Here is a 57671-nt window from a genome sequence, read left to right as displayed (position 1 = left end):
AGCATCACCGCCGATCCTTACGGCACCGGTCATCGATCTGGTGGCCGGGGAACCGGCGCAGGCCATCTCCCTACCCGCCATGACCCGCTGGCCCCAGGGAAGCGATCCGGCCGACAGCACCTTCTCCTCTGGGGACCCTCAGGGGCCGATTCATGCCAAGCTGAGTCCTCGGGGCCAGCTGAAAGTGGCCGCCGACAAGACCGCAACACCGAGCACCAAGGCCAGCCTGCCGGTGGCCATCACCAGTCGATCCGGCGATGTGCATACGGTCCTGGCCTTCCGCATCATCGCCACCACCCGACCTCTGGCTTCGGTCCCCTCGCGCCAGGTGGGGCTCAAGGCTGGACAGAGCCTGGAGCTGAACCTGTTCGACGGTGCCCTCAACCCCTTCCCCGAAACTCCGCTGCGCCTGGTCGGTCTGGTCAGCGATGACACCTCACATCTGACAGCCACCAACCTGGGCGACGGAAAGATCACCATCAAAGCCGATCGCGACATCGGCGCCTCCACCAACACCATTATGGCCACGGTAGAGGATGGCAGCCAGGATCCGGGACGCCGGGTCAGCGCCACCATCACCGTGGGTATCATCGACCGCCCGCAGGCCCCCAGAATGCTGTCGGGCGCCGCCCAAGCAGGCGACGGAACAGTTCTCCTGGCCTGGGAGCCAGGCGCAGCCAACGGCAGCCCGGTGGACGAGTACCGGGTCTCTTACACCTCATCGGCAGGCTCGGGGCAACACTCCTGCGGCACTGCTGTCACCTGCCGAATCGACGGGCTCGCCAACGGTCATGACTATTCCTTCACCGTCCAAGCCCACAACCAGGTAGGATGGTCCCCCGCCTCCTCGCCGGACGCAGCCAGACCGGACGCGCTTCCCGGAGGCGTGCAGGCACTGATCGTGGATGGCGGCAGCAAGGAAACCTTGACCGTCACCTGGCGCCCGCCGGAGAATCACGGCTCACCCATCCAGGGATATATGGTCCACGGCGAAGGTTCCGGCTGCGGTTCGCCACGATGGCGCGCACCCACTTCCACCAAGGCAGTCTTCGACGTAGGCCATGACGAAGCAGGAGGCATCTGCACAGTGAGCGTGACTCCAGTTGATATGACCGGCTCGGGCCCCGAGGTCTCAGCCTCGGGCTCTACCTGGTCGCATCCGGATCCTCCCGCGTTCCTAGCCATTGAGTATCTGAGAGACCGTCGAGCCAAGCTGGTCCTGGCCCCCGGGGTCGAACACGGTCGACCTTGCGCAGACATCCAGGTGGGCATCGATGGCCTTGATCCTGACAAGGCCTCCTGGACCCTGCCCTGCAATCAGCCGGAAGTGAGTGAAGTCATCACCCTTCCCGCCCAATCTGCCAAGCCGGGCACCACCCTGAACTTCTGGGCGGTCGCTCGCATCCAGGGGGTAGGGTCCGAAGGTCATTCGCCCGCCGTCACCAAGAATTTGACCCTGCCCAAAGAGGCTGACAAGCCGCGCGATAAGACTTTCGCTCGTCAGGGGTCCTCTCAGCAGAAAAGGATGAACGACCATGGATGAAAGAAACGCGCAGGAACCCCTCCAGCAGGACGGCACCATCCCGGATGACGTGACCAGAAGGAACAACCCCAAGTCCGCGCATAAGGGGGACAGCGAAGGCCGCCAGACCCCTGCCGACCGATTGGATGTACTGAAGCGACAGCGCCAGGCCCTCATGGCAGGTCTGAGCCAGAAAGAATCCGCTTCGGCTGCGAGCGATGACCGGACCTTGCCCGGCCGCATCCCCGTGGCTGCCAGGCAAGGAACAAACCAGGAGTCCGGGGCGGAATCCGTCCCATCGGACAGCACCATGGTGGAAGACGGGACCGTCCCCGGCCGCCAGATGGTCCGTGACCGGTTCGCCCGGTCCTCATCAGATACTGCAAGGCCTGACATCGTCAACCTCACCAATGAGTCCCGTCACCCCCGGCTGGAGCAGACCTCGGCCACCACTTACGAAGTCGGGACTAACGAACCTGGGGATGAGGAAAAGACCGGGCAGGACCAGTACTCTGCCGTCGAATCAGGAGACCAAGCAGCAGAGACGAAGCAGCAGAGACGATCAAAACAGGCCGGAAGCAGCAGACAGGCCGCCGTGGATGTATCTACCTTCGCCAGCCTCTTCCGCTCCATCGTCGACAACGTCGGCCAGGCGGTACTGGGCAAGGAGGAAACCATTGCCCTGTGTGTTACCGCCTTGATTGCAGGGGGCCATGTGCTCCTGGAAGACAATCCGGGCACCGGCAAGACCCAGCTGTCACGCGCTTTGGCTGCCTCCATCGCCGTGGACTGCAAGCGGATCCAGTTCACCCCCGACCTGCTGCCCTCCGATCTTCTGGGCGTGACCTTCTATGACCAGTCCCAAGGACGATTCTCCTTCCGCCCCGGTCCAGTCTTCGCATCCCTGGTTCTGGCCGATGAAATTAACAGAGCATCCCCCAAAACCCAATCGGCTCTGCTGGAGGTCATGGAGGAAGGCCAGGTAACTGTAGATGGCCGCACCTACCGTCTCCCCCTGCCATTCATGGTTATAGCCACCCAGAATCCCATCGAGCAGCTGGGCACCTATGCCCTGCCCGAGGCGCAGATGGATCGCTTTCTAATCCGCACCTCTCTAGGGGTACCGGGGCACGATGCCAGCATGCGCATCCTTGAAGAGGCCGACATCCGCGACCGGGCCGGCCTGGTCGAACCCGTGGTCGACGCCGCCCAGGTGGGGGCCATGGCCGCCTGTGCCTCCAAGGTCTTCTGTGATCCCTCCATCATGGAGTATGTCATCCACATCATCGAAGCCACACGGCACAGCCCCGCCATCCGGGTCGGCTCATCCATCAGAGGCGGACTGGCCCTGGTCCGTTGCGCCAGAATCAGGGCCTGCGCCCAAGGCCGCGACTACGTGATTCCTGACGATGTCAAACAACTGGTCGATCCCATCCTGGCCCACCGGCTGATCCTGACAGCCCAGAGCAAGCTGGCGGACATGGATGAACACCAGGCGCTGGCCGAAGCCCTGGCCAAGGTCCCCGTCCCCACAGGAGAGCAGTGAGCCATGACCGCCTTTGCCCGCCGACCTGCCCCGGAGGAAATACCGGCATCCTCGGCCGGATCCAGACAGGGCATGCGAGCCCAGACCGCTGACCTGTGGAAGTCGGTCACTGCCCTGGGCCGAGCCATGGCCCTGGCCGCGCTCTTGTGCGCTCTGGCCTTCGTCCCTACAGGCTGGCGTGAATTGCTGGCAGGGGCTCTGCTGGGCGCGGGCATGCTGCTTCTGGGATTGCTGATGAGCCTGGGCAATCTGTCCTGTAGCGCTGAAACGAGTCTGGACCAGGGACATCTTGAGGTGGGTGGCCAGGCCAAGCTGGTACTGGTTCTGACCAACCCAGGCAGGCGTTCCACCCGCCGTGGCCGAATCGGTCTGGCTCTGAGCCAGGGAACCATCATGGCGCCTTTGCCTGCGCTGGCTCCCGGCCAGAGTCACCAGATCCGCTTGAAGCTGGAAGCCAGGTCCCGTGGCGTGATTGACCTGGGTCCGGTGACCATGGAGGCCGGGGATCCGCTGGGGCTCATTCGCCGCCGTCGAATCCTGGCGGGCGCCCGAAAACTCTATATCCATCCCCGCACGGTTGCCTTGCCGCCCCTTGAAGCCGGACTGGAACGCGACCTGGAGGGGGATCCTGGTCCCGGCATTGTCGACGACGACCTGGAATTCCATGCCCTGCGCCCCTATGCTCCGGGCGACGACATGAAACGGGTCCACTGGTTGTCCACTGCCCGGGCCGGCACACTGATGGTCCGTCAGTACGAGCCCACATTGCGCACTAGGACCGAACTGATCCTGGACGGCCAAGCCGCCTCCTACCGGAACGCGGATGAGTTCGAGCTTGCAGTTGCAATCTATGCCTCCTTGGGTTGCCGATGCCTGCTTGATGGCCATCGGTTGCAAGCGCTGGCCCCGGAACCAGACAATTCCGATACCCATGGAACCATCCTGCCCACGGAAGATCCCCGTAGCTTTCTGGACGCCTGCAGTGCCATCCACCCCCGCCAAGACGGCTATGACTTACTTGACCGGACTGATGCTTCCGAGCGGACCAGCCTGACCATTCTGGTAACCGGTTCGATGGGCGACCGCCAACCCTCAGCGCTGATGGGCGAATCGGCTCAGAGCGCCTCCCCGGTCATGCTGCTGGCTGCTGACCTGGATGCTCATCCAAGCCTGCAGGCACAACCGGGCCTGGTCAACGCTGTTTTGGGTAGTATTCGGGACCTCCCCATCCTCTTGGAGAACCAGCCATGAGCACATCATCAGCATCATGGATGGAGCAAGCCCAGAGGGAGCCGATTCGTCTGATCGACCGGACTGGTCTGCAATCCAGAGTCGACCCCACCAGGCGCCGCTCCCCTATCATTCTGGTCGCCGCACTGGCGCCCCTCGATCTGCTGGCCGGACTGCAGCTGCTGCCGGTCTACGGCAGCATGTCCTTCTGGCTGACAGTGGGAGCCGCAGCTTGTCTGACCGGACTGCTGATCGCCATGCTCCCTCGCCGTAATATTGCTACAGCCCTCCTCCAGCCTCTGCTGCTGATCGCGGCCCAGTTCCTGCTCGGCCCCATCTTCACTCTGAACGGGACCACCCTGGCACACGTCCTGCCCACCAGGACAACCCTGGCACAAGGTTGGTCATCCACCTTCGGCGCTTTCAAAACCTTGGTAGCCATCGATCCGCCTCTCGGACAGGAAGCCTGCGGACTGATGGCCCTGTGGACGCTGATGCTCTGGACCTGTTGTCTGGCCGTGCTGCTGGCCCGCCATGGCCTAGGCCGCAATCTGGGACGGCCGGCACACCCAGTGGCCGTCCTGGCAGCCACCCTGCCCATCCTGGCCACCATGGCTGTGTCAGCAGCCCTAGGGACCAGCGGAGGCCTCTATCCGGCATTGACGGGCGGCATCCTCTGGTTGCTTCTGCTGATTTGGAGCGCAAGTGGACTGGGTCTGCTGCGTCTACAAGGACTCGCATCCACTCTCCTGACCCTGGCCCTAGCAGCCGGAATGATTTTCTCCGCTGGAATCTTGCCTGCTCCGACCCGGCAGGTCATCCGCGACCATTATCAGCCGCCCATGGACCCCTACCTGTTCACCAGCCCCTTGAGCGACTACCGTGCCTATATCAAGCGACACCGCGACGATACCCTGGTCACGGTACACAACCTGCCCGCCGGCACGCCCGTCCGGATGGCAGTCATGGACCGCTATGACGGCAAGGTCTGGAATCTGTCCGACTCCTCAGGCGCAGGAGCCGCCGACTACCGGCGCATCGGCGCCCAGATCCGCACAGAAAGGCAGCAGGAGAAGACCAAAGACGGCGAACAAACCGGACAGCCCTTTACCGCAACCTTTCTAATTAGGGAAGGATTCGACCACGCCTGGCTGCCCTCCGCCGGACAGGTCGGCAGCATCGATCCGGACCAGGACCTGCAACGGAAAGACCTCTACTTCAACAAGGCTACGGACACTGCTCTGACCGATCAGGCCCTACAGGCAGGAGCCAGCTATACAGTGCACGGCGTGGCCCAAAACCGACCCGCAACGCGTCGCATAGCCGACAGCGATCCGGGAGATGCGCAGGTGCCTTCCCTGTCGGATGCCCCTGAAAGCCTGCCCAAAGCGGCTGCCTCCATGACCTCCATGCAGGTGCGCGGCGGCGCTAGAGCACTGGCCATCGAGGAACGGCTGCACAAGGAGGGATGGTTTTCCCATGGTCTGGCCGGCGACTATCCCTCGCCCTCCGGCCATGGTGACTATCGAATCAATCAGCTCCTGCAGGGCCAGGCCATGGTGGGCGACAGCGAGCAATACGCCTCGGCCATGGCACTCCTGGCCAGGCAGATGGGTCTGCCATCCCGGGTGGTCTTGGGATTTTTGCCGAAGAACCATGACGGTTCCATCAGCCGAGCACGGACCAGGACCCAGGCGGACGGGAGCACCCGAGTCGACTTCACGGGACGTGATGCCCAGGCCTGGGTGGAGGTCAATCTGAAGGGACTCGGATGGATCCCCTTCTACCCCACACCACCAGAGACCAAGACCCCGGACAAATCCCTGGACCCCACACCCCCCGACCCACGCACCCTGGTCCGCCAGCCACCACCCCCGCTGGCCGACCCTCCCCACGACGACCACACCACCCAAGGCAGGACCACCGTCGGCGGGCAGGAAGCATCCCCGCAGTCTCCACCCTCCTTCTGGAAGCGGTACGGACCCCTGATAACCAAAGCGACGCTCTGGACCATGCCGGTCTGGCTACCCGCCCTCCCGATCCTGCTCCTACTGGCCGTCAAAGCCCGGCTACGCAGGCGGGCACGGTCTACGGGCAATCCGAAGACACGTATCCGCGCCGGCTGGCGACAGATCGGCAACCTGGGCAGGCAGACCGGTCTGTCCTTGGACGGCACCCGTAGCGAGCAAGCGGTTCTGATTGCCCAGACCCTTCTGACCGATCCCCCAGGGTCCTCGGCGGCCGGACTGCGCGGGGATCTGGATCGACTGCGCAGCATGGCCGATCAGGCCTCTTTCGACCGGCACCCCTCCGATGAACAGGAGGCCGAAGACTGCTGGCAGCTGGTGGACAAGCTTCGATCTGCCATCCTGGCATCCCTGCCACGAACGCGACGTTGGCGGACCCTGCTTTCCACTCGGCATTTGCGCTGACCTACCTGCCATGCTGGTCTTGCCGAAACGATTCTTCCCTGACCAGATATGGCCACCAAATAGCCGTCATCTACAGCCATCGTCGTCACTGTCTGCCTGCAATCTTGACCGCGAAAAAACAAGATGAGGGCCCGTACGATCGCTATGATCGCACGGGCCCTCATCCTTTATCGCATATCCTGCAGCCGAATCCTCGAGGTCGGATCATCCGGCCCAGAGGATCTGCGGCTACTGGTCGTGCAGGCACTCACTGGTTGGAGTGCTGATCCTCCGAAGAGGAGAAGGTGGCCGAACCAGGCTGCTGGGACGGCTTCTGATCGGAGTCACTGCCATCGGCGGCATCCGAGGATCCCGCGCCTGTGGCAGCCGTCTGATCGCCAGACTCAGCTGACGGATCCTGCACGTTGGGGGTGTCCAGATGGCTCTGGCCGCCCTGGTCGTTGAGGAAGTCGTCCGGGTTGAAGTCGTCGCCCAGCTTCAGATCCCCGAAGTCGATGTTGGAGAAGTCCACATCGTTCAGGTCGGCGTCGCTCAGGTCCACGTCGCCGCCACCCAGGCCGAAGTTGGGGTAGATGGTGTCGCGGATGGCCTTGTCGGGCTCCACGGTGGCGTTGCGGTACCTGGCCAGGCCGGTGCCGGCCGGGATCAGCTTGCCGATAATCACGTTCTCCTTGAGGCCCTTGAGATCGTCGACCTTTTGGTTCAGGGCGGCCTCGGTGAGCACGCGGGTCGTCTCCTGGAAGGAGGCGGCCGACAGCCAGGAGTCGGTGGCCAGGGAGGCCTTGGTGATGCCCATGAGTTCAGGACGTCCTGCGGCCGGCTTGCCTCCGGCCTTGACGGCCTTCATGTTGGCGGCCTTGAACTTGGCCTGGTCGACCAGCTCGCCGGGTAGCAGGTCGGTGTCGCCCGAGTCGATGACCGTAACGCGGCGGAGCATCTGGTGGACAATGACCTCGATGTGCTTATCGTGGATGTCCACGCCCTGGGAGCGGTAGACCGTGTGCACCTCGTTGACGATGTTCACCTGGGCGGCGCGCGGGCCGAGGATGCGCAGGATCTTCTTGGGATCCACGGAGCCCTCGATCAGCTGGGTGCCGGCCTCGACGTGCTGTCCGTCCTTGACCATCATGGGCGCACGGCGGGTGACCGGGTAGGTCAGCGCCTCCACAGAGGTGTCGTCCGGGGTCAGGGTCACCTGACGGCCGCGGTCGGTGTCCTCCACCTTGACGGTTCCGGGGAACTCCGCGATGGGAGCCTCGCCCTTGGGGGTACGGGCCTCGAAGAGCTCGGTGACACGGGGAAGACCCTGGGTGATGTCGGAAGCCGAAGCCACGCCGCCGGAGTGGAAGGAACGCAGCGTCAGCTGGGTGCCGGGCTCGCCGATGGACTGGGCAGCCACAATGCCCACGGCCTCGCCCACATCCACCAGCTTGTTGGTAGCCAGGGACCAGCCGTAGCACTTGGCGCACACCCCGCGGGTGGACTCGCAGGTCAGGACCGAGCGGGCCTTGACCTCCTCCACGCCGTGGGCGACCATGTCGCGCAGCACATCCATGGACAGGGCGTCGCCGCGCTTGTAAAGCACGGTCTTGCCGTCCTTGGGGTCGATGACATCGGCGGCCAGGAGCCTGGAGTAGGGTCCGCCGTCGGCGGCCTTGACCAGTACCAGGTTGCCCTGCTCGTCGCGCTCGGCCACCTTCATGGTCAGACCGCGCATGGTGCCGCAGTCCTCCTCGCGCACGATCACATCCTGCGAGACATCGACCAGACGACGGGTCAGGTAGCCCGACTCGGCGGTACGCAGTGCGGTGTCGGCCAGACCCTTGCGGGCGCCGTGCTGGGAGATGAAGTACTCCAGCACCGACAGGCCGTCGTGGTAGTTGGACTTGACCGGTCGAGGGATGATCTCGCCCTTGGGGTTGGCCACCAGGCCTCGCATTCCAGCGATCTGACGGATCTGCATCCAGTTGCCTCGTGCCCCGGACTGGACCATGATGTTCACGTTGTTGTCCGGAGTGAAATGCTCCTGCATGGCATCAGCCACCTTGTCGGTGCACTCGGTCCACAGGTTGATCAGCTCCTGGCGGCGCTCCTCGTCGGTCAGCAGACCCATGTCGTACTGGGAGTTGACCTTGGCGGCCTGCCCCTGGTACTCGTTGACGATCTCGCTGCGCTCGGGCGGCACCACGATGTCGGAGAAGGCCATGGTCACGCCGGACCACTGGGCCCTGGTGAAGCCCAGATCCTTCAGGGCATCCAGGGTGGCCGCCACCTGGGCGGTCGAGTACCGGGTGGCGATGTCGTCCACGATGCCGGACAGCTTGCCCTTGGGTACCTGCTCGTTGATGAAGGGGTAGTCCACAGGCAGCGTCCGGTTGAACAGAACCCGCCCGTAGTTGGTGGCGAAGAGCCTGGAGCCGTCCTTGAAGACCTCTTCCTTGACCACATCGGGGCTGCCGGGCTCAGGGTCGACGACCTTGAGGTCACCAGGCTCCCAGTTCCTGGGCATGACGAAGTCGGCAGGGACCCGCAGCAGGATCTTGGCCTGCATGTCGATCTCGCCCAGGTCCAGAGCCATCCGGGCCTCGGCCAGGCTGGAGAAGATCCGGCCCTGGCCCTTGGCGCCGTCAACCACGGTGGTCAGGTAGTACAGACCCAGAATCATATCCTGGGAGGGCATGGTGACCGTGTGGCCGTCGGCGGGCTTGAGGATGTTGTCGGAGGCCAGCATGAGGGAGCGGGCCTCAGCCTGGGCTTCTGCCGACAGGGGCAGGTGGACTGCCATCTGGTCGCCGTCAAAGTCGGCGTTGAAGGCCGCGCAAGCCAGCGGGGGCAGGTGGATGGCCTTGCCCTCGACCAGGATGGGCTCGAAGGCCTGGATGCCCAGACGGTGCAGCGTAGGCGCACGGTTGAGCAGGACGGGGTGCTCGGAGATGACCTCCTCCAGCACGCCCCAGACCTCGGGATCTCCACGGTCGACCAAACGCTTGGCGCTCTTCATGTTCTGCGCGTAGTTCAGGTCCACCAGCCGCTTGATGACGAAGGGCTTGAAGAGCTCCAGGGCCATGGGCTTGGGCAGGCCGCACTGGTGCATGCGCAGGGAGGGCCCGACCACGATCACGGAACGGCCGGAGTAGTCCACACGCTTGCCCAGCAGGTTCTGACGGAAGCGGCCCTGCTTGCCCTTGAGCATGTCTGCCAGGGACTTCAGGGGACGGTTGGAGGCTCCGGTGACGGGGCGGCCACGACGGCCGTTGTCGAAGAGGGAGTCCACAGCCTCCTGGAGCATGCGCTTCTCGTTGTTGAGCATGATCTCGGGTGCGCCCAGCTCGATCAGACGCTTGAGCCTGTTGTTGCGGTTGATGACGCGCCGGTAGAGGTCGTTCAGGTCGGAGGTGGCGAAACGGCCGCCGTCCAGCTGCACCATGGGGCGCAGGTCGGGCGGAATGACCGGGACGACATCCAGGACCATGGCCTCGGGCTTGTTGCCGGTGTTCAGGAAGGCGGAGACCACCTTGAGCCGCTTCAGGGCACGGGCCTTGCGCTGGCCGGAGCCGGTGTCGATCTCGTGACGGAGCTCCTTGGCGGCACCCTCCAGGTCGAAGTCCTGCAGACGCTTCTTGATGGCCTCGGCGCCCATGCAGCCCTCGAAGTAGTCACCGTAGCGGTCCTGCATCTCCCGCCACAGATCAACGTCACCCTCCATGTCGCCGGGCTTCAGGGTCTTGAAGCGGTCGAAGACGGCGGTGATCCGCTGAATCTGGTCGTCATAGCGCTTGCGGATGGCGGTCATGTCCCGCTCGGCCCCGTTGCGCAGACGGGCCTTCATTGAACTTTTGACCTCGTCGGTCTTCTCCAGCTCAGCCAGGTCCTCCTCCAGCTTCTTGGCGCGCTTGTCGATCTCCAGGTCGCGCTTCTTCTCCAGCTGGGAGATTTCATTGTCGAACTCGTCCTGCAGGTCGGGCAGGTCCTTGTGACGCTGCTCCTCATCCACCTTGGTGACCATGTAGGCCGCGAAGTAGATGACCTTCTCCAGGTCCTTGGGCGCGATGTCCAGCAGGTATCCCAGCCGGGAGGGCACGCCCTTGAAGAACCAGATGTGGGTGACGGGGGCGGCCAGCTCGATATGGCCCATACGCTCGCGGCGGACGCGGGAGCGGGTGACCTCCACGCCGCAGCGCTCGCAGACGATCCCCTTGAAGCGCACGCGCTTGTACTTGCCGCAGGCGCACTCCCAGTCGCGGGTGGGTCCGAAGATCTGCTCGCCGAACAGGCCGTCCTTCTCGGGCTTCAAGGTACGGTAGTTGATGGTTTCCGGCTTCTTGACCTCGCCATAGCTCCAGCCGCGGATGTCATCGGCCGTGGCCAGTCCGATTCTCAGTTTGTCAAATGCATTGACGTCCAGCACTCTGTGTCCTGTCTCTGATCTTGTAACTGCTCTGAAGTTTGCCTCTTGGCGGGATGCCCTTCAAGCGGGCATCCCTGTGACTGGTAGTTCAGCGGTACTCCGGCTCGGGAGCGGACTGGTCGGCCTTGGCGGCGGCGTCCGGGCGGGCGCCGATGTTGAAGCCCAGGTCGTCGGAGGCGGCGCTCGGGTCGTCGTCCTCGTCCTTCATCTCGATCACGTTGCCTTCCGCGTTGAGCACCTCCACGTTCAAGGAGAGCGACTGCATCTCCTTGAGCAGCACCTTGAAGGATTCGGGGATGCCGGCCGCCGGCAGGTTCTCCCCGCGCACGATGGCTCCATAGGCCCGGACGCGGCCGTCCACGTCGTCGGACTTGGTGGTCATCATCTCGTGCAGGGTGTAGGCGGCGCCGTAGGCCTCCAGGGCCCAGACCTCCATCTCGCCGAAGCGCTGGCCGCCGAACTGGGCCTTGCCGCCCAGGGGCTGCTGGGTGATCATGGAGTATGGTCCGGTGGACCGGGCGTGGATCTTGTCATCGACCAGGTGGTGGAGCTTGAGCATGTACATGTAGCCCACGGAGATGGGCTTGGTGAAGGGCTCGCCGGTGCGGCCGTCGTATAGTACGGCCTTGCCGTCGTCGCCCACCAGGCGCTCGCCGTCACGGTTGGGCAGGGTGGTCTTGAGCAGACCGTTCAAGGCGTCCTCACGCACGCCGTCGAAGACCGGGGTGGCCACGGCGGTGCCGGGCTCGGCCTTCTCGGCACCTGCCGGGATGTGCTTCTTCCACTCGGCCTCCAGGTCGGGATCCAGACTGATGTCCCAGCCGGAGTGGGCGATCCACCCCAGGTGGAGTTCCAGGACCTGTCCCAGGTTCATACGCGAGGGCACGCCCAACGGGTTGAGCATGATGTCGATGGGGGTGCCATCGGCCATGAAGGGCATATCCTCCTCGGGCAGGATCCTCGAGATGACACCCTTGTTGCCGTGACGGCCCGAGAGCTTGTCGCCCTGGGTGATCTTGCGGTGCTGGGCGATGTAGACCCGAATCATCCGGTTGACGCCGTTGGGCAGCTCATCGCCGTCCTCCTCGGCATCCTCGCGGGTGACCTCCTTGACCTCGATGACCGTGCCGGTCTCGCCGTGGGGCACCCGCAGGCTGGTGTCGCGCACCTCGCGGCTCTTCTCGCCGAAGATGGCTCGCAGGAGCCGCTCCTCGGGGGTCAGCTCGGTCTCGCCCTTGGGGGTGACCTTGCCGACCAGGATGTCCCCGGCCTCGACCTCGGCACCGATGCGGATGATGCCGCGCTCGTCCAGGTTGGCCACCGCATCCTCGCCCACGTTTGGCAGGTCCCGGGTGATCTCCTCAGCGCCCAGCTTGGTCTCGCGGGCGTCGGTCTCATACTCCTCGATGTGGATGGAGCTCAGGGTGTCGTCCTGTACCAGCCGCTGGGAGATGATGACGGCATCCTCGTAGTTGTAGCCGTTCCAGGGCATGAAGGCCACTAGGACGTTCTTGCCCAGGGCCATCTCGCCCTTCTCGGTGGCAGGGCCGTCAGCCAGGACCGTGCCGGCCTCGACCCGCTCCCCGTCCTTGATCAAGGGGACCTGGTTGTAGCAGGTGGTCTGGTTGGACCGCTGGAACTTGGCCAGCTTGTATGAGGACTGGGTGCCGTCATCATTCATGACGCGGATGATGTCGGCGGAGACGTAGGTGACCACGCCCGGTTTCTCGGCCAGGATGACATCACCCGAGTCGATGGCGGAGCGCCACTCGGAGCCGGTGCCCACCAGGGGACGCTCGGACTTGACCAGGGGGACGGCCTGACGCTGCATGTTGGTGCCCATCAGTGCTCGGTGGCCCTCGTCGTGCTCCAGGAATGGAATCAGGGAGGCGCCCACCGAAACCATCTGCCGGGGGGAGACATCCATCAGGTCCACCTGGGAGACGGGCACATCCTTGGCCTCGGCCTCGGCGTCACGCACCAGGGCCTCGTCCTCGACGAAGTGTCCGGTCTCGTCGATCTCCTGGTTGGCCTGGGCGATGGTGTGCTCGGACTCCTGGTCGGCGGTCATGTAGACCACGTCGTCGGTCACCTGGCCATCGATGACCTTGCGGTAGGGGGTCTCGATGAAACCGAAGGGGTTGACCCGGGCGAAGGTTGCCAGGGAGCCGATCAGGCCGATGTTGGGGCCTTCAGGGGACTCGATGGGGCACATGCGTCCGTAGTGGGAGGGGTGCACATCGCGCACCTCCATGGAGGCGCGGTCGCGGGACAGGCCGCCGGGGCCCAGGGCCGAGAGACGACGCTTGTTGGTCACGCCGGCCAGCGGGTTGTTCTGGTCCATGAACTGGCTCAGCTGGGAGGTTCCGAAGAACTCCTTGATGGTGGCGTTGACCGGGCGGATGTTGATCAGGGACTGCGGGGTGATGGCCTCCGCGTCCTGGGTGGTCATCCTCTCACGGACCACGCGCTCCATACGGCTCAGGCCGGTGCGCAGCTGGTTCTGGATCAGCTCGCCCACCTGACGGATGCGGCGGTTGCCGAAGTGGTCGATGTCGTCCACGTCCACCCGCAGTTCGATATCCTTGCCGTCGCGGCGTCCGGGGAAGGTCTGCCCGCCGGCATGCAGGGTCACCAGGTACTTCAGGGTGGCGATGATGTCCTCGGGATGCAGGCTGCGGTCGTTGAAGTCGGCCTCAAGACCCAGCTTGCGGTTGATCTTGTAGCGGCCGACCCGGGCCAGGTCGTAGCGCTTGGTGTTGAAGTAGAAGGAATCCAGCAGGTTGCGGCCGGCCTCGGGCGAGGCTGTGTCCGCGGGCCGGATCTTGCGGTAGAGGTCGGTCAGGGCCTCGTCCTGGGTCTCGATGGTCTCCTTCTCCAGGGCGTCCAGCACCAGTGGATAGCCCTTGAAGGCCTTGCGGATCTGCGGCTTGGTCATGCCTATGGCCATGAGGAAGACGATGGCGGACTGCTTGCGCTTGCGGTCCACGCGCACGCCCAGCACATCGCGCTTGTCGATCTCGAACTCCAGCCAGGCGCCCCGGCTGGGGATGATCTTGGCCCCGAAGATCTCCTTGTCGGAGTTGCGGTCCTGGGTGCGGTCGAAGTAGACGCCGGGAGAGCGGACCAGCTGGGAGACGATGACGCGCTCCGAGCCGCCGATGATGAAGGTGCCGTGGGGGGTCTGCAGCGGGAAGTCGCCCATGAAGACGGTCTGCGACTTGATCTCGCCGGTGTCCCCGTTCTCGAACTCGGCGTTCACGTACAGGGGGGCGGAGTAGGTGTAGTCCTTCTCCTTGCACTCCTGGACCGTGTGCCGGGGCTCCTCGAAGTAGGGATCGGAGAAGGTCAGGCTCATGGTCTGCGCGAAGTTCTCGATGGGAGAGATCTCCTGGAAGACCTCATCCAGGCCGGAGACGGGGGCCACGGTATGGGTCCCGTTGACCCGATCCTCCTCGACACGCTTCTTCCAGCGGTCATTGCCGACCAGCCAGTCGAAGCTATCGGTCTGCACGCCCAGGAGGTAGGGCACCTCGATGGGTTCGCGGATGGATCCGAAATTGACACGATCGGTGGCCTTGTGCAGTTTGATGTCGTGTTCGTCAGCGCGTGCCTGCGTTGCGGTGGTACTACTTACAGCTTTATTGGCAGCCAAAATGGACGTTCCTTATCGCTCGCCGTACTCGATCATTCCTGTTACCCCAGGGAGATGCCGAATGGCCGCCATATGCCTATTCGCGGGCATCTCCTCGATGATGCATGCCCGCTATATGACACACCTCATGCAAAGACAAAACTATAGCAGGCAAAGGACCTGGACGCAATCGGCGTGTCGTCTTGGAAAAGCTGCTATTGAATCATGATCGGCACTGACTGGGAAACCACGTGCGAATCGGCCTTGAGCACCAGCTTGGCATGGTAGGAACCGGCCTTGACCCTGAGCAACTTCTGGTCTGGCTGGCAGCTGTCCTGACTCCTGTCGGCATGCCAGGTAATGGTCTGCACGTCCTTGTCTCCTGTGGCCATGAGCAGGGTGCGCGCCCCAACCGGGCAGGCATCGGAGCGCCAAATGGTATCCTGACCGCTGGTGATGACGAGCACACGGCCGCCGTCGGAACCATCCACCAAACATGAGCCCGTTCCCTTGTGACGAATGGTTGCCGTAAAGTCGATGGACCCGCCGACCTCAGTGCTGGGATTAGGTGCAGCCAGCTCCAGAGCCAGATCCCCCTTGTTACAGTCAGGAGCTCCGGAGGAACGCTTCTTGCCGGCGTCCTTCTTCTGATCTTTGCCCTGCTTGTCCTTGTCCTTGGTTTTGGTCTTTGCGTCCTGCTGGGCGCTGGTCGAGACTCCCTGGCCCCCATCGCCTCCGCGCAGTGCTCTGATGCCGGCCCCCACGCCCCAAACCAGGCCAGCACAGACCAGCAGGAAGAGCACCGCCAGCAGGGCTGCCGCAATCCTCCGGCGACGATACATCCGCCGCTTCTTTTCGCTCATGCGTCGCTTGGCCATACTTTCCCAGTCTAATCGACAGGGCAGCCTTCACTGCGGCAGACTTAGGCTGCCGTTCTGGCCGATCTCCAGAAGGCCGTCCTCGTCCAGGGAGGCGATACACCGATCAAGTCGGATTTCGTCCTCGCACAGGTGTCTCAGGTCCTCCTTGGAGACGGGCTCGCCCGAAGCCTGCCGTAGGGCCTGAAGAATGGCACCGCGTACCTGCCGGTCGGTGCCCGCGAAGCGCTGCCGGGGCCTGGTTCTGCCTACGCCTAGACCGGGCATTCCGGCCTTGAGAAAGCGGCAGTGGCCGGCCAGAGGACAGATATCGCAGGCCGGCTTGCGGGCGATGCAGACCGTGGCTCCCAGCTCCATGACGGCCTGGTTCCATCGGGCCGAGGGCGGCTCCCGCCAGGCTGCCGACCTGACCTTCGGATCAGCAAGTCCCAGACGCCCACTATCTTCCTGGGCACCGCCGTCCTGAACACCGACATCCTCCGGCCCTCCTTCGTCGGCGCTAACAGGCTTCTGCTCTCCGTCCTCAGGCAGGACCTGCCAGGCCAGCTGGCGCTCCTCTCGGCTGGCAGCGCCACCGGTGGATTCACGCCCCAGAAAGACCCTGGAAAGCACCCTGCGAATATTGGTGTCGATGACGGCGATCCGCTCGCCGTAGGCAAAGCTCATGACAGCGCTGGCTGTGTAGTCGCCGATGCCAGGCAGGGCCACCAGCTGGTCGTAATCCCGGGGCAGCCGGTCTGCATACTGGCCGGCCACCTGCTGCGCGCACTCCTGCAAGCGCAGGGCTCGGCGCGGGTAGCCCAGTCGGCCCCAGGCCGTGATGACTTCAGCTTTGGGTGCGGCAGCGAGGGAGGCCGCATCCGGCCAAACCTTCATCCAGGCCACCCAGTAGGGCACCACCCTGCTCATCTGGGTTTGCTGGCTCATGACCTCGGATACCAGGACCCCCCAAGGCGTGGTTCGCCCAAAGCGCCAGGGCAGGTCGCGGGCATATCGGCTCCACCAGTCGAACAGCCTCAGGCGGATAGGCTCAATCTCCGCCGAGGCCGTTTCCGCGTTCTCCATGGTCACACCGCCCTTCGCCATCCGATTCTGCCTCATTCAACCGCCGTATTCTGCCTGACGGTGCCGACCGATGTTCCCTTACCTGTCGTTTGGCGACGGTAGGTTGGCCTCATGAACAGGCAGGAGCAGGAGCAGGAGCGGTCCGACGACCCATCGAAGGCTGTCGAAAGCATGTACGAGTACGGATACCGCAAATCGAATTATGGTCCGGATGAACTGGTCACCGACGCCCACGGCAACCCCATCTCGGTAGTGGACGCCATGATGAAGGCCGAGCAGGCCAGCCGGGTGAAGACCTCCACACCCCACCTGTGCTACTACTCGCCGCGGATCCCCGGCAACACCGGCTCGGCCATCCGCCTGTGCGCCGTGACCGGCACCATCCTGCATCTGATAGAGCCCCTGGGCTTCAACCTCAAGGACACCAAGTTGCGCCGGGCCGGCCTGGACTACCATGACATGGCCCACGTGGTCCTGCACCCGGACTTCGACGACCTGGTCCGTTCCATGCCCGGCAGCCGGATCATCGCCTTCACCGCCCACGCCGACAAGCTCTACACCGAGGTCAACTACCGGCCGGACGACATCCTCCTGTTCGGCCCCGAGCCGGGCGACATCCCCGACCCCATGGACATTATGGCCGGCCCTCACGTGGCCGAACAGGTCAGGCTGCCCATGCGGCCCAGCCTGCGAAGCCTGAACCTGACCAACTGCGCTTCCATAGCCATCTACGAGGCCTGGCGGCAGCTGGGATTCCAAGGCGGCCGCTGAACCCCGCGAGCGCACTCAGTTCTTGAAGCTGTGGATGGGAGCCGGGATGTGTCCGCCCCGGTTGATGAAGTCGGCACATGAGCGGGTATTGACAGGCACGACCGGCCCGCCGCCCATGAGCCCGCCGAACTCGGCCCACTCGCCCACCTGCTTGCCGATGACAGGAATGACCCTGACTGCTGTAGTCTTTTGGTTGATCATGCCGATGGCCGCCTCGTCGGCGATAAGGCCGGAGATGGATTCCGCAGAAGTGTCCCCGGGGATGGGGATCATGTCCAGCCCCACCGAGCAGACGCAGGTCATGGCCTCAAGCTTCTCCAGGGTCAGGCTTCCCTCTTGCGTAGCCTGGATCATGGCGGCATCCTCGGACACGGGAATAAAGGCTCCAGACAGCCCTCCCACCGAGCTGGAAGCCATGATGCCGCCCTTCTTGACCTGATCGTTGAGGATGGCCAGGGCCGCAGTGGTCCCTGGGGCGCCCACCTGCTCCAGACCCATGGTCTGCAGGACTTCGCCCACCGAGTCCCCCACCGCAGGGGTGGGCGCCAGGGACAGATCGATGATTCCGAAGGGCACATCTAGACGACGGCTGGCCTCCTGGGCTACCAGCTGACCCACCCGAGTGATCTTGAAAGCGGTCCGTTTAATGGTCTCGCAGAGCTGCCCGAAGTCCGCTCCCTTGGCTGATTCCAAGGCCGTCTTGACCACGCCGGGGCCGGAGACCCCCACGTTGATGACGGCCGACCCCTGGCTAACCCCATGGAAGCCACCGGCCATAAAGGGATTGTCGTCCGGAGCGTTGCAGAAGACCACCAGCTTGGTGCAGCCAGAGCTGTCCGAGTCGGCAGTGCTCTCGGCGGTGGCCTTGACGACCCGGCCCATGAGGGCTACGGCATCCATATCGATGCCCGTTCTGGTGGAGCCCACGTTGACGCTGGCGCAGACCCGTTCCGTCTGGTTCAGCGCCCTGGGCAGGGACTTGATCAACAGTCGCTCGGCCGGGGTCATGCCCTTGCCGACCAGGGCCGAGTAACCACCGATCAGGTTGACGCCGACCTCCTGGGCCGAGCGATCCAGAGCCTTGGCCACGGCCACATAGTCCTCCACGGTGTGACAGGCTCCGGCGGCTACCAGAGAGATGGGGGTGACGGTGATCCGCTTGTTGACGATGGGAATGCCGTATTCGCGGGCAATGGAGTCCCCAGTGGACACCAGATCGCCAGCCAAGGAAACGATCCTGCGATGGATGTTCCGGCAGAGCATGTCCACATCTTGACTGGCGCAGTCCAGCAGGCTGATGCCCATGGTGATGGTGCGTACGTCCAGACGCTCCCGATCGATCATGTCGTTGGTCTCCAGGACCTCGTCACGTGTGATCATGGCTGCCTCCTCAGACCCGGTGCATCCTGGTAAAGATCTCCTCGCGCTGGCAGCGGATGGAGACTCCGATGTCCTCTCCCAAAGATTCCATCCGCTGGCTCAGTGCATCGAAATCATCCCTACAGGCGGTGCAGTCCACGATCATCATCATGGTGAAGAAGCCGTCCAGAATGGTCTGCGAGATATCCAGCACATTGACACCTTGCTGGGAGAGGTCTGTGCAGACCTTGCCAATGATGCCAATGGCATCCTTTCCCACCACTGTGATGATCGCCTTGTCCATGACCGTCCTCCTCATCCACCTCGCCCTTGACCGGACCCCCTGAAAACCAGGACCCCGCTCCCCCCAGCTTAGAGGAGCGCCGGGAGAAGCGGGGTCGTAGAGGTCTGCAGTCTGGGTTCACGATTCGCGCGCAGCCGCCGAGGATGGCAGGGCGATCAGGGCCCTGGGGGCCTTGAATCCCTTGGAGGCGAATCGTTCGGCGATGTCACGGGCAAGATCGGAACCCTTGCCTGCGTCAGCCAGGGCGATGATGGATCCGCCGAATCCGCCGCCGGTCATGCGAGCTCCGTAGGCCCCGCCCTGGCGTGCTGCGTCCACGGCCTCATCCAGCTCCGGGCAGGTGACCTCGTAGTCGTCCCTAAGGGAGTCATGGGAGGCATTGATCAGACGGCCGGCCAGGACGTAATCGCCTCTGCCGAAAGCCTCGACGAAGCGGTCCACCCGTCCTATCTCGCTGACCACGTGGCGGACCCGCCGACGCATGGTCTCATCGGGCAGCTGCTCCAGCAGGGCAACCAGGGCGGACGGGCGATCTGCAGCCCCATTGACCTGGTCTGCCACCTGGCGCAGGTTGGCCACCCCCAGCAGATGCGCAGCCTGCTCGCAGGCGGCCCGCCGCTGATCGTATTGGCCATCGTTGAGCTGGTGCTGGGCCCTGGTGTCGACGACCAACAGCTCCAGGCCCGCAGCCTGCAGGTCGAAGGGGACCTGCCGCACATTGCTCATGGCGTCCAGTTCCGGCCGGCAGTCCAACCGCAGGGCGCAGCCGGATCGACACCGCATGGCAGCGCTCTGATCCATGCCACCGGTGGAGGCTCCGGCCATATCGTTCTCCGCAGTGATTGCGGCCTGGATCAGTCTGACCCGGCCAGCCTCGTCACCACCCAGTCCCAGACCGAACAGATCATCCAGGGCCAGAGCCACGGCACAGGTCATGGCCGCCGAGGAGCTCAACCCGGATCCCACCGGCACGCAGGAGGCCAGGGCCAGATCGAACCCTCGAACCTGGGGGAAGCCATCCCGCTGCAGGGCCCAGGCCACGCCGACCGGATAGGCTGCCCAGCCGCTCACTTCCCGGGCCTGAAGACCATCCAAGTCAGCCTGGACCGGATTCTCCGGATCCATGCTGGAGACCAGACGGACCCGGCTGTCCGTCCTGGGGCTTGCAGCCACATAGGTACGATTGGGCAGGGCGATGGGCAGGCAGAGACCGGCGTTGTAATCCGTGTGCTCGCCAATGAGATTAACCCTACCGGGGGCGCTCCAGACGCCCTGGGGATCCAAGCCATAGACCTTTTGGAAGAGCTCTCGGGCCTTGGTGGCCCCTTGGCCGTCAGCACCCTGGGTCCAGGGCTGTATGAATTCGACTGTGGTCGTCATTGATTCTCTCCCTTCTCCAGATCCAAGGGCCCCAGCTGGCGGAAACGGTCGGCAATCCGCTCGGGGGTGGTGTCTGAAACCCAGGCGGCCATGCCCGACTCAGACCCGGCAAGATACTTGATTTTGTCCACGGCACGACGGAAGGAGAAGAACTGCAGGTTGAGCCGGTAGTCCTCCCGTCGCGAATCGTGCAGCGGGGCCTGATGCCAGGCGGCGATGTAAGGCAGGTCCATCCCCTTGCCGTCGCCCTTGTCGAAGAAGGCGTTGCCCCGCTTGAGCAGAGTAGAATACATGACAGCCAAATCCCAGCGCTCCTGGTCGTTCAACTGGTCCAGGCTCAGGATCCCGTCGCGCACAGGGGCCATGTGGACTTCCAGGGGCCAGCGGGCAGCGGCGGGCACATAGGCCACCCAGGTGGCGTTGCGGAAGACGACACGTCGACCGGAGTCCAGCTCAGCCTTGAGAATGTCCGCCAGGAGGTTGCCGCCGGTGCGTTCCTTGTAGTCGGCGCACTGCCTCAACTCCTGCTCCAGCCGGGGTGCGATGAAGGGATAGCAGTAGATTTGTCCATGGGGATGGGCCAGCGAAACGCCGATCTCCTGGCCGTGGTTCTCGAAGGGAAAGATCTGTTCGATGCCCTCCATGGCCGAGATCTCCGCAGTCCGGAAGGCCCAGGCTTCCACCACCGTCCGCAGACGGGAGACCGGCAGATCGGCAGGGAGTGCGTGCTCGTCAGGATCGAAGCAGACCACCTCGCAGCGTCCGTTGGCCTCGCGCACCGGCCATAAGGGGTTACCGTCCACCAGGGAGGACTGGTCGACCGCCTGCGTATTGGGCACCTGCATCATGGAGGGGAAGCGGTTCTCGAAGACTGCCACGTTGTAGTCCACATCGGGAATCTCTCCATCTTGGTAGGGATCTCCAGGCTTTCTGGCGGCCAGGGGGTTACCCTTGGCGGTGGCCTGCGGGCCGGCAGTGATGGGCCGGTTCATCCGGGCTGTGGCCATGGGGATCCAGTCTCCAGTCAGAGGATCCCGGCGCATCTGCGGCGGTTGGAAGGGCACCGTCCTGCCCTCCTGATCCTGATGGGGAGCAAAGCGGTCGGTCAACGGACGAGGATCGTCCAGGCGCCTGGTCCTGCGACCGGAGACGTACTCGGGATCATCATCCAGGTAGAAGAACCGACGTCCGTCGGCCAGCCTGGTGGGGGTGATGCGAATGTGCTCTCTGGCGTAGTCGCCGGGAACATACCGCTGGGGGACATACTGCTCTGACTTCATGCTGCTCCTTCATCGTCCGTGATGATTGACAATCCATGGCAACCCGCTATGGCAACCGGCGCATCCTTGGGTGGCTGCTTGCTCATCCGGCATGGTCCGCGTCCCCGGCCTCAGGCCCGGACCCGCCGGAGGACCCGTCATGAGCCTGGCCTTCCTCGGGGTTGACCGGCACCAGAACCAGCCGCTTGACCAGGGACCGGGTGGCCTCGGCCGACTCATGATCCAACTGGTCGTCGGTGATGACGGTGTCCACCTGGTCGAAGGAGGCAAACAAGGACAGGGAGGTGCAGCTCCACTTGGTGTGGTCGGTCAGAATGATGGTCCGATCGGCGATGTCCATCAATGCCATATCCGTAGCCGCCTCCAGGGAGTTGGGCATGAGGAAGCCGCGGGGTATGGAGACCGAGTGGGTACCCAGAAAGACCGTGTTGACCCGCAGGGAGGCGATGACCTTGTCTGCAATGGGGCCGACCAGGGAGTTGGACCGGGTGATGACGCCGCCGGTGACGATGACCTCCACGTCCTTGCTCTCCATGGCCTGAACCAGTTCGGCCACGGGTATGGAATTGGTCAGCAGGGTCACGCCGGCGCACTGACGACTCTCCAGCAGATGCTGGGCGAATACGTAGGCCGTAGTCCCGCCGCCGATGGCGATGACGTCGCCCGGTGAGACATAGTCGATGGCGCGACGGGCGATGGTGTCCTTGAGACCCATGTCCATCTGTGACTTGACCGAGAAGAGCGGCTCAGCCAGAAGCGAGCTGGTGGTGACGGCCCCTCCGTGGACCCTTTTGAGCAGGCCCTTGTCCGCCAGGTCGGCAATGTCCCGGCGGATGGTCATGGCGGAAACGCCCAGCTCCTTGGAGAGGGCGGTTATGCGGACTGCGCCACGAGTACGCAACCGGTTCAGTATCAGGTGTTGGCGTTGTGACGATATCATTCGAACATTATCGCACACATTCGCCCAAATTGGCAAACCGACCTTTAGTCTACGGTCGCTGCTCAAAAGCAACGGCCAAAAATCGGTATTTCTTAGATAACCGGACCATTCTTCCATATACCAGAGGCCTGCCGCGGCTATTACAGAAATCTGTCAGCCAAGGTGAAGTCTGTTTTCAAGACTTCAACAAAGGCCTGCAAGGTCGCTTATAAAAGCGAACACGAATATAACCCAATGTCAAGTTCGACGGGGCAGCCGTTCAAGTCCCCACAGAGTCACCTGGGCCATGGCCTCCAGAACAATCCCGGCATCCATCTTCGAGCTGCCGCGAACCCGCTCCACGAAAACTATAGGGACTTCGACTACGCTCAGGCCCATGGCCTGGACTCGACGCAGCATATCCACCTGAAAGACGTAACCGCTGGATCGGACCCTTCCCAGATCGATCCGCCTGAGCGCGTCCGCTCGATAGACCCGCAAGCCGGCGGTCATATCCCGCACGGATGACCCCAAAGCAGTGCGGGCATACCAGGATCCCGCACGCGATATCAGATCCCGATACCAGGGCCAATGTTGCGTTCGGCCTCCGCGCACCCGGCGCGAGCCGATGACCAAACCCGGATGTGCATCACCTCGGGCCACAGATAGCATTCTGGCCAGATCCTTGGGCCTATGGGAGCCGTCCATGTCCATCTCGCAAATCAGGTCATAACCTTGCTCCAGCGACCAACGGAACCCCTGCACGTAGGCTGGACCCAGCCCACGGCGGGAATGGCGATGAATGACATGGACGCGAGGATTGCGCCTGGCCATATCCTCGGCAATGGCGCCGGTACCGTCCGGCGAGTCGTCGTCGACGACCAGGACATCGACTTCGGGGCAACAGGCCAGTAGCTGAGGAAGGGTCACCCCGATGTTGTCGGCCTCCTGATAGGTGGGCATGACCACAATGGTCCCCGCTCCGCCGCGAACAGCTTCCATGGCTGCTCTTAGCGGGCGATGCCGTAGGCCCCGCGCCGGTAAGGCTCAGGATAGGGGGTCTGCTGAGCGGACAGCCCCAGTTTGTAGGCGGCCCTGAGCGGCCAGTAGGGGTCGCGCAGACTGGCTCGGCCGATTTCGACCGCGTCGGCCAAGCCCTTGCGTACAATCCGGTCGGCTTGCCTGGGCTTGGTGATCAGCCCCACCGCCGTAGTGGGAATCAGCACTTGGCTCCGCACCTGATATGAGAAGGGCACCTGATAGTTGGGAGCGGCAGGAATCTCCACACCTGGCACCAGACCTCCAGTGGAAACGTCAATCAGGTCCACACCGTGCAGCTTGAGCACCTTGGCAGTACGGATGGTCTCGTCCAGGCCCCATCCGCCAGTGGCCCAGTCGGTGGCGGAAATGCGCACCAGCAGGGGCATGCCCGAGGGAATGACCTCGCGCACGGCATCGGTCACCTGAATCAGCAGACGCATCCTGCCGGACAGGTCGCCCCCGTACTCATCATTGCGTCGGTTGATCAGGGGATCAAGGAATTGGGAGAGCAGGTAACCGTGAGCGGCATGCAGCTCCACTCCCAGGAAGCCGGCCTGGACGGCTCGAACGGCGGCAGAGCGGAAGTCAGCCACAATGGAAGCTATCTGAGCCCGCGAAAGCTGGACCGGGACAGCCATCTTCCCGAAGGCGATGGGGCTGGGACCTACGGGCTGCCAGCCGCCCTCAGCCACGGGTACAGTGGCGTTGATATAGCCCATGGAAGAGCACCCGGAAGAGCCCTTGCGCCCCGAGTGATTGAGCTGGACGACAGGAACCGCTCCAGCGGCCTTGACATCCCGGACGATGCCCTGCCAGGCCCTGGTCTGTTCGTCGTTCCACAGCCCTACATCGCAGGGTGAGATCCGCCCCTGGGGATTTACAGCCGTGGCCTCACCGATAACGACTCCGAAGCCACCCAGGGCACGAGACACATAGTGCTGATAGTGGAAGTTGGTAGGAACTCCGTCGTGCCGCAGGACCGAATAGGTGTCCATGGGCGGCAACCAAATCCTGTTGCGGATATGCTGGTCGCGCAGTTCCATGGGCTGGAAGAGCGCAGGCAGCACCATCTCCCGCTTTTTTCCTGATTTTGCTTTCCGGGCCTTTTTGACTCTTTTGGCCTTCTTGGACGATTTGATCCCCTTGGCAGCCTTGCCAGTTTTCTTCTTTTCGTCAGCACTATCCGACCCTGAGGACCAGATCGGTTTGGACACATCCAACCTGCCAGAGCCACTTACCGGCCCCGGCATTGCCTGATCCACATTGACCCGGCCGTCGGCCCGAGGGGCCTTGTCATCCAGCTCTGAATATTCCTGGACCATCAGTTCCTGCCTCTCCCGACGGGCGACCGTACCCCTCCTGGTCCGCCCGTCGACGAATCCCTAATGGTCTCTATTGTAGGCACAGGCCCTAGTCCTCTGGAGAATTCACCGTCTGTGATTGGTCCGGACTGGTCGCTTGATTCCCTTGTTGTCCCCCTTGCCCTTGACGATAGGTCTGCCGCTGTCTGCCCGTGGACCGTTGCTGGGACGGCTGAAGCTGCTGGACTCCGCCGGTGAACCGGGGATCGGGATTGCCGTAGGAGTTGTCCGGCTGGATATTGGCTGCGGCCAGGTAGGTATTCATGAAGTCCTTCCAGGCCGGAGTGGCAATATACATGCCATACCAGGTGTGCATGGACCTTCCGTTGATGGTCCTGTTGGTGAAGGAGACCTGACCCTCCGCATTGCCCACGGTGACGAATGCAGCCACCTGGGGCACGAATCCGCCAGTCAGCATGTACTTGTCCTCGTGGGTGCCGGTCTTGGCGAAGGTCTTGCGTCCCCCGTCCAGCTGGGTCGTGGACGCCTCGCCTCCTGGCTGGACAACGCCCTGGTTGAGTGCATAGGCGGTAGTCTCGGCGATACCCGGATCGATGGCCTGATGGCAGTTGGCCTTGGGTACCTTGACGGACTTACCGTTCTTGTCAATCACCTTGGTCATGGCTATGGGGCTGCATGCCACTCCCTTGGCGGCGATGGTGGCGTAGACGTTGGCCATGGTCAGCGGGGAAGCCTGGACCGCACCGATGACCATAGGCGGCTGGAAGGTATTGACCGAGTGGATGTCCATCTGATCCTTGGGCGAATTGTGGTAGCCCATGTCCTTGGCCGTATCGGCTATGGTGCACAGACCGATCTGCTGGGCCATGGAGGCTTGGGTGGTGTTGTGTGAGCGCACCAGACCCTGCAGGGGGGTCTCCGGCGAGGTGGTGCCGCCGCCCGAGTTCTCCACATGCCAGCTGGCGGTACCGAACCCGTAGGGGGTGCCGTCCGCCATCTTGCAGGCGAAGGAGGTCTGCGGGTAACTGGTGGAGGTGCGCAGGGACTGATTGATGGATTTGCCGGCCTTCATCCAAGACACCAGGTTGATGGGTTTCCAGGTGGATCCCACTGGGAATCCCCAGCCGCCGCCGTCGACCTGATCCACGGCATAGTTGATGGCCGTGCGTGTGCCGCCTCCCGAATTCTGGGTGGCATCGTAGATGCGGTTGATACCGAAGCCCAGGACCTCGCCGGTACCTGGGCGGATGGAGGCTATCGTGACTTCGAAGCCGCTTCGATCATCCACGGGGATGGTGTCCCGGGCAGCCTTCATGGCTGCGGCGTTGGCGTTGACATCCATAGTGGTGTAGATATCCAGGCCACCCTCCTTAAGGAGCTTGTTCCGCTCCTCCTGGCTCTTGCCGAACTCCTTGGAGTTAAGGATCTGCTTGGTCACATAATCACAGAAGAAGGCTGCGTCTCCAGCCGCCTGACAACCGGCATCGACCGACTGCACATGGAGCATCCGATCCAGAGGCTTGGCCTTATTTTCGTCATATTGGCGCTGGGTGATGTAGTTCTCCTGGCGCATCAGATCCAGGACGATGTCCCGCTGCTCCTGGGAGGCCTTGACATTGACGGTGGGGTCAAAACGGGCGGGATTCTTGGTCACGGCGGCGATGGTGGCGGCCTCGCCCGGGTCCAGGTCCTTGGCCGACTTGCTGAAGTAGCGCCTGGCTGCCGACTCGACCCCGTAGACGTTGGTGCCGAACTGGGCGATGTTCAAATACCCTTGAAGAATTTCAGCCTTCGAGTACTTCTTCTCCATCTGCACCGCAATCAGCATCTCTCGCATCTTGCGGGCTATGGTCTCCTCCTGGGCGTGGTACTCGGCGATGGGGTCGTTGTTCTCCTCAGCCTGGCTCATGAGCACATTCTTGACATACTGCTGCGTCAGGGAGGAACCGCCCTGGGTGTCGCCCTGTTTGATGTAGGTCTGGATGAAGGCCCTGAGCACGCCCTGGGTGTCCACGCCGGCATGCTCGAAGAAACGGCGATCCTCGCGGGCTACTACAGCCTTCTGCATGTAGTCGGAGACATCCTTGATAGGCACCACGATCCTGTTCTGTGCATAGAATGTGGCGATGACTGTATGCCCGTCTGAGGCGTAGAGGCGGGACTGCTGGGGCAGATCGTTGACATTGAAGTCGATGTTGTCCGTCTTCAGGGCAGGCATCAGATTCCTGGAGGCGGCGTTGATACCGAAGACAGCGGGAAACAGGAAACCAGAGACGACCACGCCACCTGCGACGCAGAAGATGAGGTAAGCCAGCAGCAGCGTGAAGAAGCGCCTAACCGACATGGATTTCTTTTGTTCGGGCATGGTCTCCATCCTAGGCCGTCGGCTCTACCGAGCAGTGGCGTTCACATGCGCGAGCGTCGAATTAGCGGTCCCGGCTGGAAAATGATGATGGTGCGGCCCTTACGAGAGATCCATCCCCGGTTGGAGAAGTCCATCAGGGCCTTGTTGACAGTCTCCCGTGAGGCGCCAACCAGCTGTGCCAGCTCTTCCTGAGTCAGATCGTAAGGAACCATCAACCCTTGCTCGAAGGGTTCGCCGAAGCGTGTGGCCAGATCCAACAAGGTTTTGGCCAGGCGGGCAGGCACGTCCAAGAAGACCAGGTCGGAGATACGCTCGTTGTCGGTCCGCAGGCGGTGGGCCAGCACCTGAAGCATGTCCACAGCCACCTTGGGATGCTGGTTGAGCCAGTCGAAGAGGGTATCGTGGTCCAGAGCCGCCACCTTGGTCTTGTTGACCATGACCACGGCCGAGGCTGTGCGCGGCCCGCCGGAAGGGTCAAAGACGGGAATCTCTCCCAGGATCTCCCCGCGCCCATGGATGCTGAGCAGCTGGATTCGGCGGTCGGGCGACTGGCGGACCAGTTTGACCCGGCCCTCCTCCAGCAGATACATGTGGTGATCGGTGTCCCCCTGTCGAAAGACAGTGGAACCCTTGGCGAACGTGGACTCATGCATGGTGTCCAAAAGCTGATCGGCATCCTGCCTGGGAACTTGTTTGAATAGGGCGGTCTGCCTGAGGGCGTTCCCATCATCGGGAATCTCATTGGGCTTGTGAACCGCCATACTCCGCACTCCTTTTCGCCATGTCTGGCGGGTCTGCACCGACTCACGCATGGTTGATGACCTCACGCCGGGTTCGACGCGACTGAGCACGATTATACCCACACGCATCAACCCCCTCGCCTGGTCAGGAGATCTGGGCGGTCCATTCCTCACGGCCGTAGCGCCGCCTGGCCAGGGTGCGGGCCCGTTGCTCAACCTCAGGCGCAGGACTGGATGTGCGCAGATCCTCTACCAGGGAGGGCAGGGTATCCAGAAGAGCATCGATCAAGGATTGACGGGACAGATTGGTCTGCCTGTCGATGGGATCCACCCGACTTCTGACCGAGGTCACAGCCTTGTCATGGAACTTCTCCGGGTCCACATTGAGCACCTGTGCCATCAGATCAGCATCCACAGAATAAGAGAGCGTGGTGTGGTGGAGCAGCCCGCCCGGTCCGCGGGAACCTGCTGGCAGCCTGCGCTGGGCGGCGCCCCCCATCTTGCCCCGCGGGGAGGCGATGTCATTCATACCCTGCCAGCCGGCCTGAATCCCTTGCATGCGCAGACCACGAACCAGCCAATAGTCACAGATACGGTAGGAGTCGATCAGGTCGATCTCCTTGACGAAATCCAGGGGCAAATAGAGGGAATAAGTAATGGCCCGGTCGGGCTGAATGATCATGGTCCCACCTCCGGTGCATCGGCGGACCAGGGTAAAGCCCAGACTGCGTGCCAGCTCGACGTGGATCTCCCGGCTCAGGGACTGGAAGCGCCCTAGGATCACCGCCGGTGCCGCCCAGTTCCAGATGCGCAGGGTAGGCGGCAACTGACCCTGGGCCACGGCGTCATTGAGAGCCTGGTCCATGGCCATCTGCATGACCGGCTGACGTGGACGGTCCCTGATCAGGTCCAGCTTCAGGCCAGACCAACGGTGGAGGCATTCAGCCTCGTCCGGCTGCACCTGCCTGGAAGAGGTCTGGTCCGGAGGTGACGGCGGTTGGTCGTACCGCCCTTGTCTGTGGATGACTAGCCCAGCCGGCAGAGCACGCTCCAACGCGATCACCAGGGTCCATGGGGACACGCCAACTACTCGCTGACCCTCCCCGTCCGCCATGACCCTGCCCAGCCTTTCCAGAGCCAAATCAGGATCCAAGGGCAACGAAATGTCGCAGATTGCGGATTCCAACCGGGATACTGGCCCATGATCCCCTTCGGATTCCTGGGCTACTGTCGGGACTGGCTCCGTGAAGAAGTCGCCGTCGATCCTGCATGAGTCGATGAACGGACGGGAGTCGGATCCCTGGCCCAGTGTCAGGGTTACAGCCGCCAGTTTGCCACCCGTCTGCTTCCCGACGCCGCGCAGACGGACCGGCTTCAATCCGTCAGCTCCCATCCGCGAGCGTCACGATGCCAAAAGGATCCGGAAGAGGATGTCAGAATCAAAATGCCTTCGATTAGCCCCCAAATTATGGCGATGGTCGGCCCAATGAAGAAGAAAAGGAAGCCAATCAGGGTGAGCATAAGCTGAGCCACGCCCCGGCCGGTCCTGCCCAGGTAGAAGTTGCCCACACCAAAGCAGCCCAGAAAGATACTGAGCAGACCGGCTGCCAGCTTGCTATGCGGGGTAGGCGATATCGGGTAGGCTCCCCTGCCGTTGGGCATTGCCCCGGGGTACCCGCCCTGGGGCATGCCCGGGTAGGGCCAGGGCATGGAACTCTGCGGCGTATACTGCCCGCCAGGATACTGATTGCCGGGATACTGGCCCATCGGGTATTGATTGCCCGGGTACCCACTTGGTGGGTATTGGCCAGCCGGATACCGGCCGGGATAACTCGATCCCGGCTGATAGAGCTTTTGTGGATTCTGACCGCCAGGATACTGTCCAGCAGGATATTGCTGGCCGGTTGGGTATTGTTGACCAGCTGAATAACCGGTGGTCGGATACTGATTAGGCCGGTAGGGCCCTGCCTGATAGGCCCCTGGATATTGGCCGCCATTCTGAGGGGCAAACGGGTATCCGGCATTGTCTCTCTGACCAGTTGGATACCCGCCATAAGGGTTTTGTCCGGAGGAATACTGACCAGTCTGATACGGATTCTGATTCACTCCACCAGCATCATAGCCAGCAGGACAGTCTGGATTCTGTCGCTGCCCGTCTGCTGCACCTGGACCAGACTGGCCCGGCTGCCCTGCTCCAGCAGGTGCATTCCCACCGGCAGAAACCTGATGTTCGGGCGGTACCTGCGGGGATGGTGAGGGGCCGAAACCAGGATTCCCTGTCGGCGTATCGCTAGACTGCCGGTCTTCCGGCTGAGGGGCATGATCCATAGTCATGCACTCCAGTCTAGCCGCCATCCGGCCCGATTACAGCCGGGCCAGTATATCCTTGCCGATCTGCTCCGTGCTCCGCTGGGTGGAGCCGGAGCGTTCGATATCGTCCTCCACGGCCCGTTCGATGCTGGCCGCCTCACCCTCAAGGCCCAGATGATCCAGAAGCATTCCCGCCGAGAGGATGGCCGCCGTAGGGTTGGCGATCCCCTTGCCAGCTATGTCGGGGGCGGACCCATGGATGGGCTCGAACATGGATGGGTAGGTCCCCGAGGCGTTGATGCAGCCGGAGGCCGAGTAACCCACGCCCCCCACTACAGCTCCCGCCTCGTCCGTGAGGATGTCGCCGAAGAGGTTGTCAGTCACGATCACGTCGAAGCGGCTGGGCTCAGTCACCAGGAATATGGTGGATGCGTCGATGTGCAGGTACTCGCGCTCCACGTCGGGATACTCCTCGCCCACCTGGTCGACCAGCCGCTGCCACATGTCTCCCGCGTTGGTCAGCACATTCTTCTTGTGGACCAGGGTCAGGCGGCGGCGACGCTTCATGGCCAGCTGGAAGGCATAGCGGATGACCCGTTCCGCCCCGTAAGCCGTGTTGATGGAGACCTCGGTGGCCACCTCCTGAGGAGTGCCCCGGCGAATGGAGCCGCCGGCCCCGGCGTAGAGCCCCTCAGTGCCCTCACGCACGACCACGAAGTCGATGTCGCCCGGATTGGCCAAGGGCGACACCACGCCCTTGTAGAGCTTGGAAGGCCTCAGATTGACGTATTGATCCAGTTCGAAACGCATCTTAAGCAGCAGTCCGCGCTCCAGGATGCCGGCCTTGATCCGGGGGTCGCCAATGGCCCCCAGGAGGATGGCATCCTGCTGTTTGAGCCTGTCCAGATCCTCGTCCGGCAGAACGGCTCCATCACGAAGGTAACGCTCAGCGCCCAGATCGAAGTCCTCATAACGGATATCAGCCTTACCCCGGGTCACCTTTTCTAGGACGGCTTGAGCCTGGGGAACGATCTCCTTGCCGATGCCGTCACCGGCAATGACCGCAATGTGATATGTTTTCTGCTTGCTATTTGTCATACCCCGAGCATAACGAGCCTGCCAGGGCCCTTTCCCGACCCTGACCGTATCCCGGACAGGACCGGATCAGCGGCTTTCGGGGACCATGATAGACAGGCACCAGGCGTTCTCGAAGGCCAGTTCCTCCCACTGCCGGTAACGTCCGCTTATGCCCCCGTGGCCTGCTTGGACCTCGATTCTGATCAGCGCATCGGCCCCCACCTGCGGCTCTTGCAGCCTGGCCACCCACTTGAGCGGCTCAACGTAGAGCACGCGGGTGTCGTTCATGGACGTGGTCACCAGGATGGCAGGGAAATGGTCGCTGCCGAAAAGTCGGCGCCGACGATCAGCATCAGGAACGTTCTCGTAGGGTGAGTAAGAACGCATGTACTGGTAGACCTGCTGGTCATGCAGGGGGTCCCCCCACTCGTCCCATTCGGTCACGGTCAGTGGCAAGTCCGGATCCAGGATGCTGGTCAGCGCGTCCACGAAGGGCACATCCGCCTCAATGCCGGCATAGAGCTGCGGGGCCATATTGGCCACGGCCCCCATCAACAGCCCGCCGGCCGACCCGCCGTTGGCCACCGTATGACAGGGATCCGCCCAGCCTTGGGCCTGCAGAGCGGCGGTCACGTCGATAAAGTCCAGGAAAGTGTTGACCTTGTGCAGCCGACGGCCCTGCTCGTACCAGGCGCGGCCCATCTCCCCGCCGCCGCGTACATGGGGGACCGCGTAGAGCACGCCTCGGTCAAGCAGGCTGAGCCGACCGGTGGAAAAGCCAGGGTCCTGGCTGATCTCATAGGCTCCGTACCCGGTGATGAACATGGGTGCAGGCCTGTCCGGATCCTGGTCCGGCCAGGGACGGCGTTCAGGATGATCAGGCGCCTGGATAATCGTGTCATCTAGTCCGGTCCTTCCACAGGCATCCAGCCCCGGATGCATTCCCCACCGCCAGACCAGAGAAACCGGTACCAGAGCCCCATCCCTGACGCGGACCAAAATTCGACGCTCTGCGTAACGCTCGGGTTTAAAGTCGCCTAAAACCCGAGCCCGCTTGAGCAGCCGATCCACACCCCGGACCGGATCCAGCTCCCGCAATTCGGCTGGGGTTCCATAGCTGCCCCGTATGTAGCGCAGCCCAGGGGCCTGGTAGGAGGGGTTGTCCGTGGGGCCGATGCTGTAGAGACGGTCAACGCCATCCCTCCCTTGGTCGGACAGGACCTCGCGGAAGCGCCAGGGTCGGCCAGCACGCAAATCCTCCAATGCCTGATCCTTGGCGATAACGGCCATGTGGGGCAGGCTGTCGGCCCGGTAGGTCAGGACCACGAAGCTGCGGTGGATGCCCAACCCCTCGATGCCTAGTCCGCGAGCGCCCTGGAGGATGGCGGGATTACCCGGGTCCTGATAAGGCTTCTCGGGTGGCAGGGAGGACAGGTCTCCGGAGCGCTCGCAGCCATATGGACTGCCCTGGGCCAACCGTACCCCTTCTCCTAGCTGAAATGGCGGACGGTGGCTGCGCAGATCGATCAGGTCCACCTCGAAGTTGGGGTTGTTCACATTGTGGTAGACCACGGCCACCGGCAGGTCCTCCCCCGCCGGACCGGCATTTTCGAATCGGGCCAAGCTGATGTCGTACTCGACCCCCTCCTTGCGGGGGATCAAGGGCACAAACTCCCCCTGCGGATCCTTCAGGTCCAGCATGACCACCTCGCTGGTGGTCTTGGACCCGGTGGCAATCAGCATGGCGGATTCGTCGTAGCTCAGGCCCAGCCCCACCCAGAAGCGCTCATCGTCCTCCTGGTAGACCATGACATCCTGATCGGCCGAAGTGCCCACCTTATGCCTCCAGACCGTGTCCGGACGCCAGGCCTTGTCCAGGCCGGTATAGAAGACCCAGCTGCCGTCGGGGGTCAGCACCGCCCCGGAGGAGACCTGGTCGATCCGATCAGGCATGTCTCGGTTCTCGGCCAAATCCCGGATGCGCAGGTCGTAGCGCTCATTGCCCCTGGTGTCCAGTCCATAGAGCATCCACCGGCCGTCGGCGCTCAGGTCCAGGCATCCCAGGGAGAAAAAGTCATGCCCTTTGGACTCAGCGTTGGCATCGAAGATGACCTCCTCGCCCGGCATGGACCCAGGCGCTGCATCAGCCTGGACAGCAGGAGGGTCCCAGTCATCCTGGTCACGCACCGGCAGGCGGCACTGCACCCCATACTCCTGGCCCTTGAGCGTTCGGGAGAAGTACCAGTATCCATGCATCCGGGTGGGTACCGACATGTCGGTCTGCTGTACCCGGTCGGTAAACTCCTTCAGCAAAGTGGCCCGCAAACCCTCCTGACCGGCAAGCCGTTCCTGGCAGTATCGGTTCTGATCACGCACATAAGCCTTGGTGGCCGGATCCTCCCGGTTGCGCATCCACTCATAGGGATCCTCGAAGTGATCACCATGGAAGCATCGATCAGTGGGACGGCGTTGTGCACGAGGAGGAGCGGAGTTGACGGCCGAAAAACTCATGGAGCGATTATATTCTGGCGCGACGACGCAGATAGGGTAGCAGGGTTCGCATCAGGTTGGCGCCCGTGGTCCCAAAGAAGACCGGCACCTCCGTCACTGGCATCGGCTGTGTGGCAGTGCGCTTGACCAAGGATCCCAGTCCGGTCTCCCGGGGGCTCAGCTGGCGGATGCCAATAGCCAGGACCCGGCCCGGATATTGCCGTACCACCTGGGCGAAGGTGGAGGGGTCGCTCTGCCCGTCATCGCCCATGAGCACGAAGCGCATCTCGGGAAAGTCGGCCATCAGCTGACGAATGAACTCCATCTTGTGCTGCACGATGGAGGGAACGAAAGTCTTGGGTCTGGGATCCAGATCCCGCAGCAACAAGGGGCCGGCAGGAAAGCCATGGTCACGAATGAATCCACGTATGGACCCCTCCACATTCCAGGGCGAAGCTGACAGATAGAAGAAGGGCATCCTGGGGTCCAGGTCGCGGATGCGGTTGTAAAGGACGGCCATGCCCGGCACCGAGGACCGGCGGTGGGGGTCTGACAGGAGCAGGTTCCAGGCAGCCTTCCAATGATTGGGCACCTGGCTGATCATGATGGTGTCGTCCACATCAGAAATGACGCCGACAGGAGTCTGCCCGGGCACAATGTACAGAGGCGCATCAACGGGCCGGCGGCCCCGCACCTGGTAGGAGACCCGGTGCACGCCTGGGGTCAGCCGATGCTCAGCCACCAGATCCAGGTAGCCCGATCGGTCGGAGAAGACCGCATCCGCGCTCAGACTGCGGCTGGGATCAACGGCATCATAAACCGAGGAATCACCCACCTGGACCCTACCGATAGCCGTACTGTCGATCGCCAGCCTGACCCTGGTCCTGGGCGCGGGCACAGTCAGCAGGCCACGAATGCCACGAATGGCCGGATCCTCGCGTCTGCGGCCGTCGGTAAGAATGGTACGGCAGATCAACCGGGAGTATGACTCGGTACCGTAGCCCACATAGGGTTGAACGTCGGCCGACCAGCCCAGACGTCCGGTCATATTAATGGACAGCCCCACCCATAGGTCGAAAGCACCGGTCAACAGTCGCCTCAGCAGACGCACCGGAGCCGGTCTGCTCTCGATGCCCTCCCCGGGCGCAGCTGAATCGAAGGTGGTGCTGACCGGTCGGACCCGAAGGGGCCCTTCATTGCGACCGAATCGCCTGGTCATAACTGGACCGTCAGTTCAGGCTCTTCAGCAGCTGACCATACTCCTCGGCGCTCATCAGATCGGGCTCGTCGTCCTCCAGGTCGATCTTGGCTATCCAGCCTTCCCCGTAGGGGTCGGAGTTAATGACTTCCGGATCGTCCGAGGCTGCCCTGTTGACGTAGGCGATGGTGCCCGCCACCGGGCAAACCACCGGCTCAACAGCCTTGGAGGACTCCAGCTCGATGACCTCATCGCCAGCATCGACGTGGGTACCAGTCTCGGGCAGGTCCAGAAAAACCAAGTCTCCCAGCTGGTCCGCCGCATACTCGGTCACACCCATTGGCGCCGGGGACTGACTGGGGTCGATCCAGACATGATCCTGCGAATATCGCAGGTGTTCGGGCACATCCAGACGGGAAGTTCCATCACTGTATTCATCGCTCATGATTCCAGCCTACTCGGCCGTCTGCCGGGGCAGGTGCTCCTAGCGGGCCGGGCCCGACGGAACCTGCCCCTCCACCTTGACCATGGTCCCAATTGGGGCGTTGTCAAAGATCCACTTGGCGTCTTGTTCATACATGTTGATGCAACCATGAGATCCGTATTGGGCAGGGTCGCCCTTGGCAATGCCGCCATAGTTCCAATTGGCCGTGTGGAAGCCCTCGCTGCCGTTGTAGTAGGAGACCCATTTGACATTGGGCGAGACGTAGTCATCCCCGCGCATGGTCTGGACCGCGTAGCGCACATTGATGAAGAAAGTGCCGGTGTCGGACCAATTCCCGTCATGGGGCTTGCCTGAGCATATGGGAAAGGTCTTGACCTGGGTGGTGCCGTGGTAGGCGGTGGCGGTTTGATCGCTGAGGTTGACCTGAATCCAGATGTCGCCGTCGGGCACGTCGTAGCGTGCTACTCGGGTCTGCTCCTTGTGGGGTGTGATCTCGGCGCTCGCCTGGACCGGATTCGCGTCGCCCTCTTCCAGAGCCTTGACGACCAAGTCTGCCGTGGTGGACACATCCGTGACCCGGACACCGTCCACTCCCTTGGTGGTCTCGGCCACCACATCGCCCTTGGTGTTCTTGACGTTGACAGCGGTGACCATATCCCGGTCCAGCCGCCGAGCCAGCTCCTGGTCCAGGTACTGCTTGATGGCCTGCCGATCGAAGCCCAACTCCATGGTCCCCTTGTCCAGATCAGTGACTGGCTTGACCCAGGTGGCCACAGTGACGGCCGGGACGGTCATGCGGTCATCATCGGCACCCTTGATGACCAGGTCCTTGGCCAGTCGCTGGTTGGCCTGAGAGGCCACCTGATTGGCGGCGTCCAGGCTGATGGGCATGGTCACGTCCTTATAGACCAACCCTACGGCCAGATGCCTACCAGGCTTATCTATCAAGGAGGAGACGGCACCCTGTACGCGGCCCAGATCAGGCGCCTTGCCTCCGCGACCCTCCTGGGCCCGGAAGGCGTGTGCACCTTGATCGAAAACAATGGTGGAGGGAACAGACCGGTCCTGGCGGGGAATGAAGCGTTCTGTCAGATACTTGTCCATAGCCAGCTGATCCTGCTCGGCCACCAGCGGCACCGACTCGCCATGGAAGGGGTTCAGCCGGGAGAGGCCTGCGGAGCCCTTGGCATTCATGATCTTGGTAACCGTGGCATCCGAATCCACGCTTACCCCCAGATCCTTCAGTCCCGCCCGAGCGGTGGTGCCTTCACCTCTGAGTTCCACCTGGGAGTCACGTACCTGTCGATCGACGATCTGCCTGACCTGGTCCTTGGTCCGGCCCATCATGACCTGCCCTCCCAGGGTGACGCCAGGGGCCACCCGGTCGCGGAAGAAAGCACGAACACCGAACCAGCAGCCTACGAGAATCAGTACAGCCAGAAGCAACAGGGCCAGGATGGTGCGTCCTCGATGACCGCTTGAAGGAGTCTTATGGGTTGCGCCAGCACCGAAAGCCTGATCTGCTTGTTCGTCGGCGAACAAGTCCACAGGGTCGGGCCCGTTGCCGGTCGTCGGCGGCATGGTCACAGTTTCGGCCTGGTCGACATCATAGATACGAGGCTCTTCTTGCCCCTCCATGGCCATAACACACCTTTCGCTGCTGACAGTTCCTTGAAATATCTTACGACAAGACCAGGTCCGAAAGCACAACACCACTCCAATGAATCAGAGCTCGCTGCCGTACCACTGCTCAATCATGTACCTGGCCACACTGGCCGCCTGGGGTATGCGCAACCGGCCCGAGGCCAGAGCAGCCCCGAATTCCTCCCGTGTGAACCAGTCGGCCTCATCAGTCTCCTGACCATCCACCCGGATATTCGTATTCAGGGACCTGGCTCTGAAGGCCACCATCAGCGATGAGGGGAAGGGCCAGGGCTGGGAACCCAGGTACCGCATCTCCCCCAGGTTCAGGCCCACCTCTTCCAGGGTCTCCCGCCGGACTGCATGCTCCAGATTCTCCCCAGCCTCGACGAATCCAGCAGTGATCGAGCGAAAGCCAGGAGCCCACTTCCGGTTGTGCTGGAGCAGAAGCCGATCACGGCCGTCCACCACGGCCATGATCACTGCGGGCTCGATGCGGGGAAAGAGTATGTGTTTGTCCCCGGATGCATTCCCATGGCAGATCTGAGCCCATCCAGCCTGGCAAGGATGGACCAGTGCGCCACAGCGAGGGCAGAAGGCCTGGCGTCCATGCCATACGGACAAAGCGACCGCACAGGTTGCCAGGCCCACCTGACGCGGACGGCCATGAGGGGCATACTCACGCAGGGCAAGCCAGTCAAAACGCTGATCCGCGGCCTGAGCCAGGTCACGAAGAGGGACCTGGACAGTCCCACGAGCACAGGCAAGATCCAGATCCAGGGCCAGCCAGGCCTGCTGGTCGGCCCTCCCCAAGTAGTAGCAGGGCGGCTCGAGCTGGTCCGTCGAGCCCGCCAGACGACCTCGCAAATATGCAGCAGGCAGGGTGGCCAGACGGATGCTGGCCCCAGTGCGGCCAGCCAAAGCACCCTTGCCCCTGGGCACGGCCACCCTGTCGCCCCGCACCAGGATGACGCCTGTGCCGTCCTGGTCCAGCAGGTGGTCAAGCAACCCGGGCTGTTGACGCGACGCCGTGTCGTAGTCCACATCCCCCTGAGCCAAGGGCAGAAAAGGCAGGGGTCCGGTAAGGGCCAGCGGGGAAAAGACCGTCCCAGAATCGCTCATGACTGCCTCCCCACGCGACGAACCAGGTCCAGCAGGGCCGTGGCCACCTGATCTGGATGCTCGACAGCGCTGAAGTGGCCGCAGTCGTCAATGGCGGTAAAAGTAACGTCGGTTCCGGCCTGACGCATGGTCTGGGCCAGCGGCTCCATGGTGCTTGGGGGGCTGGAGGGATCGCAGCGGCCGCTGACCAGGGCCACGGGCACTCTGATGCGGCCGACCAGATCGCTCTGATCCGGACGGCCTGCAGCCATCCGCTCCCGCCAAGCGATGCCCCTGGGATCCTGGGACTGTATCCATTCGGTCATGGTCTGCACGAAGGCGGGAGAACGCTTGACCGTGGAATCGCCCTCCTGGGGACTGGCGAAGTGCATGACCGGATCAAGTGTTCCCTCCACCTCACAGGTTCGGGCGATCTGCAGCCGGTTGGCACGAGAGGCCGGACGGTCAGCCATCAATGTGGTGTCACATAGGGCCAGTCCGGCCACCATCTGCGGATAAAGCCTTGCTACAGCCTCGACCAGATAACCTCCCATGGAAAGTCCGACCCAGATGGCCTTCTGCGCTCCCGTGGCGGCGATCATGCCCACAAAGGCTTGAGCCATGGCATCCAATGCGCCGGGAAGGGCGCCATCGGAATCTTCCGGACCACAAAAAGCCGGCCCAGGCAGGGGAGATTCGCCTGCTCCCGGCATATCCGGAGCATAGACAGGGAAGGGGGTCATACCCGCACGATCCGCCTGCGCAATCAACGAGGCCGCGCACCGGTCCCACATGCGGTGGTCCACAGGGAAAGCATGGACCAGGACCAGCGGCAGCCCCTCCCTATGACGATATACGGTATTGGCGATGGTCATGCCCGCCTCCAAGGATTCGCGATTCACAGTGCACCGGCCCAGGTCAGTGCGCTCATCAGCACCTTGCCATGCCCGCCGGGCATCTGGCTCATGAAGGACTCCAGCATGTCCCCTTTGGGATCGATCCACTCCACGTCCAAGGTCTCGTCCTGGGGCTTGCAGTCCCCGGCCACCGGTACCAGGTAGCACAGCGCAATGGCGTGCTGGCGTGGGTCGTAGTACTCCGAGACCCCCGGCGTGGGAAAGAACTCGGCCACGGTGAAGGGCTGGGGGCTAGCAGGCAGCATGGGCAAGGCCAGCTGGCCCAGATCCTTGGCGATGTTTCTGGCCAGAGCCTCCCTGATGGTCTCGTGGTAGAGGATCCGTCCGGTGATCAAGGTGCGCTCGATGTTGCCCTGATCGTCCACGCGCAGAAGGGTACCCACCTGAGTGACTGCGCTCATTTCATCCACGCGAACCGGCACTACCTCCACATAGGGCATGGGCAGGCAGCGCCGGGCACGGTCGATAGCGTCACGGTCCAGCCATCCGGGGGGATTCGAGCCCGAAAAACCCCGATTGAAGTCCTCTGGGGTAATGTGTGAGAAAGCGCCACGGTCGCGATCGGCATCGAAGTCGTCATCATCGGGAATCTCATCGTTCAGCACTGGCATGGCTCCATTATCCGCACCAGGCTTGACCGCCCACGGGACCCCGGCGGACATCTCCACCCAGAGCATATTCGGGCGCTTTCTCCAGCCTTGATGGAATGCTGATGATTGAAAGCGGTTGCTAAGCACGGGAGCTTCCCGCGCGACAGTCAAACTACTTCAAGGAGCGTTATCATGGCCACCACGACTATTACTTCGGAAAACTTCGAGCAAACCATCAAGGACAACGACCTGGTGCTCATTGACTTCTGGGCCACTTGGTGCGGACCCTGCAAGGCCTTCGGCCCCATCTTCGAGAAGGCTTCGCAGGCCAACTCAGACATCGTCTTCGGCAAGGTGGACATCGACCAGAACCAAGATCTGGCCGCGGCCGCCGACATCCAGGCGGTCCCCACGCTGATGATCACCAAGCAGGGCCAGATTATCTTCAAGCAGGCCGGTGCACTCAGGTCTTCGGATCTGGACGACCTGATCGACCAGGCACGAAAGGCCGATCTGTCAACCCCAGCACAGGCCTGAGTCAGTCGAGTTGGTTCCACGACCGATTTGCACTAAGGTAGTGTCGTGTTTGTCCAGTGACCCTTTCGGTCTTGCCGGAAGCATGCGGTCGATAGGAAGCATTAAGTCGGCTGATCACTGAGGATCTGTCGGTCCAACAGAGGAGAGTAATGGCGAACCACCGTAGAGGACGGATGAGTGCGGTCAAGGCTCTGACCAAGCGTCAGTGGTTGCGTTTGGCTGCCGGTGTCACTGTTCTCGGCATGGTCGTTGGCGCAGGCTTCGTTTCGCGCGACTTCTACACATCCACTGAAAACTCGGCCAAGTCAGGCGTAACATCCTATTCAGCCACTCAAGATGTGGGTACGGTGTCCCGCGGCAGCACCAGGCAGGCCATCCGCAACGGTGCGGGCGGCGCAAACGCAAACACCTCCTATGTGAGTGTGCAGATCAACGGGAAGAACAAGGTGGTCCTGGGCACAGGCTTCACCGATGTCAAATCCGTGCTGGAGGCCGGGGACATCACCCTGCAGCCGGGAGACCAGATCACACCCTCTCTGACCACTCGCGTCAATGAGAAGACCGTCATCCGCATCGACCGTGCCGGCGCCCAGGTCAAAACGGACGAGTCGCCAATTCCCTTCAACACCATTGAAGAGAAGACCAACTCTCTACCTGCGGGTACCACCAAGGTCAAGACTGAGGGGCAGAACGGTGTCATGGAGACCACCAGCCTGGTCACCGCAGCCGGCAACAAGCACCTGACCAGCAATATCTTCGCCTCCTTCGTCAAGACGGTCCCCGTCGACAAGGTGGTCCTGGTGGGCACTGGTGGCGGCACCCCTGCACAGGCCGGCTCGACCACCACTACAGTCCCTGTGGGCGAAGCCCAAAGCATCGCCCACGATCTGGTTACCTCCCGCGGCTGGGGAGAAGATCAGTTCACATGCTTGGTTCAGCTGTGGAATAAGGAGTCCGGCTGGCGAACCAACGCCGCCAACCCATCGGGCGCCTATGGCATTCCTCAGGCATTGCCTGGCAGCAAGATGGCCTCGGCCGGTCCCAACTGGCAGACTGATGCTCATACCCAGATTGTTTGGGGACTGGGCTATATCCAGGGCCGTTACGGGAACCCCTGTGGTGCTTGGGCTCAATCCCAGGCGGCCAACTGGTACTGATCCATTTTCCTACCACCTGAACCAGGAATCCCCGGCAGACCTCCCAAAGTCTGCCGGGGATTTTCTATATAGGGCAATCTATACAGGGCCACCAATCATCCCGTCATTTTGATTATCCGTTTTGGACTTGAGCGCAATGTTTGCTCACCACGAGATCAGCAGTAAGGCAGACAACAACCAGGATTTATTAAACCAGAACCCTTGGTCGGCCATGCGTCGCAGATCATTCGCTCCCTTGTCAAGATGCCTCCTATCAACCGGGTATCTTTTTGTCGTCTTCGGAGCAGAAACGGGACTGTCCTCGCACCAGCCGTTAGGCCCGCGCCGAGAAAAACCGAGACACCATTTTGAAGCTCAATGTGACTTCGCAACCCATAAAAATGGCGCTATATCCCCCCCCCCTAATCCATCCTGGCTCCCACCTTTTCAGGGGGGGGGGGAACGGGACGAGGGATATCAGCTTGCTTTATAACAGGATTGCCAGTTGAAGCCGCTCAACCAGATCACGGACCAGTAGGGCCTCGCCACTACACATGCGGCGAGGCCCTACTGCTTTGTTGTGTATTTTCTCTCAGTCTCCCCTAGCCAGCAGCTTGCCAAGACCGAATCCTGCACAACTTGGATAGACCTGGAATTCGAAAACCTTGTTCTAGAGGACAGCCTGAAGCACGAAGTCCAGGATGAAGAGGGCCGAGACCGCCCAGATGATGGGGTGGACCTCCTTGCCCTTGCGCTTGCAGACCATGGTCAGGCAGTAGGTGATGAAACCGGCGGCCACGCCATAGGAGATGGAGTAGGCAAAGCCCATGAAGATGGCCGTGAAGAAGGCCGGAATAGCCTCAGACAATTCGCCCCACTCAATCTCGGCGAAGGAGCTCATCATCATGCAGCCCACAATGACCAGAACGGGTGCGGTGGCCGCCGATGGCACAGCCGAAATCAGCGGAGCGAAGACGGCGCTGAGTGCAAAGCAGGCGGCGATGACCACCGAGGTCAGTCCGGTTCGGCCACCGGCTGCGATGCCTGCTGCGGACTCTACGTATGTGGTGGTATTGGAGGTGCCGAAGAGAGCGCCGATGGAGGTTGCGGTGGCATCGGCGAACAAGGCCCTGTCCATCTTGGAGCTGAAGCCACGCCCCGTCTCCAGAGCCTGCTCATCCTCGGCTGAGAAGATGCCTGAGCGCCGACCGGTGCCCACAAATGTACCGATGGTATCGAAGGTGTCCGACAGGGAGAAGGCGAAGATGGTCACCAGAACCACGGGCAGCTTGGCCGGGTCGGAGAAGAGAGCAGGGAAGCCCTCAGGACTGAAAATGGCCAGGAAGGTCTGCGGCAGCTGTGACCAGGCCTGGCCCAGATCGACCGACTTGGCCATGCTGGTGACCCCCATGGGAATGCCCAACAGCGTGACCGCGATGATGGCGATGACAAAGGCGCCTTTGTTGATGAAGGCCAGGTGTCCCTTAAACTTGAAAATCAGGAGGAAGACGGTGAGCAACAAGCCGATGACGAAGAGGATGACCCCTGGGGTGTTGAAGGTGGTCAGTCCAGGGTTGGCACCTGCTGCCGAGGTCTTATCGGGGGTGAACTTGATGATGCCCACATTGAGCAGACCCACATAGGCGATGAAGACACCGATGCCGCCGCCGATGGCGTGCTGAAGCAGGGGCGGAATGGCCTGGATGATCATCTTGCGCAGCTTGGTTGCCGTGACCAGGATGTTGATCAGGCCGCACAGGAAGACCATGCACATGGTCTGCTGCCAGGTGAAGCCCAGCCCCTTGACCACGGTGAAGGTGAAGAAGGCGTCCAGCCCGACACCTGGCGCCACACCGTAGGGCACATTGGCCACCAGACCCATGATCAGGGTGCCGATGATGGCAGCGATCAGGGTGGCGAGAAAGACGGCACCCCAGGGCATGCCTGCAGTGGAGAGCACCGAGGGATTCACCACGATGATGTAGGCCATGGCGAAGAAGGTGGTGATGCCTGCTACCACTTCCGTAGAGACTGTGGTATTATTATCCGAAAGCCGAAATAGCTTATGCATATTCGATTCCTTATTGTCTTATTTGGCGATGAGACAAGGAAAGAATATCACGAGCACTCGGCTTTTTCTGTTACAAGCCCCCTGCTGCCAACCTTCTATCAGGCTCCAATACCACCTCAACACCTTCCGCTAACTTATAATCGGCATACCGGCACGGCCCTGAAGCCGTCCTCATTGACGGGGATGGGCTGACGGATGCAGCGCTTTCAAGGAGGGGTATATGCCCAGGAACAATCATTGGGATCAGGACGATCAGAAGCAGTATCAGCATGTGCACGACAGCGAAGTCGATCGTGGACAGGATGAGCGCGTTGCCGAACGGATCGCAGCAGCCACGGTCAACAAGCAGCGCACCCGCGAGGGCCGCACCCTGCGTCAGGAGCAGGAGCGCCGCGACCAGGGCAAGGACGATAAGAAAAGCAACAGGAAGGACTGAATCCTCATAGGGCGCCCATCAGCAGATGCGCCAAGACCATGAGCACCGCACCGATCACCGCAGTCAGGGCCAGGGTGAATCCCGCCAGTCGGGCGTTGCCAAGGACCTTGTCAGTGAACATGGTGGCGAAAACCGCTGTCGGAGCCAGGCAGCACAAGGCCACCGCCTGACGTATCAACGGTTCGAAGGGCAGCAGATACCATGCGGCCGTCGCGAACAGGATGCCGAAGGGCAGTCGCCAGGCCAGAATCTGCAATACGGACTTGACATCATCCCGTCCGCCGGGCAAGTCCATGAGCATGCCCACCATAAGCATGGAGCAGAATGCGTTGGCCGCCGAGAATGGACGGGTGATCTGGGCTGACCAGCCTGGCAGCGAGATCCCGGTCAGCATGAAGACCACCATGACCATGTAGGTGTCGAAGGAGGGCGAGCTCAGGAAACCCTTGGCTATAGAGATGGCTGCGGCCTTGCGATGAAGTTTGCGGGCATCAGGGTCATCCAGCTTGACCGGCTCCCCTGCATCGGGATCCAGGGACTGGCCCGGTCGAATATGCAGAAGCCCCTGGGTCATGACGTTGGTCCCTGCAGAGACCATGACCGAGTTGCCGATGTCGAACATGGCGGCGGGCACCAGGGCTGCCGTGCCAAGCAGCGACTGAAGCATGGGGAAGCAGAAGCATCCGATGTTGAAACCCGACCCGTTGAGCATAAGAAAAGCCCGCTGGGCCGTATGACGATGCCTGCTGGTCAGAAAGATGGCCAGGGGCGGAATCAGCGAGGCAACGAAGGCGAAGGCCGAGACCAGAAGCAGGCTGGGATTGTGGGGGTTGGTGGCGAAGGAGTAGATGATGGCCCCGGGCAGGACCAGATCGAACACAATGGTCTGCAGCACCCGGTAGTCCAGCGGACGAAAGAGGCCAAGACGCTTGAACAGGTAGCCCACCAGGATGATGCCCAAGAGGGTGGCCGGTTCCAGCAATACTCCCATGCCGTCGCTCCTTCCGCGGATGCCGGAACCATGATACCTGACGGGCGGGTGCGCGGACCGGTTCTGTCTCAGCCGAAGCGACCGGAGATGTAGCGCTCGGTGTCCGGCTCATGCGGGTTGGAGAAGATGGTGGTGGTGTCGTCCATCTCCACCAGGTGACCGGGCTGACCCACGGCCTTGAGGTTGAAGAAGGCTGTATAGTCCGAGACCCTGGCGGCCTGCTGCATGTTATGGGTGACGATGACGATGGTGTAGTCCCGCTTGAGCTCGTTGATCAGATCCTCCACAGCTAGGGTGGAGATGGGATCCAGGGCCGAGCAGGGTTCGTCCATGAGCAGGACCTGCGGGTGCACAGCCACTGCACGGGCAATGCAGAGCCGTTGCTGCTGACCACCTGAGAGCCCGATGCCTGGCTTATCCAAGCGATCCTTGACCTCGTTCCAAAGATTGGCACCGCGCAGGGCCCACTCCACCAGATCGTCCGCGTCGGACTTGGCGATGTGCTTCTTGTTGAGTCGTATGCCGGCCAGAACGTTCTCCCTGATGGACATGGTCGGGAAGGGATTGGCCCTCTGGAAGACCATGCCCACGTCCCTGCGCACCTCGACCGGATCCACATCCGGCCCGTAGAGGTCACGACCTTCCAACAGCACCTGCCCGCTCACATGCGCACCCGGGGTGATCTCGTGCATGCGGTCCAAGGTGCGCAGGACTGTGGACTTGCCGCAGCCGGATGGGCCGATGAAGGCAGTGACCTTGTTAGCCTGGATGCGCATGTTTACGTCTTGGACAGCCAGGAAGTCGCCGTAGTAGACGTTGAGGTGGTTGATGTCTATGCGTTGGCCCATGTTTCGGCCTCCGTTTCTCTCATGGCGGCGCTCAATGGGTCCGCCCAACGGCAAAGATGCGCGAGACCAGCCGCCCCAGCAGGTTGAGCAGCAGGACGATAAGGATAAGCACCAGGGCCGCAGCCCAGGCCCGCTGCATGTGGATGTCGGTCAGGCATCCCGGGTCAGCGCCCGGCCCGCAGACGGCCAACCCCTGGGAGTACTCGTTGTAGACGAAGACCGGCAGGGTGGTCATCCTCCCGGAGAAGAGGTTGGGGTTGGTGGTGGCGATGAATCCCGAGGCTATCAGCAGTGGCGCCGTCTCCCCGATGACCCTTGCCACAGCCAGGATAGTGCCCGAGACGATGCCGGGCAGGGCCGTGCGCAGAACAATGCTGGTGATGGTCCGCTGCTTGGTCACTCCTAAGGCATAGGCCGCCTCCCGCAGGTCGTTGGGAACCACGGCCAGCATATCCTCGGAGGTCTTGACCACCGTGGGCAGCATGAGCAGGGAGAGGGCCACCGAACCAGCCAGCCCGTTGACGGTGCCTGGCCCAACTACTAGGGCGAACATGGAGAAGGCGAAGAGACCAGCCACGATGGAGGGAATCCCGCTCATCACGTCCACCATGAGACCGATGGCCTTGGCCAGGCGGCCTCCATGGGCGTATTCGACCAGATAAACCGCGCACATGACACCCACCGGAATGGATATGACCATGGACCCAAAGGTGATCTCCAGGGTGCCGATTACCGCATGCAGGATGCCGCCGTAGCCTCCGGACGGCGTGGGGTTGCCGCCCACCACCCCGCTCATGTTGTGGGTGAGAAAGTCAGGCGTCAGCCGTCGCACCCCCTTGGACAGGCTGACCCAGAGCACCGAGACCAGCGGGATCAAGGCAACCAGGAAGGAGAGCCCGATCAGGACGGTCATCAGCCGGTCCTTGCGCTTGCGTGCCCGGATGGAGGACCTGGTTGGCCTGAAGCGGTCAAAGTCGATGACCGGCCCGCGATCAGTTCGGCTTGCCATCATGCACCCGCCTTTGCTGTGATCCTGCGCGCCAGATAATTGACGATGAAGGTGATGATGAAGAGGACCAGACCGGTGGCCACCAGGAGGGCCACGCCCTGGGAGTCCGCCTCGGGGAACTGGGCGGCGATGTTGGCGGCGATGGTCTGGCTCTTCGAAGCCTGCAGCAGCCGCAGGGAGTAGCTGAAGCCGGGCGAGAGAATCATCAGCACCGCCATGGTCTCGCCCAGGGCGCGTCCCAACCCCAGCATGGAGGCTGAAATGATGCCCGAACGGCCGAAGGGAAGGACCGCAAGCCGGATCATCTCCCACTTGGTGGCGCCCAGGGCCAAGGCGGCCTCCTGCTGCAGTCGAGGGGCCTGAATCAGGATGTCACGGGTGACCGAGGTGATGATGGGCAGAATCATGACCGCCAGCACCAGGGCCACCGTGGCCACGGACCGGGCCGGGGCTGCAACGGGTCCTGAAAAGAGCGGAATCCATCCTAAATGAACAGACAGCCAGCGCCAGAAGCCAGTGATATTGGGAACGAGGACCAGAGCCCCCCAGAGCCCGTAGATCACCGAGGGCACGGCGGCCAACAGGTCGATCACCGTGCTGAGCAGCGTGGACAGGCGGTTGGGGGCGTAGTAGCCGATGAAGAGAGCAATACCCAGGGAGACGGGGAAAGCCAAGAGCAAGGCCAGGCCGGCAATCAGAATGGTGCCGAAAACCAGCGGGCCCACATAGCCCAGGAAACTGCTCGCCCGTCCACCGCTCAGGGAGATTATGGCCTGGGTGCGGGAATCAGGGTCTCCGGTGAAGGCCGGAAAAGCACGCAGAATCAGAAAGAGGGTGACCGCAGCCAGGGCCAGCAGGATCAGGATGCCCGCCCCGGTGGCGCAGGCCTTGAAGATCCGATCCACCCGTTTGGCCTTGTTCAGGGTTGCGGTCTCGTCCGGTTTGTCGCTCATGACTTCCCCCCGATGGTCTCTACCGAGGCCATGGCCTGGCTGCGCAGCCCTTGCCCCAGCTCGGCGCTGCCCGCATTGGCCGCAGCCATGCGCTGACCCTGCTCGCTCAGCAGATAGGTTAGCCAGGCCTTGGCGAACTGGGCCTTGGATCCGTCCCGATCATCTCGATAGACAGCGCATACCACGTCGTAGGAGACCAGAACGATAGGATAGGTGTGCTCCCGGGTGGTGCGGTGGTTCACGGTCAGGACCACCCTGCCAGGCTGACTGGCCTGAGGATCCCGCTGGGCCGCATCCAGCAGGTTGGCCACGGTCTTGGCTGTAGGCGGCTGCCAGGTCTTCCCCACCTGGACGGCCACGGTGCCCAGCCCTGTGGTCTGGGCTGCGTCCGCATAGCCAAAAGTGCCCTTCGCCTGGTTCATGGTCATGACCACTCCGGCAGTGCCCTTGGCACCCTGCCCCAGGTCGTTGGGCCAATTCTCACCCGCTGGATAAGGCCAGGCGGACCCGGCCGTGTCGTGCAGGTAGGACAGGAAGCTCTTCGTGGTGCCCGACTTGTCCGAACGATGAATCACGGTGATGTCCAAGTCGGGCAAATTGGCCTCCGGATTGAGCGCTGCGATGCGCGGATCACGCCAGTTGGTGACCTTTCCGGAGAAGATCATGGCAATCAGAGCCGGGTCCATCCGCAGATGGCCATCTGAACCCTTGGGCCACAAATCAGGCAGATTGTAGGCCACAGCAATCGGGGTGGCGTAAACGGGCAGGTCAAAGGCCGTACCGGAACCGCAGACCTTACGCGAGCGCTCAAGCTGATCGCTGGTCAGCGGCGCATCGGTGCCGGCCCAGATGGTCGAACCCGACAGGAAGGCGTTGACACCAGCACCGGAACCTGCCGGATCGTAAGAAATGCGCGCCCCAGGATGCTGCTTGCGGAAGCCGGCTATCCAGGCCTCGTCAGCGCTCTGCTGGGAGGATGCGCCAGATCCGGCAAACTCGCCCTGGAAGAGGGCCTGATCTGCATTATTGCCTGTTTCACCGCCGTCGACGGGGACATTGTCGCCGCAGGCCGCCAGGGAAATCATCATTGCCAAGGACATGAGGAGGGCCGGGAATCTGCCACGACCATGATCATGTGCGTGCATGCTACCTACCTTGACCGCCGTTGCATTTCGAACGTCCGTCCTCATCAGCCCGTGTTGGACCCTCTCGTATTCACATTACCGAAGCTCGCATCACACAGCATACTGGAAACGCTGACCGCCGGACAAGGTCGCCACATCCGCGTCAGCCATGTGGAAAAACCCAATCACAATCCACAGCCGGGTATATTATAAGGTCATTGTCAGACGCTTAGCTCTCTTGTTCTTTTCTTAGTGTCACCGGTATCGGTATGCCCTGATTTGCTTTCTAGGACGGCACCGCGGGGAGCGGTATGCGCAGTGAGGACTAACCCAAAGGAAGTGGTGGTGCATGAGGAAGCAGGAGCTCGCCAAGCAAGGGCGGACCCTCAGCAAGGACGGAGCCTTCGTCAACGGGAGGCTCACCCATGAGGCCTTCCTTTCGCTGGCCATCCTGACCGTCATCACCTTCCTGGGCAACTTCACCCAGCTGCAGCTGGCTTCGGCCCTGCCCACCATTGTGGACGAGTTCCACATCACCCTGACCACCGGCCAGTGGCTGACCTCGGTATTCCAGCTGGTCATGGGAGTCATGGTGCCGTTGACCGGTTTTCTGACCAAACGCTTCTCCACCAGGCAGATCGTCATCACCTCCATGGCCGTCTTCACCCTGGGGTCGTTGCTGAGCTGGCAGTCGCAGACCTTCGCCCTGGTCCTGCTGGGCCGTATCCTTGAGGCCATAGGCACGGGAACCATGTGGCCCGTTCTGCAGATCACTGTCTTCTCCATCTATCCGCTGGCCAAGCGTGGCATGGCCATGGGCACCGTAGGCCTGGCCATGAGCGTGGCTCCGGCCATCGGCCCGACCTTGGGCGGCTGGCAGACGGACGCCAACGGCTGGCGTTCCATCTTCCTGACGCTGAGCATCTGCGGAGCTGTGGCGCTGCTCCTGTCCATCTTCGGCCTGCGCAACTTCGGCCAGCGCGATACCAGCGTCAAGGCGGACTTCTTCTCGGTGGCCCTGTCCATCTTCGGATTCGGCGGCCTCATGTTCGGCTTCACCAACATCGAGAACTTCCCCATCACCTCCTTCATGACCTGGCCCTTCATGCTGGTCGGCCTGATCGGGATCATCTGGTTCGTACTTCGCCAGCTTCATCACGACAAGCCCCTGCTGGATCTGCATGTGCTGCGGATCAAGAACTTCACTGTGGGCACCATCATCGCCTCCATGTCCTTCTTCGCCTTCAGCTCAGTCACCGTCATCCTGCCCATGTACATCCAGACAGATCGCGGCTTTTCGGCCACCATGAGCGGTCTGGTCATGCTTCCAGGGGCCATCGGCACTGCCATCGCCCAGTTCTTCGGCGGTCGGCTGCTGGACCGCTGGGGTGCACGACCCGTAGCCATGACCGGTTGCTCGGTCCTGCTGCTGGGCACCATCGCCATGAGCATGATCAGCGCCAATACCTGGATTGGCCTGGTCTCCATCTGCCAGTTCATCCGTCAAATCGGCATGGGCTTCACCCTGATGCCCTTGACCACCTGGTCCCTGAACAACCTGGCTCCCAAGGACGTTTCGGCTGGTTCGGCCGTCACCAACACGGCCCGGCAGATCGCCGGCGCTGTCGGAGCCCCCATCCTGGTCATCCTCATGGAGACCATCACCACCCTGCGCCACAACGCTCTGGGCGGCGGCCACTCCACCCAGATCGCAGCCAATATATTCGGCGTGCAGTGGGCCCTGCGCATCTCAGCACTGATCTGCCTAGGCATGGTCCTGCTGGTTTACTTCGGCGTTCGTGGAAACGGTGCTGGCTCCGGCCGCCAGATGACCCGCATGCTCCTGCGCCACATGCACATCATTCACACCGACGCTCCCGCCCTCACAGCTTCCACCGCCGACCCTAAAACCCAGGCCTGATCACCGGAGAGTTTTTTCCTCCGGCACCTGCTGGATCTGGGCAGATTCATCGCAAGCTGCAAGATAGACAGGCTAGTAAATACAAGACCTCAATTGAAAGATGTCAGTTGTCGGCTAATCCTATCGGCGGAAGCATCGGTCTCCCCCAGGCCAGCGCTCAGCGATCCTGGGGGAGAGGCTGGCCTGGGCAGGTATGCAGAACGGCCAGCATGGCCTGCTTTTCCGAGCTGGTGACGCTCAGTGAATACTTGTCCTTGACCGCTATCTGACGGGCCACATAGGAGCACTGATATCCCTTGTTCTCGGGCAACCAGTAGTCGGCCGAGGCACTCCCCTTGGCCTGGTTGGCGGAGCCGTCAACAGCAAGAAGATTGTAGGGGTCGTTGCCAAAACGGTAACGACGGGCCGTGTCCCACTTGCTGGCTCCTGATCGCCAGGCATTCTCCAGGGCGACCACGTGGTCAATCTGCACGGCCGAACTGGTCTTCGGTCCTCTGACGAATTCGATGGTCCGCCCGGTATAGGGATCCTGTAGACGACCGCTGGCCACCTTGCACCCTCCGGGAGTAGTGGTACGCAGGTCAGTCAGGTCACGGGTCAGCACATCCTCGCGCACATTGCAGCCGTTGCCGTCCTCATCGGTCTCCTTGAAACCAAAGGCCTCACGCCGATACTGGCGGCCGGGACGGGCATGATCGTCCACTGTCAGACCCTGAAGGGTCTGGGCCGCATCGCCGGTTGCCGTATATCGTCCGGTCAGCCGTCCGACTCCACCGTTGACCCTTGGCAGTATCAGGCCGATGGTGATGCCCAGGACCACAGCCACTACCAGAAGGATCAGCACCCGTTCCGTGAGTGATTCGCGACGGAAGCGGCCCGGGGCGGGATTTCGCCAGACCGAACCATACCGGCTGCGGCCTCGATACCGATATCTTCTACGTCTCGGACCGGTCATCTACCGCCGATACCTCCTATGTCGACTGCATGCATGAATCATCCATCATAGCGGTCAGGCGTAGGCATAGGTCATCGGGTCGTGTCCTGCGCGCACCGAGGAATCCATCGCATCGATGGCGGCATGCTCCTCAGTGGTCAGGCTGAAGCCAAAGAGGTCCAGGTTCTCCGCCTGCCTTTCTCGATGGACAGACTTGGGAATGATAATGGTCCCGTTCTCAATATGCCAGCGCAGTACCACCTGAGCCGGCGTGACCCCATGGGCCTGTGCGATTTTCTCCAGCCTTCCGCCTCCTGCTGTCAGGTCTGCACCGCGCGCCAATGGCGAGTATGCCTGGACGGCGATACCGTGCTCCTTGCAGAAGACCGTCACCGTGCGCTGCTGCCAGCTGGGGTGCAGCTCAATCTGATCCACGGCAGGATATTCCCCGGTCTCCCGGTGTAGCCGTTCCAGATGCTCTGGGAGGAAGTTGCAGACCCCTAGGGTCCGCACCCGCCCTTCATCGCGCAGCCGATGGAAAGCGCGCCAAACCTGGTCGGCCCGCCAATCGAACGGTGTTGGCCAGTGGATCATATACATGTCGACATAGTCAGTGCCAAGCAGGGCCAGCTGGCGGTCGAAGGCACGCAGAGCGCTGTCATAGCCCTGTTCGGAATCACGCAGCTTGGTGGTCAACCACAGTTTGGCACGCTCAGGACTACTCTGGCAACGGAAAGCCTTGAGGCCACGGCCCACACCGCCCTCGTTGCGGTAGCCCGCTGCCGTATCGATGTGACGATAACCCAGTTCCAGGGCAGATTGCACTACTCCAGCGGTTTGATCATCGTCGATCCTGAGCACGCCCAGGCCCACCTGCGGAATGCGATTGCCATCAGACAATAGAATGTCAGGAACTGCTGTCACGGTCCACACCTTTCCAGACGCGGCCCAGCAGTCTGCCGGGCCATGCTCGCTCCATTCTAGAGCCGGGCAAAAGCCCAATTACAGTAGAACAGGCCCACGTGGTCAAACGTGTCCACACATGCACAGGCCTAGAATTTGGTAATGCCGAAGAAGTAGATCAGATGGGTATCGAACCAGTGGTAGCCAAGGTCGAATACGGGCAGGAAGCCGATTCTCATCATCATCCCGACCGAACCCCAGGCGAAGAACAAGCCGAGTACAGCCAACAGCCACATGAGAGCGCTGCAGATTCGCCGTGTTTTGATCAATCGACGACGGCGGTTGGCTTCTGATCGGGTCTCCTGCCCATGGCTGACCATGATCGTGGCCAGCGGCTCTCCCATGGTCCCGGGTCCTGTCGCCTGAGATTCCAGATGTTCCATCTGCTCCAGGTCGTGACGACAGTTGCGCCGGCGACGTGATAGCAGGTACCAACCCACAAGGCATGCAAAAAACAGGGCCAGGAGGACCCAGACCATGTAAATGGGCGCACCCTCAGGTTGGGTAGGGGGCACGTCATCGCCGATATAGTGCCCGCGTACAATCAAACGGTGAGAGTTGACGCCATAGGGATAGCAGGTCAGCAGGGTCACATAGTTGGAATTCTGGACTGGCTGCAGTGCGCTGACGTCAGTAGGCAAAATGATCTTAATCTGGTCTACCTTATAGCTCATATGCCGCTTGAGTACTCGTACCTGAAAGACGTCCCCTTTGCGCAACTGGGTCAGGTTATCGAAAAGCATGTAGCCGACTTCGCCGGTGTGCCCGGTGATGACGGAGTGGATGGTTCGGTTGTCAGTCGGCACGTGAGTCGTGGCAATGTGCCCTGTGCCGTCCTTGAGAACCGCGTCGCTGGTACCGTGCCGCACAGGCAGCTTAAGGTTGATCTTGGGAATCTCCACATATGCCATCATGCCCTTGCCATCTACATTGAGGGTTTTGTAGTAGCGACCCAGTGGCTCCTTGACTTCCTTGTACTTGAAGGGGTCTCTCAGTGTAGGCTTGCCCAATTCCTCGTCATATTTCTTGGCATCGCGCCACATGGCTCTGCGCTGTGCCGGCGAAAGAGCCTCCACAATCTGATCGTAGTTGTCCATTGCAGAGGAATCCTGGTAATAGTTCACATAGGCGGCCAACAGAGGATAGAGGAAGATCGCCAGACCAATCAGAAATGCCAGAGTCTCCAGGAGCCCGAATCCTCGACCGGACTTGGCTGTCTTTCGACCCTTCTTTGTCTGTTTGGATGCTGTCACAGTAATCTGACCAGCATTGCCTTGCTTATCTATTTCTTTGGGATGATTTCCTGAAACGACGATTATCGGGGCCAATGACTTGGCTTGGCCCGAAACTGACACTGGATCTGCTATTGCATTTGAACCATGCAAGTCTGAAGTACCGCGGTCCTTAGGTGCTGCCAATGGGGGAAAGGATGGCGGCAGATCAGAACTAGGAGCATAGGTAGGCGGCATATCCGCTTGCCCTGCAGGAATGGACGCATTTGCAACATCACCGTTGCCGGTGACATGAGCTGGGCTCATAGTAGCCGAGTCAGTATTCTGGTCCATTTATAGCCTTCCTCGTGCTGCATTTCAAATAGTCCAGTTAATAACTATAAATAGCTTTTGGCATACAAAGACCGGCGGCACCTGTATGATGCCGCCGGTCCTTTATACACCCTCACAGACGCCGTTGATATCTCGAGACGACATCATACCGGTATGACTATGAGAGAATACCTAGCGCTTATCCCGGTTCCAGGAGCGCGCAACGATTGCCAAGTAGAGGCCTATCACGGCCAGAATCAAGAGCAGAATGCCAGGGGCTACCATGGATACACCGGTAGCTGCCAGCTTTCGTGGTCCTGATCTCGCGACAGGAACAGTCTGGATCCCATTCCCAGTTTGGGTTCCGTTCTGAAACTCATCCTGAGGCACGTCAACGAGCTTAGGACTAATGGTTACATCGTACAGCGGATGAACCTCACCCTGCTTCCGGTAGAGCGGCAACTGCACAACTACAGGATCTACCTTCACTTTTTCGCTCTTTGGTGGCGATACTAAAGTGACCAGCCAATATGAGGCATTGAAGTAGTCTCCGTCAAAAACAGCTGGGCTTCCTCCTGTCAGTGTCGACGCTTCTAGATCAAGATGGGCTCCTGTGAGCCAGACACCCTGAGATTTTGCTTCTGACGCGTTGGTGATGGTGCCGGCCTGATCAGAAACACCGTAGTATTCGGCGGGCTGTTTCTTATCCTTGAAAGCATCCGGGTTAGCTGCCACCTCGCTGCTGATAGCCGCTTGAGCCTTATCAGCGCCAGGATTCTGGTCAAGTGCCTTCACCCGGCTCTTCAGAGTAGTGGGATCCAGTCTAAGGGCACGAAATATATACCCTGCTCCAGCCGATACAGGAGCACTCGGCAGGATGTCATTCTGATCACCTTTACCTGAATGTCCTCTCTTGAGTTGCACCGTCAGGGTCGGGTTGACCGTCGCCGCCTCTGCCGCCGGCGTCATATCGAAAGCAGTCAGACCTAAACAGGCCAAGACCACAATCAGACAGGGCAGGACCCGGCGGGTGAGGCATTTCGGCAAGGCAATTCCCTTCATAAACCTTCCCTTCCAAGGCCGCCTTTCGACGACGTGGTTGCGTCAGATCCGCTGGCCTAAATGACACCAGACCAACGGCCCCGACATGTACGAACCGACTCTAAACAAGGTCCGTATGAAAATGGCGGACGATTCACAGAGGAACCGTCCGCCATCAGGTCACCTCACATAATTTCTAATGTGACCGCATCATCAGGCCCGGGCGGCGTTGTTGCGCCGACTACGTGCGTAAAGAGCACCACCCATAAGCAGAGCACCGACGACCAGCAGGAGCACGATACCGCGACCACCTGTTAGAGGCAGCGACAATGGAGCATCAGCCGCACCCTCTTCATAATGCATCAGGTACTTTTGAACATCTACATTGTTGTACTTCAATGGGTCCTGCTTTGTATTATGCTCGGCAGGAGTCACGTTGAATTGACCGAAGTTCAACGAACCATACGCTGGCTCTATAGCACCATTAGTACCATAGGTCTGAGCGAGCTGATCCTCAGTCTGACCTTTCACATTTGAGTACGTTACCTCAGTAAATGGAGAAATGGGCTTACGCCATCCGGAGGGGGTCGAAGTTTCTTCGAGGACCCAGTGAACATCCTGTACCGTCTTGACATCTGAACCCTCAGCTTGTGCGGAGGCTGCGGGGCCAAAAATAGGTAGACCTGCGAAAGCTACTACACCTTGTTCATTAGCCGTAGCCTTGTAGAGTTGAACACCCGCTTTATCAGCTGCGGCTTCGGTATAGAATTTACCATCTGTACCAAGGTATGAATCCGGATGATCTTGATCCTGAATCAGTCTGTATACCGTGCCAGGCAGTGCGGCGTAGTCTTTATCCTTAGATTTTATGGAGCCAAAGACAAACACAGCATTGAGGACGTTGGTATGCTCAGACGTGGGAGCTCCCTTATTTTCGCGGTAATCGGAAGCTGCATCATTGGCGACACCATTAGTTGCAGTAGAATCTCCATCTGGAGTTACCGTAGCGCTGTAGGTGACATCGACATGAATATCGGCCTTGGCACTGTCTCTCAGAGTTTTAGCAAAAGCAGTACTGAAGAACGTGAAATTGTAGTAATTCGAGTTACTGTCGCTTGTAGTGAACATCTTGCCTGTGCCGACCAACCGATCAGGATTCTTAACATTATCTAGCTTGTAGTCTGTGTCTTTCGTCAAGACCGTGTCTACCTGGTTTCCTGTGCCGTCCTTATAATGAACAGCCACATTGAAGCCATTATCATCCACTTTCAGAGCAGTGGACATACGATCAGAAATCTTGATATCTGCGAAATTTCCAGCCAGCTCAGTAACATCAAGCTTTCCATCACCTGTTGCAGGGGCACTATCTGCATATATCTTTTGAGTCAGCTTGTAATCAATTTTGTCACCTGCGACTGCTGTACGCTGAGACTTGACTCCACCCTTAGAATCGTAAACATTTTGCACAGTCTTGGAGAAGACAGTACTGTTCACATTCTTGGGATACAGATGCAGATGGTAGATATAACCAGTCTGCTTTGTACCAGTCAGTGCCTGTGTAGCATAGGGCAAACCGAAGAACGAAGGAGCAGCAGGAGTGTACTTTGACGAATCGAGTTTATTGGGATTCTTACTAGCGAACGCCCAGGATTTATCTGTATTCTCCGTCAAGATGTAGTAATGCCCTACACCATCTTTAGCCGGTTGGAAAGCCTTCACCGTAGATGTCTCTGAAGGCTGCCCGTTTTCTTTTGCGTTGGCAATCTTACCAAGATTAGCTGCAGTTGTGTCGGCCTCATACCATGTACTAATGACGCCTTGGCCATCGGTAACACCAGCGTATTGGGTGCCAAGCGTTTTATAAGTACTAGAGTCGCCCGGCTTAATATCAGCTAAACTCTGGCCATCTGCATGCGTCACTTCCTGGACATTGAACAAAATATCCTTGGCGGGCAGCAGATCGTGATTTTCCTTCAACTGATCGAGATCATTAGCAGAACCGGTGGGGTTAAGACCACCAGAGAGAGAGAGGAACTTAGTGACCGTCAGAGTAGGCGTCTCACTGGTCATCGCCCCTGGTATGAAGTCATCTTCAGTTTTGTAACCATAATCATCGTTAGCGGCTGAAGCCTGGGTGGCTGGCAGAACGACCATGCCCGCTAGGAGCGTCGCTCCGGCGACCGCCAAGCCTAAAAGCT

The 57671-nt window shown here is 61.4% G+C and carries 43 protein-coding genes (2 of these 43 cut by a window edge); 9 read left to right on the top strand and 34 right to left on the bottom strand.

Annotation, left to right across the window (positions count from 1 at the left end; genetic code table 11):
• The 4 genes in view from DKK74_RS01755 to DKK74_RS01740 are tightly spaced (at most 3 nt apart) and all read left to right on the top strand, a layout consistent with a single transcriptional unit that may run on beyond the window.
• Nucleotides 1-1543, top strand: the final stretch of a protein-coding gene (locus tag DKK74_RS01755; RefSeq protein WP_110412486.1) for an Ig-like domain-containing protein. The gene continues 3896 nt to the left of window position 1, outside the view; 1543 of the gene's 5439 nt are visible here — the last part of the coding sequence; the start codon falls outside the window, past its left edge; its stop codon occupies nucleotides 1541-1543.
• Nucleotides 1536-3068: an AAA family ATPase gene (locus tag DKK74_RS01750; RefSeq protein WP_258334407.1), complete on the top strand. Its 1533-nt coding sequence runs from the start codon at nucleotides 1536-1538 to the stop codon at nucleotides 3066-3068. Before DKK74_RS01755 ends, DKK74_RS01750 begins: the two co-directional genes overlap by 8 nt.
• Before the next feature lie 3 nt (nucleotides 3069-3071).
• A complete protein-coding gene (locus DKK74_RS01745) occupies nucleotides 3072-4319 on the top strand; it encodes a DUF58 domain-containing protein (protein WP_110412485.1) in 1248 nt (415 codons plus the stop codon).
• Nucleotides 4316-6730 carry a transglutaminase-like domain-containing protein gene (locus tag DKK74_RS01740; RefSeq protein WP_110412484.1) on the top strand — a complete coding sequence of 805 codons (2415 nt, stop codon included), beginning with the start codon at nucleotides 4316-4318 and terminating at the stop codon, nucleotides 6728-6730. The genes DKK74_RS01745 and DKK74_RS01740 overlap by 4 nt, the downstream gene beginning before the upstream one ends.
• Before the next feature lie 247 nt (nucleotides 6731-6977).
• Here the strand turns inward: DKK74_RS01740 and DKK74_RS01735 are convergent, their stop codons facing one another.
• The 4 genes from DKK74_RS01735 to DKK74_RS01720 all read right to left on the bottom strand — a co-directional run bounded on the left by DKK74_RS01735 (nucleotide 6978) and on the right by DKK74_RS01720 (nucleotide 16715).
• A complete protein-coding gene (locus DKK74_RS01735) occupies nucleotides 6978-11138 on the bottom strand; it encodes a DNA-directed RNA polymerase subunit beta' (protein WP_110412483.1) in 4161 nt (1386 codons plus the stop codon).
• 88 nt (nucleotides 11139-11226) lie between these two features.
• Nucleotides 11227-14793 carry a DNA-directed RNA polymerase subunit beta gene (gene rpoB / locus DKK74_RS01730; protein WP_045935092.1) on the bottom strand — a complete coding sequence of 1189 codons (3567 nt, stop codon included), beginning with the start codon at nucleotides 14791-14793 and terminating at the stop codon, nucleotides 11227-11229.
• Between the two features lie 194 nt (nucleotides 14794-14987).
• Nucleotides 14988-15635, bottom strand: coding sequence for a hypothetical protein (locus tag DKK74_RS01725; RefSeq protein WP_146210524.1), 648 nt, complete (start codon nucleotides 15633-15635; stop codon nucleotides 14988-14990).
• A gap of 45 nt (nucleotides 15636-15680) precedes the next feature.
• Entirely contained in the window at nucleotides 15681-16715 is a 1035-nt protein-coding gene (locus DKK74_RS01720; RefSeq protein WP_375537547.1) for an A/G-specific adenine glycosylase, read from the bottom strand.
• 111 nt (nucleotides 16716-16826) lie between these two features.
• On the opposite strand from DKK74_RS01720, the gene DKK74_RS01715 reads away from it, so the two are divergent.
• Nucleotides 16827-17486 (top strand): tRNA (cytidine(34)-2'-O)-methyltransferase, encoded by a 660-nt coding sequence (locus DKK74_RS01715; protein WP_110412481.1) that lies wholly within the window; start codon nucleotides 16827-16829, stop codon nucleotides 17484-17486.
• Nucleotides 17487-17501: 15 nt separating this feature from the next.
• Here the strand turns inward: DKK74_RS01715 and DKK74_RS01710 are convergent, their stop codons facing one another.
• The 19 genes from DKK74_RS01710 to DKK74_RS01620 form a co-directional block, all read right to left on the bottom strand.
• Nucleotides 17502-18866 carry a PFL family protein gene (locus DKK74_RS01710; RefSeq protein ID WP_110412480.1) on the bottom strand — a complete coding sequence of 455 codons (1365 nt, stop codon included), beginning with the start codon at nucleotides 18864-18866 and terminating at the stop codon, nucleotides 17502-17504.
• Between the two features lie 10 nt (nucleotides 18867-18876).
• Nucleotides 18877-19149 carry an ACT domain-containing protein gene (locus DKK74_RS01705; protein ID WP_015021435.1) on the bottom strand — a complete coding sequence of 91 codons (273 nt, stop codon included), beginning with the start codon at nucleotides 19147-19149 and terminating at the stop codon, nucleotides 18877-18879.
• A 117-nt stretch (nucleotides 19150-19266) separates the two neighbouring features.
• Entirely contained in the window at nucleotides 19267-20529 is a 1263-nt protein-coding gene (gene galK / locus DKK74_RS01700) for a galactokinase (protein ID WP_110412479.1), read from the bottom strand.
• The gene (gene galT, locus DKK74_RS01695) at nucleotides 20526-21809 is read right to left on the bottom strand and encodes a galactose-1-phosphate uridylyltransferase (protein ID WP_110412478.1); all 1284 of its coding nucleotides are present in this window, start codon (nucleotides 21807-21809) and stop codon (nucleotides 20526-20528) included. The genes galK and galT overlap by 4 nt, the downstream gene beginning before the upstream one ends.
• 82 nt (nucleotides 21810-21891) lie before the next feature.
• A complete protein-coding gene (locus DKK74_RS01690) occupies nucleotides 21892-22767 on the bottom strand; it encodes a DeoR/GlpR family DNA-binding transcription regulator (RefSeq protein WP_254476886.1) in 876 nt (291 codons plus the stop codon).
• A gap of 219 nt (nucleotides 22768-22986) precedes the next feature.
• Nucleotides 22987-23730 carry a polyprenol monophosphomannose synthase gene (locus tag DKK74_RS01685; protein ID WP_110412476.1) on the bottom strand — a complete coding sequence of 248 codons (744 nt, stop codon included), beginning with the start codon at nucleotides 23728-23730 and terminating at the stop codon, nucleotides 22987-22989.
• Between the two features lie 8 nt (nucleotides 23731-23738).
• Nucleotides 23739-25091 (bottom strand): NADH:flavin oxidoreductase/NADH oxidase, encoded by a 1353-nt coding sequence (locus tag DKK74_RS01680; RefSeq protein WP_110412475.1) that lies wholly within the window; start codon nucleotides 25089-25091, stop codon nucleotides 23739-23741.
• Between the two features lie 88 nt (nucleotides 25092-25179).
• A complete protein-coding gene (locus DKK74_RS01675; RefSeq protein WP_258334406.1) occupies nucleotides 25180-27456 on the bottom strand; it encodes a transglycosylase domain-containing protein in 2277 nt (758 codons plus the stop codon).
• Nucleotides 27457-27497: 41 nt separating this feature from the next.
• Nucleotides 27498-28217 (bottom strand): Crp/Fnr family transcriptional regulator, encoded by a 720-nt coding sequence (locus tag DKK74_RS01670; protein WP_110412474.1) that lies wholly within the window; start codon nucleotides 28215-28217, stop codon nucleotides 27498-27500.
• Nucleotides 28218-28341: 124 nt separating this feature from the next.
• Nucleotides 28342-29589, bottom strand: a complete 1248-nt coding sequence (locus tag DKK74_RS01665; protein WP_110412473.1) for a lipoate--protein ligase family protein — start codon at nucleotides 29587-29589, stop codon at nucleotides 28342-28344.
• On the bottom strand, nucleotides 29571-29963 hold the full coding sequence (locus tag DKK74_RS08795; RefSeq protein WP_258334405.1) for a TM2 domain-containing protein: 393 nt from the start codon (nucleotides 29961-29963) through the stop codon (nucleotides 29571-29573). The genes DKK74_RS01665 and DKK74_RS08795 overlap by 19 nt, the downstream gene beginning before the upstream one ends.
• 597 nt (nucleotides 29964-30560) lie before the next feature.
• Nucleotides 30561-31604: a 3-isopropylmalate dehydrogenase gene (locus DKK74_RS01655; RefSeq protein ID WP_110412472.1), complete on the bottom strand. Its 1044-nt coding sequence runs from the start codon at nucleotides 31602-31604 to the stop codon at nucleotides 30561-30563.
• A 66-nt stretch (nucleotides 31605-31670) separates the two neighbouring features.
• Entirely contained in the window at nucleotides 31671-34094 is a 2424-nt protein-coding gene (locus DKK74_RS01650; protein ID WP_110412471.1) for a S9 family peptidase, read from the bottom strand.
• A 7-nt stretch (nucleotides 34095-34101) separates the two neighbouring features.
• Nucleotides 34102-35292, bottom strand: coding sequence for an App1 family protein (locus DKK74_RS01645; protein WP_110412470.1), 1191 nt, complete (start codon nucleotides 35290-35292; stop codon nucleotides 34102-34104).
• Nucleotides 35293-35302: 10 nt separating this feature from the next.
• On the bottom strand, nucleotides 35303-35716 hold the full coding sequence (gene gcvH, locus DKK74_RS01640; RefSeq protein WP_110412469.1) for a glycine cleavage system protein GcvH: 414 nt from the start codon (nucleotides 35714-35716) through the stop codon (nucleotides 35303-35305).
• Nucleotides 35717-35755: 39 nt separating this feature from the next.
• Entirely contained in the window at nucleotides 35756-37360 is a 1605-nt protein-coding gene (locus DKK74_RS01635; RefSeq protein ID WP_110412468.1) for a L,D-transpeptidase family protein, read from the bottom strand.
• Between the two features lie 81 nt (nucleotides 37361-37441).
• A complete protein-coding gene (gene nudC, locus DKK74_RS01630; RefSeq protein ID WP_110412467.1) occupies nucleotides 37442-38479 on the bottom strand; it encodes an NAD(+) diphosphatase in 1038 nt (345 codons plus the stop codon).
• Nucleotides 38476-39333, bottom strand: coding sequence for an alpha/beta fold hydrolase (locus tag DKK74_RS01625; protein WP_110412811.1), 858 nt, complete (start codon nucleotides 39331-39333; stop codon nucleotides 38476-38478). The genes nudC and DKK74_RS01625 overlap by 4 nt, the downstream gene beginning before the upstream one ends.
• A gap of 23 nt (nucleotides 39334-39356) precedes the next feature.
• On the bottom strand, nucleotides 39357-39986 hold the full coding sequence (locus tag DKK74_RS01620; RefSeq protein WP_029677767.1) for an NUDIX hydrolase family protein: 630 nt from the start codon (nucleotides 39984-39986) through the stop codon (nucleotides 39357-39359).
• 171 nt (nucleotides 39987-40157) lie between these two features.
• On the opposite strand from DKK74_RS01620, the gene trxA reads away from it, so the two are divergent.
• Both trxA and DKK74_RS01610 read left to right on the top strand, forming a co-directional pair.
• The gene (gene trxA, locus DKK74_RS01615) at nucleotides 40158-40502 is read left to right on the top strand and encodes a thioredoxin (protein WP_110412466.1); all 345 of its coding nucleotides are present in this window, start codon (nucleotides 40158-40160) and stop codon (nucleotides 40500-40502) included.
• 149 nt (nucleotides 40503-40651) lie between these two features.
• Nucleotides 40652-41659: an aggregation-promoting factor C-terminal-like domain-containing protein gene (locus DKK74_RS01610; protein ID WP_110412465.1), complete on the top strand. Its 1008-nt coding sequence runs from the start codon at nucleotides 40652-40654 to the stop codon at nucleotides 41657-41659.
• Nucleotides 41660-42308: 649 nt separating this feature from the next.
• Here DKK74_RS01610 and DKK74_RS01605 read toward each other — a convergent pair.
• Nucleotides 42309-43709: an NCS2 family permease gene (locus DKK74_RS01605; protein ID WP_110412464.1), complete on the bottom strand. Its 1401-nt coding sequence runs from the start codon at nucleotides 43707-43709 to the stop codon at nucleotides 42309-42311.
• A gap of 220 nt (nucleotides 43710-43929) precedes the next feature.
• Here DKK74_RS01605 and DKK74_RS01600 point away from each other — a divergent pair, with 220 nt between their 5' ends.
• On the top strand, nucleotides 43930-44145 hold the full coding sequence (locus DKK74_RS01600) for a hypothetical protein (protein WP_110412463.1): 216 nt from the start codon (nucleotides 43930-43932) through the stop codon (nucleotides 44143-44145).
• Nucleotides 44146-44149: 4 nt separating this feature from the next.
• Here DKK74_RS01600 and DKK74_RS01595 read toward each other — a convergent pair whose 3' ends face one another.
• The 5 genes from DKK74_RS01595 to DKK74_RS01575 form a co-directional block, all read right to left on the bottom strand.
• Complete coding sequence (locus tag DKK74_RS01595; protein ID WP_110412462.1) at nucleotides 44150-45136, bottom strand: AEC family transporter; 987 nt, start codon at nucleotides 45134-45136, stop codon at nucleotides 44150-44152.
• A gap of 68 nt (nucleotides 45137-45204) precedes the next feature.
• Nucleotides 45205-45984, bottom strand: a complete 780-nt coding sequence (gene pstB, locus DKK74_RS01590; RefSeq protein ID WP_024627440.1) for a phosphate ABC transporter ATP-binding protein PstB — start codon at nucleotides 45982-45984, stop codon at nucleotides 45205-45207.
• 31 nt (nucleotides 45985-46015) lie between these two features.
• The gene (pstA, locus tag DKK74_RS01585) at nucleotides 46016-46996 is read right to left on the bottom strand and encodes a phosphate ABC transporter permease PstA (protein ID WP_110412461.1); all 981 of its coding nucleotides are present in this window, start codon (nucleotides 46994-46996) and stop codon (nucleotides 46016-46018) included.
• On the bottom strand, nucleotides 46993-47946 hold the full coding sequence (gene pstC, locus DKK74_RS01580; RefSeq protein WP_110412460.1) for a phosphate ABC transporter permease subunit PstC: 954 nt from the start codon (nucleotides 47944-47946) through the stop codon (nucleotides 46993-46995). The genes pstA and pstC overlap by 4 nt, the downstream gene beginning before the upstream one ends.
• On the bottom strand, nucleotides 47943-49091 hold the full coding sequence (locus DKK74_RS01575) for a phosphate ABC transporter substrate-binding protein PstS (protein WP_110412459.1): 1149 nt from the start codon (nucleotides 49089-49091) through the stop codon (nucleotides 47943-47945). Before DKK74_RS01575 ends, pstC begins: the two co-directional genes overlap by 4 nt.
• A 328-nt stretch (nucleotides 49092-49419) precedes the next feature.
• On the opposite strand from DKK74_RS01575, the gene DKK74_RS01570 reads away from it, so the two are divergent.
• Nucleotides 49420-50991 carry an MDR family MFS transporter gene (locus tag DKK74_RS01570; protein ID WP_110412458.1) on the top strand — a complete coding sequence of 524 codons (1572 nt, stop codon included), beginning with the start codon at nucleotides 49420-49422 and terminating at the stop codon, nucleotides 50989-50991.
• Between the two features lie 157 nt (nucleotides 50992-51148).
• On the opposite strand, the gene DKK74_RS01565 is transcribed toward DKK74_RS01570, so the two are convergent.
• The 5 genes from DKK74_RS01565 to DKK74_RS01545 all read right to left on the bottom strand — a co-directional run.
• Nucleotides 51149-51946 (bottom strand): HNH endonuclease family protein, encoded by a 798-nt coding sequence (locus tag DKK74_RS01565; RefSeq protein ID WP_258334404.1) that lies wholly within the window; start codon nucleotides 51944-51946, stop codon nucleotides 51149-51151.
• Nucleotides 51947-52000: 54 nt separating this feature from the next.
• On the bottom strand, nucleotides 52001-52858 hold the full coding sequence (locus tag DKK74_RS01560) for an aldo/keto reductase (RefSeq protein ID WP_110412456.1): 858 nt from the start codon (nucleotides 52856-52858) through the stop codon (nucleotides 52001-52003).
• Nucleotides 52859-52977: 119 nt separating this feature from the next.
• Entirely contained in the window at nucleotides 52978-54141 is a 1164-nt protein-coding gene (locus DKK74_RS01555; protein WP_181414862.1) for a class C sortase, read from the bottom strand.
• Nucleotides 54142-54624: 483 nt separating this feature from the next.
• Complete coding sequence (locus DKK74_RS01550; RefSeq protein ID WP_110412454.1) at nucleotides 54625-55494, bottom strand: hypothetical protein; 870 nt, start codon at nucleotides 55492-55494, stop codon at nucleotides 54625-54627.
• 192 nt (nucleotides 55495-55686) lie between these two features.
• Nucleotides 55687-57671 carry the 3' portion of an LPXTG cell wall anchor domain-containing protein gene (locus DKK74_RS01545; RefSeq protein ID WP_110412453.1) on the bottom strand. It continues 40 nt past the right edge of the window, so 1985 of the gene's 2025 nt are visible here — the last part of the coding sequence; the start codon falls outside the window, past its right edge — the gene reads right to left on this strand; the stop codon is at nucleotides 55687-55689.

Source organism: Bifidobacterium asteroides (assembly GCF_003202755.1).
GTDB classification, from domain to species: Bacteria; Actinomycetota; Actinomycetes; order Actinomycetales; family Bifidobacteriaceae; genus Bombiscardovia; species Bombiscardovia asteroides_F.
Note: the sequence above shows the minus strand (reverse complement) of the source record. Positions and strands in the feature narration are given on the sequence as shown.

Excerpts from the sequence above, each read along its gene's own strand:
- DKK74_RS01720 (WP_375537547.1), bottom strand. The coding sequence starts at position 16,715 with ATGGAGAACGCGGAAACGGCCTCGGCGGAGATTGAGCCTATCCGCCTG.
- DKK74_RS01655 (WP_110412472.1), bottom strand. The coding sequence starts at position 31,604 with ATGACAAATAGCAAGCAGAAAACATATCACATTGCGGTCATTGCCGGT.
- DKK74_RS01725 (WP_146210524.1), bottom strand. The coding sequence starts at position 15,635 with ATGAGCGAAAAGAAGCGGCGGATGTATCGTCGCCGGAGGATTGCGGCA.
- DKK74_RS01705 (WP_015021435.1), bottom strand. The coding sequence starts at position 19,149 with ATGGACAAGGCGATCATCACAGTGGTGGGAAAGGATGCCATTGGCATC.
- DKK74_RS01645 (WP_110412470.1), bottom strand. The coding sequence starts at position 35,292 with ATGACCAGGCGATTCGGTCGCAATGAAGGGCCCCTTCGGGTCCGACCG.
- trxA (WP_110412466.1), top strand. The coding sequence starts at position 40,158 with ATGGCCACCACGACTATTACTTCGGAAAACTTCGAGCAAACCATCAAG.
- DKK74_RS01670 (WP_110412474.1), bottom strand. The coding sequence starts at position 28,217 with ATGGCGGTTCACAAGCCCAATGAGATTCCCGATGATGGGAACGCCCTC.
- DKK74_RS08795 (WP_258334405.1), bottom strand. The coding sequence starts at position 29,963 with ATGGGCCAGTATCCCGGCAATCAGTATCCTGGCGGGCAGTATACGCCG.
- DKK74_RS01715 (WP_110412481.1), top strand. The coding sequence starts at position 16,827 with ATGAACAGGCAGGAGCAGGAGCAGGAGCGGTCCGACGACCCATCGAAG.
- DKK74_RS01685 (WP_110412476.1), bottom strand. The coding sequence starts at position 23,730 with ATGGAAGCTGTTCGCGGCGGAGCGGGGACCATTGTGGTCATGCCCACC.
- DKK74_RS01595 (WP_110412462.1), bottom strand. The coding sequence starts at position 45,136 with ATGGGAGTATTGCTGGAACCGGCCACCCTCTTGGGCATCATCCTGGTG.
- galT (WP_110412478.1), bottom strand. The coding sequence starts at position 21,809 with ATGAAGTCAGAGCAGTATGTCCCCCAGCGGTATGTTCCCGGCGACTAC.
- gcvH (WP_110412469.1), bottom strand. The coding sequence starts at position 35,716 with ATGAGCGATGAATACAGTGATGGAACTTCCCGTCTGGATGTGCCCGAA.
- galK (WP_110412479.1), bottom strand. The coding sequence starts at position 20,529 with ATGACGACCACAGTCGAATTCATACAGCCCTGGACCCAGGGTGCTGAC.
- DKK74_RS01680 (WP_110412475.1), bottom strand. The coding sequence starts at position 25,091 with ATGGTCCAGGAATATTCAGAGCTGGATGACAAGGCCCCTCGGGCCGAC.
- pstA (WP_110412461.1), bottom strand. The coding sequence starts at position 46,996 with ATGATGGCAAGCCGAACTGATCGCGGGCCGGTCATCGACTTTGACCGC.
- DKK74_RS01575 (WP_110412459.1), bottom strand. The coding sequence starts at position 49,091 with ATGCACGCACATGATCATGGTCGTGGCAGATTCCCGGCCCTCCTCATG.
- DKK74_RS01605 (WP_110412464.1), bottom strand. The coding sequence starts at position 43,709 with ATGCATAAGCTATTTCGGCTTTCGGATAATAATACCACAGTCTCTACG.
- DKK74_RS01625 (WP_110412811.1), bottom strand. The coding sequence starts at position 39,333 with ATGACCATCGCCAATACCGTATATCGTCATAGGGAGGGGCTGCCGCTG.
- DKK74_RS01570 (WP_110412458.1), top strand. The coding sequence starts at position 49,420 with ATGAGGAAGCAGGAGCTCGCCAAGCAAGGGCGGACCCTCAGCAAGGAC.
- DKK74_RS01745 (WP_110412485.1), top strand. The coding sequence starts at position 3,072 with ATGACCGCCTTTGCCCGCCGACCTGCCCCGGAGGAAATACCGGCATCC.
- pstC (WP_110412460.1), bottom strand. The coding sequence starts at position 47,946 with ATGAGCGACAAACCGGACGAGACCGCAACCCTGAACAAGGCCAAACGG.
- DKK74_RS01610 (WP_110412465.1), top strand. The coding sequence starts at position 40,652 with ATGGCGAACCACCGTAGAGGACGGATGAGTGCGGTCAAGGCTCTGACC.
- nudC (WP_110412467.1), bottom strand. The coding sequence starts at position 38,479 with ATGAGCGATTCTGGGACGGTCTTTTCCCCGCTGGCCCTTACCGGACCC.
- DKK74_RS01565 (WP_258334404.1), bottom strand. The coding sequence starts at position 51,946 with ATGACCGGTCCGAGACGTAGAAGATATCGGTATCGAGGCCGCAGCCGG.
- DKK74_RS01600 (WP_110412463.1), top strand. The coding sequence starts at position 43,930 with ATGCCCAGGAACAATCATTGGGATCAGGACGATCAGAAGCAGTATCAG.
- DKK74_RS01675 (WP_258334406.1), bottom strand. The coding sequence starts at position 27,456 with ATGCCCGAACAAAAGAAATCCATGTCGGTTAGGCGCTTCTTCACGCTG.
- DKK74_RS01665 (WP_110412473.1), bottom strand. The coding sequence starts at position 29,589 with ATGGGAGCTGACGGATTGAAGCCGGTCCGTCTGCGCGGCGTCGGGAAG.
- DKK74_RS01550 (WP_110412454.1), bottom strand. The coding sequence starts at position 55,494 with ATGAAGGGAATTGCCTTGCCGAAATGCCTCACCCGCCGGGTCCTGCCC.
- DKK74_RS01620 (WP_029677767.1), bottom strand. The coding sequence starts at position 39,986 with ATGCCAGTGCTGAACGATGAGATTCCCGATGATGACGACTTCGATGCC.
- DKK74_RS01650 (WP_110412471.1), bottom strand. The coding sequence starts at position 34,094 with ATGAGTTTTTCGGCCGTCAACTCCGCTCCTCCTCGTGCACAACGCCGT.
- DKK74_RS01635 (WP_110412468.1), bottom strand. The coding sequence starts at position 37,360 with ATGGCCATGGAGGGGCAAGAAGAGCCTCGTATCTATGATGTCGACCAG.
- DKK74_RS01740 (WP_110412484.1), top strand. The coding sequence starts at position 4,316 with ATGAGCACATCATCAGCATCATGGATGGAGCAAGCCCAGAGGGAGCCG.
- DKK74_RS01750 (WP_258334407.1), top strand. The coding sequence starts at position 1,536 with ATGGATGAAAGAAACGCGCAGGAACCCCTCCAGCAGGACGGCACCATC.
- DKK74_RS01710 (WP_110412480.1), bottom strand. The coding sequence starts at position 18,866 with ATGATCACACGTGACGAGGTCCTGGAGACCAACGACATGATCGATCGG.
- pstB (WP_024627440.1), bottom strand. The coding sequence starts at position 45,984 with ATGGGCCAACGCATAGACATCAACCACCTCAACGTCTACTACGGCGAC.